The organism is Pseudomonas sp. NBRC 111130, assembly GCF_001320485.1.
In the GTDB taxonomy this organism is placed as follows: domain Bacteria; phylum Pseudomonadota; class Gammaproteobacteria; order Pseudomonadales; family Pseudomonadaceae; genus Aquipseudomonas; species Aquipseudomonas vlassakiae.
In genome coordinates this window covers 56,897-113,126 of the sequence record NZ_BCBG01000010.1, presented here as the reverse complement: position 1 = coordinate 113,126, position 56,230 = coordinate 56,897, and the positions used below count along the sequence as shown (strand labels likewise).

The following is a 56,230-nucleotide window of genomic DNA, read 5'->3' as shown; positions in this document are numbered from 1 at the left end:
GCGGGGCATACCTTCGCCTTGAGCAGCGTGGGCATCGTCTTCCTCAATATCGGCTGTGTGCTGGCCGGGCTGCTGGTCGACCGTCTGGGCGCCTGGCGCGCACTGATGATCTACAGCGTGTTGCTGCCGTTGGGTATCGGTGCGCTGTACGCCAGCCTGGTTGGGCAGTGGGGCGTGACCTGGCTGGCCTACGCGCTGGCTGGGCTGGCCTGCGGTGTGGTGGGCGTGGTGCCGTCGGTGATGGTCGGGCTGTTCCCGGCCGAAATCCGCGTTTCAGGGATTTCCTTCACGTACAACGTGGCTTATGCCCTGTGGGCCAGCACCACGCCGCTGGCGTTGATTGCACTGATGCCGTGGAGCCCGTGGGTGTGTGTCGGTTTCTGTCTGATCATGGGCACGGTGGGGCTGTTGACTGCCTTGTATTTCGGGCGTCGTGAGCCATTGGCATTTGCTGCCGAGCCTATGCCGATCATGTGCGGTGACAAATGAGTCAGTAGGGGTGGCGGGGCGTTGAGGCAGACTTCCAGGCGGTGGTTATTGGAATAACCTATTAGCCAAATTTAACCTGGAAGGTTAATTTCTCATGGAAAAGAGAACGCCTCATTGCCCGCTGGAGCACGTACAGGCGCTTTTGAGCGCGGGCAAGGTACGTACTACTCGCGCTGCCACTCGCGGGGCGCAGGCGCTAGGGGTAGGCCCCTATGAAATGCTAAGCATCGTACGAAAGCTTTTGCCCAGTGATTTTTACAAGAGCATGACGACTTACACCGATCACCGTGTTTGGCAGGACGTCTACCGTGCTCAAACAACGGTTGGCAGGGTCTACCTCAAGTTGATGGTGGTTGACGATCTGCTCATCGTGTCTTTCAAGGAGCTGTGATATGAAATGTCCTCTGTGCGGAGGAGCGGAGCTGGTTGCTCAGTCCCAAGGCATGCCCTATCGCTACAAAGGCGAATCGACCGTCATCCCCGATGTTTTTGGTGATTACTGTCCGGCCTGTGGTGAGGCCGTCTTGAGCATGGAAGAAGCGCAGCGGATCAGCGACTTGATGTCGGCCTTCGAGCGAAGAGTCAATGCAGCCGTTGTCGATCCCTCGTTCATCGCATCCATGCGTAGAAAGTTCGACCTCGACCAGCGTGAGGCGGGTGAAATCTTCGGTGGCGGGGTCAATGCCTTCTCTCGTTATGAAAACGGCAAGACCACACCACCTGTGGCGCTGGTGAAACTGCTCAAGCTGCTGGATCGCCACCCAGAGCTGTTTGAGGAAGTGCGCACTGCCTGATGGTGCCAGGCAACAAAAAGCCCCCGGCTCCTGAAAGCCGGGGGCTTTTTTTGTTGCTGCAAGCAGCGGCCTTACATGTTCGGGTAGTTCGGCCCACCAGCGCCTTCAGGGGTGACCCAAGTGATGTTCTGGGCCGGGTCCTTGATGTCGCAGGTCTTGCAGTGTACGCAGTTCTGCGCGTTGATCTGGAAGCGCTTGCTGCCGTCTTCCTGGCTGACCACTTCGTACACGCCTGCCGGGCAGTAACGCTGGGCGGGTTCGTCGTACAGCGGCAGGTTGCTGGCGATCGGTACGTTCGGGTCGGTCAGCTTCAGGTGGCAGGGTTGCTCCTCTTCGTGGTTGGTGCTGGAGAGGAATACCGAGCTGAGCTTGTCGAAGCTGAGCTTGCCGTCCGGTTTCGGGTAGTCGATCTTCTTCGACTCGGCGGCGAGCTTGAGGCAGGCGTAGTCTGGCTTGGTGTCGTGAAGGGTGAACGGCAGCTTGCCGTTGAACCAGTTCTGGTCGACATAGTTGAAGGCGCCACCGAGCAGCGGGCCGAACTTGTGCAGTGCCGGGCCGAAGTTGCGGCTGGCGAACAGTTCTTCGTACAGCCAGCTGGCCTTGAACGCGCTCACATAGCCATCGAGCAGGTCGCCACCTTCGCGGCCGGCAGCCAGTGCGTCAGCCACTGCCTCGGCGGCGAGCATGCCGGACTTCATCGCGGTATGGCTGCCCTTGATCTTGGAGAAGTTCAGGGTGCCGAGGTCGCAACCGATCAGCGCGCCGCCGTTGAAGACCATTTTCGGCAACGAGTTCAGGCCGCCCTTGCAGATGGCGCGGGCGCCATAGCTGATGCGCTTGCCGCCTTCGAGGTACTGGCTCATCACCGGGTGGTGCTTGAGGCGCTGGAATTCATCGAATGGCGACAGGTACGGGTTGGCGTAGGAGAGGTCGACGATGAGGCCGACCACCACCTGGTTGTTTTCCAGGTGATAGAGGAACGAACCGCCGGTGTTGTCCTTGCTGGTCACGTCCAGCGGCCAGCCAGCAGTGTGCACCACCAGGCCTTGCTCGTGCTTGGCCGGGTCGATTTCCCAGATTTCCTTCAGGCCGATGCCGTAGTGCTGGACGTCGGCTTCGCTGTCGAGGTTGAAGCGCTTGATCAGCTGCTTGCCGATATGGCCGCGGCAGCCTTCGGCGAACAGGGTGTACTTGGCACGCAGTTCCATGCCCGGGGTGTACAGGCCGTCCTTGGGATTGCCTTCGCGGTCGACACCCAGGTCGCCGGTGATGATGCCGCGAACCACGCCGTTTTCGTCGAACAGCGCTTCCTGGGCGGCGAAGCCCGGGTAGATTTCCACGCCCAGGTTTTCGGCCTGCTGGGCCAGCCAGCGGCACAGGTTGCCCAGGGAAATGATGTAGTTGCCGTGGTTGTGCATGGTCTTGGGCACGAACAGGTCGGGGACCTTGGTCGAGCTGTCGGCACTTTTCAGCACATAGATATCGTCGCGCTTCACTTCGGTGTTGAGCGGCGCGCCAAGTTCCTTCCAGTCGGGGAACAGCTCGTTCAGGGCGCGGGGTTCGAACACCGCGCCTGAGAGAATATGAGCACCTATTTCGGAGCCTTTTTCCACCACGCAGACGCTGATCTCGCTACCGGCTTCGGCGGCCTTCTGCTTCAGGCGGCAGGCGGCGGACAAGCCCGCAGGGCCTGCGCCGACGATGACCACGTCGAATTCCATGTATTCGCGTTCCACAGGTTCTCTCCTACTCATCAAGGCTCGTGCTGTTGCTTTGTCTTATGGGTGCTTGCGTGCAGCGGCGCTTCACTGGCGCGAAACTGTAGCTACGCAAAGGGCGGACTACACCGTTTTGTCTTGGCGCGCATTATATCTACACCACTTGGCGGGTCCAATACAAACGTTTGTTTGAATTTGCCGGAGCCCAGTAAAATCACTGGAACGCGGCTGGAAGGTGACCGATTTGCCGTATTGACCGGATTGGGTGTTGCGGTCAAGATACGAGCGGTTTTACGTTCGCCGTAGGCTTGCAGCCGGGCGCAGGTACACCTCTAAAGACCAGGTGTGGAGCAGGGTTTTGCGGCCTTTGGCCGGTTTGTAGTGGAGTTTACACGCCACCACAGAAAATGACCCGTGGGTATTTGCCGCAACAGTCGCGACAAGACTGTTCGGTCAGCATGAAGTTTGCCCCTCCCGGTACGTTTTCAGAGGTGCCCTTGTACCCACGCGCATCGCCGGGCTCTGCCCCAGGCGACTATCTATTCACCGGAGAGTAACGAGGAATCCATGAAGGTTCTTGTAGCTGTCAAACGAGTGGTCGACTACAACGTCAAGGTTCGCGTCAAGGCGGACAACTCCGGCGTCGACCTTGCTAACGTCAAGATGTCCATGAACCCCTTCTGCGAAATCGCCGTCGAAGAAGCCGTCCGCCTGAAGGAAAAGGGCGTGGCGACCGAGATCGTCGTGGTTTCCGTTGGCCCGACCACCGCCCAGGAGCAACTGCGTACCGCCCTGGCCCTGGGTGCCGATCGCGCCATCCTGGTCGAAGCCGCTGACGAGCTGAATTCCCTGGCCGTGGCCAAGGCGCTGAAAGCCGTTGTCGACAAGGAGCAGCCTCAGCTGGTCATCCTCGGCAAGCAAGCCATCGACAGTGACAACAACCAGACCGGCCAGATGCTGGCCGCGCTGACCGGCTTCGCCCAGGGCACCTTCGCCTCCAAGGTCGAAGTCGCTGGCGACAAGCTGAACGTCACTCGCGAAATCGACGGCGGCCTGCAGACCGTTTCGCTGAACCTGCCGGCCATCGTCACCACCGACCTGCGCCTGAACGAGCCACGCTACGCGTCGCTGCCGAACATCATGAAGGCCAAGAAGAAACCGCTGGAAACCCTCACTCCAGACGCGCTGGGCGTTTCCCTCGCCTCCACCAACAAGACCCTGAAAGTCGAAGCGCCGGCTGCACGCAGCGCTGGCATCAAGGTCAAATCGGTGGCCGAACTGGTCGAGAAGCTGAAGAACGAAGCGAAGGTAATCTAAATGACTATCCTGGTTGTCGCTGAATACGAGAACGGTGCCGTAGCCCCGGCCACCCTGAACACCGTCGCCGCTGCCGCCAAGATCGGTGGTGATATCCATGTACTGGTCGCGGGCGCAAATGTCGGTGGCGTCGCCGAAGCCGCCGCCAAGATCGCTGGCGTTGCCAAGGTGCTGGTTGCCGATAACGCCGCCTACGCCCATGTGCTGCCGGAAAACGTCGCGCCGCTGATCGTCGAGCTGGCCAAGGGTTACAGCCACGTACTGGCTCCGGCCACCACCAATGGCAAGAACATCCTGCCACGCGTCGCTGCGCTGCTGGACGTGGACCAGATCTCCGAGATCATCTCGGTCGAGTCCGCCGATACCTTCAAGCGCCCGATCTACGCCGGTAACGCCATTGCCACCGTGCAATCGAGCGCCGCCATCAAGGTCATCACTGTGCGTACCACTGGTTTCGACGCCGTGGCCGCCGAAGGTGGTTCGGCTGCCGTGGAGGCTGTCAGCGCTGCGCACAACGCGGGTATCTCGGCCTTCGTTGGCGAAGAGCTGGCCAAGTCCGACCGCCCAGAGCTGACCGCTGCCAAGATCGTCGTGTCCGGCGGCCGTGGCATGGGCAACGGTGACAACTTCAAGCACCTGTACAGCCTGGCCGACAAGCTCGGCGCTGCTGTCGGTGCCTCGCGCGCCGCGGTCGACGCAGGCTTCGTGCCGAACGACATGCAGGTCGGCCAGACCGGCAAGATCGTCGCACCTCAGCTGTACATCGCCGTTGGTATTTCCGGCGCGATCCAGCACCTGGCGGGCATGAAGGACTCCAAGGTGATCGTCGCGATCAACAAGGATGAAGAAGCACCGATCTTCCAGGTGGCCGATTACGGCCTGGTTGCCGACCTCTTCGAGGCCGTTCCAGAGCTGGAAAAGCTGGTCTGATCCGCCTGCTTCACTTATAAAGAAGCCCGGCCCTCGCACTGAGGGCCGGGCTTTTTTGTTGCAGGGCAAGGAGTGAAGGATGGTATTGCGCGAAGCGGGCAGGGTGCTGGCATGCATGGTGGCGCTGCTGTCGCCGACGGTGATGGCGGCAGGCAAATGCGAGCGCCTGGTGGCCACTGGCAGCCCGGACGCACCACCCTATTCCTGGCAGGACCCGCTCGACCCGAAACACCTGGTTGGCGCCAATGTCGACCTGTTGCGCCAGGTCCTCGGCGAATTGGGCGTGAAAGTCGAGGTGCTCAGTGCCGGTCGGCGCGATCAGGCGCTGGAGGAGGTGCGCAGCGGGCGCATGGATTTGCTGCTCGACACCCCCATGCAAGTGGAGCAGTTGACTGCGCTGGACTACATCCATCCGCCGTTGCAGCTCAATGAATACCTGGTTTGGACCCGCCACGATGCCACGCTGGAGTTCGACGGCCCGGCAGACCTGGCCAGGTATCAGGGCAGCCTCTCCGAACGCGCGCGCCTGACGCCGGCATTCACCGCTTTCGCCAAGGCCCAGTTGAAGCTGGATCCGGCGCAGAACCTCACCCAGGCCTTCCAGAAACTGGTGCTGGGCCAGGTCGATTATGTGCTGGCCGGGCGCTACTCGGGCATGGCAATGACCCAGAGCCTGGGCATGAGCAATAACCTCATCGCCCGCGGCTTGCCGGTCGACCGCCCAGGCCTGTACCTGGCCGTGTCGCATAATTCGGCTTGCAATGATGCGTGGCTGCGTGGGCAATTGGCGAAAAAACTGACAGAATTGCCGGTCTCCGGTGCGTCCGAAGCCGTGCTGCAGCGTAATGTCGAGCGCTGGAAAGCGCAGATGCAAGTGCAGGCGGACGCCCCAAAACATTAGGAAGAGTGTGTGAGAACCCAATCCCTTATCCTGGCCGTGGCCATGCTCGGCCTGGCAGGCTGCGCCAACGACCCGGCGCCCAATGAGCAGATGCGCATTACCGAGCAGGCGCTGGAGCAGGCCAAGGCAGTTGGTGCCAGCGACCAGGTCGAGGCGCTCAAGCTGGCCGAAGACAAGTTCGCCCGGGCCAAGACCAACATGCTGACCGAAGACTACCGTGACGCACGCATGCGTGCCGAGCAGGCCGAACTGGACGCCCGCCTGGCCGAGGCTCAGGTGCTGAACCAGAAGAGCGAGGAGCAGCTTCAGTTGCTGCAGTCGCGGGTCAAGCGCTTGCGCAAGCAGTTGGAGGTGCAGCCATGATCAACCTCAATGCGAAAGCCGTACTGGCACTGCTGGTGCTGTCGGCTGGCTTGCAGGGCTGTGCCAGCCAGCGCAGTGGGGCGGCGCTGGATGATGCGACGGTGGCCTTCCAGAAGGTCAAGGACGATGCCGACGTACTGCGCAGCGCCCCGCGTGACGTGCTTCGTGCCGGTGAATCGCTGTCCCGCGCCGAGCGCCTCTCCGGCTACATTGGTACGGGCAGCGACGTGCGCCACTATGCCTACCTGAGCCAGCGCTACAGTGAGATCGCCAGCGAGCATGCCAAGCTGGCGCTGAGCGAGGAGCGTCGGGCCAAGCTCGACCTTGAGCGCCAGCGTCTCCAGCTTGCCTTGCGAGAAGCCAAATTGGCCAGTGTGCAGCAGCAGGGCAAGTGGGTGGAGAACCAGATTGCCGCATTGGCCTCGGAGCAGGCCGACCGAGGTCTGGTGATGACCCTGAGCGATGTGCTGTTCGATACCGGCAGTGCCGACCTGAAGAACTCGGCCAGCCGCACCGTGCTCAAGCTGGTGCAGTTCCTCCAGCTCAATCCGCGCCGCGTGGTGCGGATCGAAGGCTATACCGACAGCACTGGCGCGCCTGAGGACAACCTCAAGCTGTCGCGCGATCGTGCCCAGTCGGTGGCTGACATGCTGGTCGACCTGGGGATCGATGAGAAGCGCATGCAGGTCGAAGGTTATGGCGACCAATACCCGATCGAGGCCAATGCGTCGGAGCGGGGCAGGGCGCAGAACCGCCGGGTGGAAATCGTCTTCTCTGACGATAAGGGCAGGCTTGCGCCAGCACGCTGACTTCGAAACACCAAGGGCCGCTTAGCGGCCCTTTTCGCGAGTGCGGGTCGGTCCTGAGGTTAATCATTTAGATGGTGGTCACACACTGTATTGTTGACTTACTTGCCATCTGTCCCAGTACACTTTGCAACTGTTACGGTATGCTCTACCGTCAGTAAGTCGTACAAGAACAACAGGCCGCCTGCGCATCGAGATACCGCCATGACCAACCTGCTGCTGTACCAGCGCATCGCCCAGCAACTGGCCGATGACATCCGTCGCGGTGTCTATCAGCCAGGTGAGCGCGTACCGTCCGTGCGCAAGATGAGTGCCCAGCTCAACGTCAGCCATGCCACGGTGTTGCAGGCCTACGCCAATCTCGAGGATCAGGGTTTGATCCGGGCCCGGCCGCAGTCGGGCTACTATGTGCACCAGACCCCCGCCCTGACTGCGCAGACCCCGGATATCGCTCGCGTCGAACGCCCTGGGCTGGTTACCCGGGCCAGCATCATTCAGCAGGTGCTGACCGAGGCGCGTCGCGATGGTGTGTTCCCGTTCGGTGCCGCCGTGCCGCACGTCGACTACCTGCCGGTGCGTGCGCTGCATCAGCAGATCGCCAAGGTCACCCGCTTTCACAGCCCTCGTGCCTTCAGCTATATGTTCAGCCCTGGCTTCGAGCCACTGCGCAGGCAGATCGCAATCCGCATGCGCGATGCCGGTGTGCTGGTCGACCCGCGTGAGGTGATCGTCACACATGGTTGTGTCGATGCCTTGCAGATGTCGCTGCGGGTACTGACCCGCCCGGGGGACCTGATCGCAGCCGAGTCGCCTACCTATTACGGGCTGTTGCAGTTGGCGGACCTGCTGGGGCTGAAGGTCATCGAAATCCCCAGTGACCCGTCCACTGGCATCAGCCTTGAAGCATTGCAGTTGGCCGCCAACCAGTGGTCGATCAAGGCCTTGGTGCTCACCACGCGCCTGAGCAATCCGCTGGGTGGTACGGTGCCTGAGGAGCGACAGAAACAGTTGCTGCGCCTGGCGTCGGACTTCGATATCCAGATCGTCGAAGACGACATCTATGGCGAGTTGATGTTCGAGCAGGGCAAGACCAAGGCGCTCAAGGCCTTCGACCGGCTGGACCGGGTCATCTATTGCTCGAGCTTTTCCAAGACCCTTTCGCCCGGGGTGCGGGTTGGCTGGATGGTGGCAGGGCGTTACCAGGATGAAATCCAGCGCCTGCAGACCTTCACCACTCATTCTGCGTGCAGCGTGACGCAGATGGGCGTGGCGGCGTACCTGGAGAACGGTGGCTACGACCGGCACCTGCGCTATATCCGCCAGGAGTACCGCAAGAACCTCAGCGCCTACCAGCTGGCGGTGCAGCAGCACTTCCCGGAGGGCACCCAGATGACCCGGCCAACCGGCGGTTTCATCCTCTGGGTCAGCCTGCCGGGGCGGGTCAATACCCAAGAGTTGCATGTGCGTGCGCTGGAGCAGGGCATCAGTATCGCGCCCGGGTTGATCTTCAGTAACACCGAACAGTTCAACCATTGCATCCGGCTCAACTGTGGCATTCCATGGAACAAGGAGGCCGAGCGAGCGGTTATCACGCTTGGCCTGTTGGCCCAGCAATTATGCAGAGAATCGCAGTCCTCACTTTTGTAGGCTTGCCAGCGGCGGGCGGAACGGGGAGCATACGCACTTTTCCAGCCCCGTCTGCCTGTCGATCTCCATGAACCTGTTGCGTAGCGCTGCCCTGCTTATCTGTATTGCCCCGTTCTACCTGCCTTGTGGTGTGGTTCAGGCTGCCCAGCCTGCTGGCCAGGTGCAGGCGGGGCAGGGCAAGGCAGCAGGCAAGGTGCCAGCGAAGCCGGCAGCAAAGGCCAAGCCGGCCGCCAGCAAGGCCAAAGCCAAAGTCAAAGCCAAGCCGGTCAGCAAGGCGGTCACGCAGCCGTTGCCCAAGGCCAGGCTGGACTTGAGCCTGCCGACCGACATGGTCAACAATCTCGAGCCTGAAGTCGGCGATCCAACGACTCGTCGCAAGCCGTTGCTACCCGCCATGTTCGCGGAAAAACCGGAATCCAGCGACAGTCCGTTCCAGCTCAATGGCCGTTTGATCAGCAACGAGATGCAGCTGCAGCTGCGCAACGATAGTCGCCACGATGTGGAAGGTGCGGCAATCGATTTCCAGTTCCGCAATTGATCAGGCGCAACTGACTGCTGGGTCACGGCAGATTTCATCGGGCCAGCAATTTCAAACGTATGTTTGAGCGGTTACTATCCAGGGACGTTCGTCCCGTTTTGTTCCAGGGAGTCCTGATTCAGCCATGAAGTGTCGTGAGGGTTGTGGTGCCTGCTGCATCGCCCCATCCATCAGCTCGGCGATGCCGCGCATGCCTCAGGGCAAGCCGGCGGGCGAGCGCTGCCTGCACCTGACGCCTGAAAACCTTTGTGACCTGTTCGGCAAGCCCGAGCGGCCGGCGGTGTGCGGTGGGTTCAAGGCCGATATCGAGGTGTGCGGCAGTAACCGCGACGAGGCAATCAGGATTCTGGGCTGGTGGGAGCAGATAACGGCGGCGTGAGAGGCTGGATCTTCGACAACAAGGATAAACATGATGAGATCGTTCAAGCGTATTGCACTGCTGTGTGGCATGGGTGTCCTGATGGCGCCGGCTGCCTGGGCCGAGAACTGGCAGGTGGCCAAGGACGAGGAGGGTATCAAGGTCTCGCTCAGTGAGGTGCCGGGCTCCAAGTACAAGGCCTACCAGGGCGTGACCGTCATCAAGGCGCCATTGGCCAAGGTGCAGGCGCTGCAGGAGGATGCGGCAGGGGCTTGCTCGTGGATTCACGAATGCAAGTCACAAAAGCTGCTCAAGCACGAAGGCGACCAGAGCTGGACCTATACCCAGTTCAATACGCCGTGGCCGGTGACGCCCCGGGACTCGGTGTTGCACGTGACCACGGTCAAGGGGGCGGATGGCAGCTTGACGCGAAACCTCAAAGAAGAGCCAACGTATATCCCGGAAGAAAAGGGCTTTGTGCGGGTGGCGAAGGTGGAAGGTTTCTGGAAGCTGGTGCCCAAGGGTGACAGTACCGAAGTGACTTACCAGGTGCACACCGAGCCGGGCGGCAGCGTGCCGTCGATGATCGCCAACAAGTTCGTGGTCGATTCGCCGTTCAATACCCTCAAGGCGCTGCGCGAGCGGGCCGAGAAGAACTGAAGCCTGGCGCGGTTCATGTGGGAGCGGGCGTGCCCGCGAAACAGGCGATGCAGTGCATCGCACCGGCTTTGCCGGTGTTCGCGGGCTCGCCCGCTCCCACAGAGTCTGCGAAAGCGTTCAGATTTTGAACAATAAAAAAGGCTGCCCGAGGGCAGCCTTTTGCGTTCGGCTGGTAAGGCTTACTTGCGGTCCTTCAGTTCGACGATGTCGCGCTGCAGTTCGCCGGTGTAGAGCTGGCGAGGGCGGCCGATCTTATACGGGCTGGAGAGCATTTCTTTCCAGTGCGAGATCCAGCCCACGGTGCGTGCCAGGGCGAAGATCACGGTGAACATGCTGGTCGGAATGCCGATCGCCTTCAGGATGATGCCCGAGTAGAAGTCGACGTTCGGGTACAACGAGCGCTCGATGAAGTACGGATCGGTCAGGGCGATCTCTTCCAGGCGCATGGCCAGTTCCAGCTGCGGATCGTTCTTGATGCCCAGCTCGCCCAGGACTTCGTCACAGGTCTTCTTCATCACGGTGGCGCGCGGGTCACGGTTCTTGTAAACGCGGTGACCGAAGCCCATCAGCTTGAACGGGTCGTTCTTGTCCTTGGCCTTGGCGATGTACTTGTCGATGTTCGAGACATCGCCAATTTCATCGAGCATGGTCAGCACCGCTTCGTTCGCGCCGCCGTGGGCCGGGCCCCACAGTGCGGCGATGCCGGCAGCGATACAGGCGAACGGGTTGGCACCCGAGGAGCCTGCCAGGCGCACGGTCGAGGTGGAGGCGTTCTGCTCGTGGTCGGCGTGGAGGATGAAGATCCGGTCCATTGCCTTGGCCAGTACCGGGCTGATCGGTTTGATCTCGCACGGAGTGTTGAACATCATGTGCAGGAAGTTTTCCGCGTACGACAAGTCGTTGCGCGGGTACATCATCGGCTGGCCCATGGAGTACTTGTAAACCATTGCGGCCAGGGTCGGCATCTTGGCGACCAGGCGCACCGCGGAGATTTCGCGGTGTTGCGGGTTATTGATGTCCAGGGAGTCGTGGTAGAACGCCGAGAGGGCGCCGACCACGCCGCACATCACCGCCATCGGGTGTGCGTCACGGCGGAAACCGTTGAAGAAGGACTTCAGCTGTTCGTGAACCATGGTGTGGTTCTTGACGGTGCTGACGAACTGGGCCTTCTGCTCGGCATTCGGCAATTCGCCGTTGAGCAGCAGGTAGCAGGTTTCCAGGTAATCCGATTGCTCGGCGAGCTGTTCGATCGGGTAGCCGCGGTGCAGCAGCACGCCCTTGTCGCCGTCGATATAGGTGATCTTCGACTCGCACGAGGCAGTCGCCATGAAACCAGGATCGAAGGTGAAGTGACCAGTGGCCCCCAACCCGCGGACGTCGATTACATCAGGACCAACGGTGCCGGTTAAAATGGGCAGCTCGACGGGGGCAGCGCCCTCGATGACCAACTGCGCTTTTTTGTCAGCCATGTGGCCTCCTATTAATGCTTGAAATCATCAGACAGCCCCCCACGCAGGGCCCGCACCACTATAGAGAAGTAAATTCGAATGTCAATTTGCCTAAAGGCTGGTTGAAACGGCCTTCGAGGCCTGATTTTTCACGAAATTCTCGCCCATTTACGCCTTTTGTTCGCTAAAGGCAATCCGCTATTTGGGCTACCCCGTCACGTTGTCATAAGCAGCCTAACTGTCTATACTCGGCACCCGACTCCCATGGGCTTGCAAGCCCGAACTGCTGGGGTCGCCGTTCCCTGGGTGGTGGGTACCTGACCAGTACACTTACCAACAACTTTGCCCTGATTCGCTAGGGGCTCTTCAGTGTGAAAAAAGCCGTGAAAAGCCAACGACCTGTAAACCTAGACCTAAGGACCATCAAGCTTCCTGTCACTGCGTACACGTCCATTCTGCACCGTATCTCCGGCGTCATCCTATTCCTCGGCCTTGCCATCATGCTTTATGCACTGGGCAAGTCGCTGGGTTCCGAGGAAGGCTTCGGTGAGGTCAAGGCGTGTCTGACCAGCCCGCTGGCCAAGTTCGTGACCTGGGGCCTGCTGTCCGCCCTGCTTTATCACCTCGTGGCAGGTGTACGCCACCTGATCATGGACATGGGCATCGGTGAGACGCTGGAAGGCGGCAAGCTGGGCTCGAAAATCGTGATCGTCATCTCCGTGGTGCTGATCGTTCTGGTGGGAGTTTGGGTATGGTAACCAATGTCACGAACCTGTCGCGTTCGGGCCTCTATGACTGGATGGCGCAGCGCGTATCGGCGGTCGTTCTCGCGGCTTACTTCATTTTCCTGATCGGCTACGTGGTCTGCCACCCAGGCATCGACTACACCCAGTGGCATGGTCTGTTCTCCAATAACGCGATGCGGATCTTCAGTCTGCTGGCCCTGGTTGCCCTTGGCGCTCACGCCTGGGTCGGCATGTGGACCATCGCCACCGACTACCTGACGCCGATGTCGTTCGGCAAGTCGGCGACTGCGATTCGTTTCCTGTTCCAGGCGGTATGCGGCGTTGCGATGTTCGCTTACTTCGTCTGGGGTGTGCAGATTCTCTGGGGTATCTGATCCATGGCTAGCATTCCAACCATTTCCTTCGACGCCATCATCATCGGTGGCGGCGGTGCCGGCATGCGCGCAGCGCTGCAGCTGGCCCAGGGCGGTCACAAGACTGCCGTAGTCACCAAGGTCTTCCCGACCCGTTCGCACACTGTATCCGCCCAGGGCGGCATCACCTGCGCCATCGCTTCGGCCGACCCGAACGACGACTGGCGCTGGCACATGTACGATACCGTCAAGGGTTCCGACTACATCGGTGACCAGGACGCTATCGAATACATGTGTCAGGAAGGCCCGGCTGCGGTCTTCGAGCTGGACCACATGGGCCTGCCGTTCTCCCGTACCGAAACCGGCCGCATCTACCAGCGCCCGTTCGGTGGCCAGTCCAAGGACTTCGGTAAAGGTGGCCAGGCCGCCCGTACCTGTGCTGCATCCGACCGTACCGGTCACGCGCTGCTGCACACCCTGTACCAGGGCAACCTCAAGGCCGGCACCACCTTCCTCAACGAGTACTACGCCGTTGACCTGGTGAAGAACCAGGACGGCGCATTCGTGGGTGTGATCGCGATCTGCATCGAAACCGGCGAAACCCTGTACATCAAGTCCAAGGCCACCGTACTGGCCACTGGCGGTGCCGGCCGTATCTACGCCTCCACCACCAACGCCCTGATCAACACCGGTGACGGTATCGGCATGGCCCTGCGTGCAGGCGTACCGGTACAGGACATCGAAATGTGGCAGTTCCACCCGACCGGCATCGCCGGCGCCGGTGTACTGGTCACCGAAGGTTGCCGCGGTGAAGGTGGCTACCTGATCAACGCCCACGGCGAGCGCTTCATGGAGCGTTACGCGCCGAACGCGAAGGACCTGGCCGGCCGCGACGTGGTCGCCCGTTCCATGGTCAAGGAAATCATCGCCGGCAACGGTGTGGGCCCGAACAAGGACCACGTACTGCTGAAGCTGGACCACCTGGGCGAGGAAGTGCTGCACAGCCGCCTGCCAGGCATCTGCGAACTGTCCAAGACCTTCGCCCACGTCGACCCGGTCGTCGCGCCGGTCCCGGTCGTTCCGACCTGCCACTACATGATGGGCGGCGTTGCCACCAACATTCATGGCCAGGCCATCACCATGGACGCCGAAGGCAAGGACCAGATCATTCCAGGCCTGTTCGCCGTAGGTGAAGTGGCGTGCGTATCGGTACACGGTGCCAACCGCCTGGGCGGCAACTCGCTGCTCGACCTGGTGGTGTTCGGCCGTGCCGCCGGCCTGCACCTGGAGAAGTCGCTGAGCGAAGGCGTGGAATACCGCGACGCCAGCGATACCGATATCGATGTGGCCCTGAACCGCCTGAACAAGCTCAACGAGCGTACTTTCGGTGAAGACGTTGCCAGCCTGAAGCGTGAGCTGCAGAGCTGCATGCAGAACTACTTCGGTGTATTCCGTACTGGCGAATACATGCAGAAGGGTATCGAGCAGCTGGCTGGCCTGCGTGAGCGCATCGCCAACGTCAAGATCAACGACAAGTCCCAGGCCTTCAACACCGCGCGTATCGAAGCGCTGGAGCTGCAGAACCTGCTGGAAGTCGCCGAAGCTACCGCCATTGCGGCCGAAGCCCGTAAAGAGTCCCGCGGCGCTCACGCCCGTGAAGACTTCGAAGACCGTGACGACGAAAACTGGCTGTGCCACACCCTGTACTACCCGGGTGAGAAGCGCGTCGCCAAGCGTGGTGTCAACTTTGCGCCGAAGACTGTTCCAGCCTTCGAACCAAAAGTCCGGACTTACTAAGGGTGGCTGCTATGTTGAAAGTCGAAGTTTATCGTTACAACCCGGACACCGACTCGGCGCCCAAGATGGAGTCGTTCGACGTCGATACCGGTGGCAAGGACCTGATGGTGCTGGACGTGCTGGCGCTGATCAAGGAAAAGGACGAGGGCTTCTCGTACCGTCGCTCCTGCCGCGAAGGCGTTTGCGGTTCCGATGGCATGAACATGAACGGCAAGAACGGCCTGGCCTGCATCACCCCGCTGTCGGGCGTGGTCAAGGGCAACAAGCTGGTTCTGCGTCCACTGCCAGGCCTGCCGGTCATTCGTGACCTGGTGGTCGACATGAGCATCTTCTACAAGCAATACGAGAAGGTGAAGCCGTTCCTGCAGAACGATACGCCGGCTCCGGCCATCGAGCGTCTGCAGTCGCCGGAAGACCGTGACAAGCTGGACGGTCTGTACGAGTGCATCCTGTGCGCCTGCTGCTCGACCTCCTGCCCGTCGTTCTGGTGGAACCCGGACAAGTTCCTGGGCCCGGCCGCTCTGCTGCAGGCCTACCGTTTCCTGGCCGACAGCCGTGACACCAAGACCCAGGAGCGCCTGGCGTCCCTGGATGACCCGTTCAGCGTATTCCGCTGCCGCGGGATCATGAACTGCGTCAACGTTTGCCCGAAGGGTCTGAACCCGACCAAGGCAATCGGTCACGTACGTAACATGCTGCTGCAAAGCGGCACCTGATACAAAGCGTTGTAACTGCAGTAAGCCGAGGTGCGGGCGCTGAGCCCGCACTGAGGTAAAACCTGAGCAAGGACCCAAAAAGCCCGCGCTCGATACCTATGAAGATATGAGACCAGCAGGGGCTTTCCGGGCTGGTACCCGGAAAATCAGCAGGATCCAAGTGGCGTGGTTCAGTCGCTTTATTTGGACTTTTCCAGGTTTGCTGTGGCTCTCGCCGATCAGTCCCCTAACCGAGGGTGACCAAGCATGCAAGAAAGCGTGATGCAGCGCATGTGGGATAGCGCCCACCTTTCAGGTGGTAACGCTGCATATGTGGAAGAGCTCTACGAGCTCTACCTGCACGACCCTAACGCTGTGCCAGAAGAGTGGCGCACTTACTTCCAGAAGTTGCCAGCCGACGGCAGCACCGCTACCGATGTATCGCACTCGACGATCCGCGACCATTTCGTACTGCTGGCAAAGAACCAGCGCCGCGCACAACCGGTTTCCGCCGGGAGCGTGAGCACAGAACACGAGAAGAAGCAGGTTGAAGTTCTGCGACTGATCCAGGCCTATCGTATGCGCGGCCATCAGGCTGCCAAGCTCGACCCGTTGGGGTTGTGGCAGCGACCTGCGCCTGTAGACCTGTCGATCAATCACTACGGCTTGACCAATGCCGATCTTGATACGACCTTCCGTGCCGGCGACCTGTTCATCGGCAAAGAGGAGGCGAGCCTACGCGAGATCTTCGAGGCGCTCCAGAAGACATATTGTCGCACCATTGGCGCCGAGTTCACCCACATCGTCGATTCCGAGCAGCGCAGCTGGTTCCAGCAGCGTCTGGAAAGCGTGCGCGGCCGTCCGGAGTTCTCGGTCGACGTGCAGACGCACCTGCTCGAGCGCGTGACCGCCGGTGAAGGTCTCGAGAAGTACCTGGGCACCAAGTATCCGGGCACCAAGCGTTTCGGCCTCGAGGGCGGCGAAAGCCTGATCCCGATGCTGGACGAGATGATCCAGCGCTCCGGCTCCTACGGCACCAAGGAAGTCGTGATCGGCATGGCCCACCGCGGCCGTCTGAACGTTTTGGTCAACACCTTCGGCAAGAACCCGCGCGAGCTGTTCGACGAGTTCGAAGGCAAGAAGATGAACGAGCTGGGCTCCGGTGACGTGAAGTATCACCAGGGCTTCTCCTCCAACGTGATGACCCCAGGTGGCGAAGTGCACCTGGCCATGGCGTTCAACCCGTCCCACCTGGAAATCGTCTCGCCAGTGGTGGAGGGTTCGGTGCGCGCCCGTCAGGACCGTCGCAACGACACCGTGGGTGACAAGGTTCTGCCGATCTCGATCCACGGCGACGCTGCGTTCGCTGGCCAGGGCGTGGTCATGGAAACCTTCCAGATGTCGCAGACCCGCGGTTTCAAGACCGGCGGTACCGTGCACATCGTGATCAACAACCAGGTCGGTTTCACCATCAGCAACCCGCTGGACGCACGTTCCACCGAGTATGCAACCGATGTCGCCAAGATGATTCAGGCGCCGATCCTGCACGTTAACGGTGACGATCCGGAAGCCGTGCTGTTCGTGACCCAGCTGGCTATCGATTACCGCATGCAGTTCAAGCGTGACGTGGTCATCGACCTGGTCTGCTACCGTCGTCGCGGCCACAACGAGGCCGACGAGCCGAACGGCACCCAGCCGCTGATGTACCAGCAGATCTCCAAGCAGCGCACCACCCGTGAGCTGTATGCCGATTCGCTGATCCAGGCCGGTCGCATCGACGCTGAGCGCGCTCAGGCCAAGATCGACGAGTACCGCAACGCCCTGGACAACGGCCTGCACGTGGTGAAGAGCCTGGTCAAGGAGCCGAACCGCGAGCTGTTCGTCGACTGGCGTCCATACCTGGGCCATGCCTGGACTGCACGTCACGATACCCGCTTCGATCTCAAGACCCTGCAGGACCTGTCGGCCAAGCTGCTGGAACTGCCGGAAGGCTTCGTCGTCCAGCGTCAGGTCGCGAAGATCTACGAAGATCGCCAGAAGATGCAGGCCGGCGGCTTGCCGATCAACTGGGGTTATGCAGAGACCATGGCCTACGCCACTCTGCAGTTCGAAGGTCACCCGATCCGCATGACCGGCCAGGACATCGGTCGTGGCACCTTCTCGCACCGTCATGCGGTGCTGCACAACCAGAAGGACGCGAGCACCTACGTACCGCTGAAGAACCTGTTCCCGGGCCAGCCGCGTTTCGAACTGTACGACTCCTTCCTGTCGGAAGAGGCGGTATTGGCGTTCGAATACGGCTACTCGACCACCACGCCGAACGCGCTGGTGATCTGGGAAGCTCAGTTCGGCGACTTCGCCAACGGTGCCCAGGTGGTGATCGACCAGTTCATCACCAGCGGCGAGCACAAGTGGGGCCGCCTGTGCGGTCTGACCATGCTGCTGCCACACGGTTATGAAGGGCAGGGGCCGGAGCACTCCTCCGCGCGTCTGGAGCGTTACCTGCAGCTGTGCGCCGAGCACAACATCCAGGTCTGCGTACCGACCACTCCGGCACAGATCTACCACCTGCTGCGTCGTCAGGTCATCCGTCCGCTGCGCAAGCCGCTGATCGTGCTGACGCCGAAGTCGCTGCTGCGCCACAAGCTGGCCGTCTCGACCCTGGAAGACCTGGCCGAAGGCTCGTTCCAGACCGTGATCCCGGAGATCGACAGCCTCGATCCGGCCAAGGTCGAACGTCTGATCCTGTGCGGCGGCAAGGTGTACTACGACCTGCTGGAAAAACGCCGTGCCGAAGGCCGCGAAGACATCGCGATCCTGCGTCTGGAGCAGCTGTATCCGTTCCCTGAGGACGACCTGGTCGAAATCCTGGCGCAATACACCAACCTCAAGCATGCGGTCTGGTGCCAGGAAGAACCGATGAACCAGGGCGCCTGGTACAGCAGTCAGCACCACATGCGCCGTATCCTGGGCCGCCATAACAAGGCACTGGTCCTGGAATACGCCGGCCGCGACGCTTCCGCCGCGCCAGCCTGTGGTTACGCATCGAAGCACGCCGAGCAGCAAGAAAAACTGCTGCAAGACGCCTTCACTGTTTAATGCCTTCGCGCACCTGAAACCGAATTTAAGGAAACACAGATAATGGCTATCGAGATCAAAGCCCCAACCTTCCCGGAATCGGTTGCCGATGGCACCGTTGCCACCTGGCACAAGCAGCCGGGCGATGCCGTCAAGCGTGACGAGCTGATCGTCGACATCGAGACCGACAAGGTCGTCCTGGAAGTGCTGGCCACCGCCGATGGCGTGCTGGGCGCCATCGTCAAGGGCGAGGGCGACACCGTCCTGTCCGACGAAGTGCTGGGTTCGATCGTTGAAGGTGGTGCTGCTGCCGCTGCCCCAGCAGCTGCTCCGGCCGCCGCTGCCCCGGCTGCCGCTGCTACTGCCGATGCTGGCGAAGATGACCCGATCGCTGCACCTGCCGCACGCAAGCTGGCCGAAGAAAACGCTATCGACCTGGCTACCGTTGCCGGCACCGGCAAAGGCGGGCGCATCACCAAGGAAGACGTTGTCGCCGCCGTCGCCAACAAGAAGTCGGCCCCGGCCCCGGCGGCCAAGCCGGCTGCTGCCGCCGCTGCTGCCCCGGTTGTCGTTGCCGCTGGCGACCGCACCGAGAAGCGTGTGCCGATGACCCGTCTGCGCGCCAAGATCGCCGAGCGTCTGGTCGAAGCCCAGTCGAACATGGCCATGCTGACCACCTTCAACGAAGTCGACATGACCGAAGTCATGGCCCTGCGTTCGAAGTACAAGGACCTGTTCGAGAAGACCCATAACGGCGTACGCCTGGGCTTCATGTCGTTCTTCGTCAAGGCCGCCACCGAAGCCCTGAAGCGCTTCCCGGCGGTCAACGCCTCGATCGACGGCAACGACATCGTCTACCACGGCTTCGCCGACGTCGGCGTTGCCGTGTCGAGCGACCGTGGCCTGGTGGTTCCGGTTCTGCGTAACGCCGAGTCGATGAGCCTGGCTGAAATCGAAAACGGCATCGCCACCTTCGGCAAGAAGGCCCGTGACGGCAAGCTGTCGATCGAAGAGATGACCGGTGGTACCTTCACCATCACCAACGGCGGTACCTTCGGCTCGATGATGTCGACCCCGATCGTCAACCCGCCGCAGGCTGCCATCCTGGGCATGCACAACATCATCCAGCGCCCGATGGCCATCAACGGCCAAGTGGTCATCCGCCCGATGATGTACCTGGCACTGTCCTACGATCACCGCCTGATCGATGGCAAGGAAGCGGTAACCTTCCTGGTCACCATCAAGAACCTGCTGGAAGATCCGTCTCGCCTGCTGCTGGACATCTAACCCTCTGGCTGCGTACCGTGCCGGCCCTGGCTTCGCAAGAAGCCGCGCCGCGCGGTCCGCGGCCTGTAGCTTGTAGCTGATAAGGAATCTTTTATGACCCAGAAATTCGACGTAGTGGTAATCGGTGCAGGTCCTGGCGGCTATGTTGCTGCCATCAAGGCTGCACAACTTGGTCTGAAGACTGCCTGTATCGAGAAGTACACCGACGCCGAGGGCAAGCTGGCCCTGGGCGGCACCTGCCTGAACGTAGGCTGCATTCCGTCCAAGGCGCTGCTGGACAGCTCCTGGAAGTACAAGGAAGCCAAAGAGAGCTTCAACGTCCACGGTATCTCCACTGGTGAAGTGAAGATGGACGTCGCCGCGATGGTGGGTCGCAAGGCCGGCATCGTGAAAAACCTGACCGGTGGCGTCGCCACCCTGTTCAAGGCCAATGGCGTGACCTCGATCCAGGGCCACGGCAAGCTGCTGGCTGGCAAAAAGGTCGAAGTCACCAAAGCTGACGGCACCACTGAAGTCATCGAAGCCGAGAACGTGATTCTGGCTTCCGGCTCGCGTCCGATCGACATTCCGCCGGCTCCGGTCGACCAGAACGTCATCGTCGACTCCACCGGCGCCCTGGAATTCCAGGCCGTACCGAAGCGCCTGGGCGTGATCGGTGCTGGTGTGATCGGCCTGGAGCTGGGCTCGGTATGGGCTCGCCTGGGTGCTGAAGTCACCGTCCTGGAAGCCCTGGACACCTTCCTGATGGCTGCCGACACCGCGGTGTCGAAAGAAGCCCAGAAGACCCTGACCAAGCAAGGCCTGGACATCAAGCTGGGCGCTCGCGTCACCGGCTCGAAAGTCAACGGCAACGAAGTCGAGGTGACCTACACCAACGCTGAAGGCGAGCAGAAGATCACCTTCGACAAGCTGATCGTCGCGGTCGGCCGTCGCCCGGTGACCACCGATCTGCTGGCTGCAGACAGCGGCGTGACCATCGATGAGCGTGGCTACATCTATGTCGATGACTACTGCGCTACCAGCGTACCGGGCGTCTACGCCATTGGTGACGTGGTGCGTGGCCTGATGCTGGCCCACAAGGCTTCGGAAGAGGGCATCATGGTCGTCGAGCGCATCAAGGGCCACAAGGCTCAGATGAACTACGACCTGATCCCTTCGGTCATCTACACCCACCCGGAAATCGCCTGGGTCGGCAAGACCGAACAAGCCTTGAAGGCCGAGGGTGTTGAGGTTAACGTAGGCACCTTCCCGTTCGCGGCCAGCGGCCGTGCAATGGCAGCCAACGATACCGGTGGTTTCGTCAAGGTCATCGCTGACGCCAAGACCGACCGCGTTCTGGGTGTTCATGTGATTGGCCCATCGGCTGCCGAACTGGTACAGCAGGGCGCGATCGCAATGGAATTCGGCACCAGTGCCGAGGATCTGGGCATGATGGTCTTCAGCCATCCAACCCTGTCCGAAGCGCTGCATGAAGCAGCGCTGGCAGTGAATGGCGGCGCCATTCACGTGGCCAACCGTAAGAAGCGTTAATTATAAGAAACCACGGCGGGCTGCCCGTCGTGAGTCTTGCGTGCATGACTCACCGCGGAACGTCCGCCGGACCGGACAACACGGGAAAACCCGGGGTCAATGGTCACAGGTGGTGCGGCGCCAGCAATGGCGCAGCGCCGAAGCGCAGTACCTAACGAAGACGGTAAAAAGCATGAATCTTCACGAGTATCAGGGTAAGCAGCTGTTCGCTGAGTACGGCCTGCCAGTTTCCAAGGGTTTCGCAGTCGACACCCCTGAAGCTGCAGCAGAAGCCTGCGACAAGATCGGCGGGAACGAGTGGGTAGTCAAAGCCCAGGTTCACGCAGGTGGTCGCGGCAAGGCGGGCGGCGTCAAGCTGGTTCGCAGCAAGGAAGACGCCAAGGCGTTCGCTGCACAGTGGTTGGGCAAGAATCTGGTTACCTACCAGACTGATGCCAACGGTCAACCCGTCTCCAAGATTCTGGTCGAATCCTGCACTGACATCGCCAAAGAGCTGTACCTGGGCGCTGTAGTGGATCGTTCGAGCCGCCGTATCGTGTTCATGGCTTCCACCGAGGGTGGCGTGGACATCGAGAAAGTGGCGCACGACACGCCTGAGAAGATCCTCAAGGCTACCATCGACCCACTGGTTGGCGCTCAGCCGTTCCAGGGTCGTGAGCTGGCGTTCCAGCTGGGCCTGGAAGGCAAGCAAGTTCAACAGTTCGCCAAGATCTTCGTGGGTCTGGCCAAGCTGTTCAAGGATCACGATCTGGCCCTGCTGGAAGTGAACCCGCTGGTGATCAAGGCCGATGGCGACCTGCACTGCCTCGATGCCAAGATCAACATCGACGCCAACGCCATGTACCGTCAGCCTAAGCTGAAGACTTTCCACGACCCGTCGCAGGACGATGCCCGTGAAGCCCACGCTGCCAAGTTCGAACTGAACTACGTTGCCCTCGAAGGCAACATCGGCTGCATGGTCAACGGTGCCGGCCTGGCCATGGGTACCATGGACATCGTCAACCTGCACGGCGGCAAGCCAGCCAACTTCCTCGACGTGGGCGGCGGCGCTACCAAAGAACGCGTTACCGAAGCGTTCAAGATCATTCTGTCCGACACCAACGTCGCGGCCGTTCTGGTCAACATCTTCGGCGGCATCGTTCGCTGCGACATGATTGCCGAAGGCATCATCGGTGCAGTGAAAGAAGTTGGCGTTAAAGTTCCGGTTGTCGTTCGCCTTGAAGGCAACAACGCCGAACTGGGCGCTAAAGTACTGGCAGAAAGCGGTTTGAACATCATTGCGGCCACCAGCCTGACCGACGCTGCTCAACAAGTTGTCAAAGCTGCGGAGGGCAAGTAATGAGCGTCCTGATCAATAAAGATACCAAAGTCATCTGCCAGGGCTTCACCGGCTCGCAGGGTACTTTCCACTCCGAACAGGCCATCGCCTATGGCACCAAGATGGTCGGCGGCGTTACGCCAGGCAAGGGTGGCACCACCCACCTGGGCCTGCCGGTGTTCAACACCGTCAAGGAAGCCGTGGAAGCTACCGGCGCTGACGCTTCGGTCATCTACGTTCCGGCTCCTTTCTGCAAGGACTCGATCCTGGAAGCAGCCTTCGGCGGCATCAAGCTGATCGTCTGCATCACCGAAGGCATTCCTACCCTGGACATGCTGGATGCCAAGGTCAAGTGCGACGAGCTGGGCGTGACCCTGATCGGCCCTAACTGCCCAGGCGTGATCACTCCGGGCGAGTGCAAGATCGGCATCATGCCAGGCCACATCCACCTGCCAGGCAAGGTCGGTATCGTTTCGCGTTCCGGCACCCTGACCTACGAAGCGGTCAAGCAGACCACCGACGCCGGCTTTGGCCAGTCGACCTGCGTGGGTATCGGTGGCGACCCGATCCCGGGCTCCAACTTCATCGACATCCTGAAGCTGTTCCAGGAAGACCCGAAGACCGAAGCGATCGTCATGATCGGTGAAATCGGCGGTTCGGCTGAAGAAGAAGCGGCAGCCTACATCAAGGCCAACGTCACCAAGCCAGTCGTTTCCTACATCGCCGGTGTTACTGCCCCGGCGGGCAAGCGCATGGGCCACGCTGGCGCCATCATTTCCGGCGGCAAAGGCACTGCGGACGAGAAGTTCGCCGCGCTGCAGGACGCTGGTGTGAAGACCGTGCGTTCCCTGGCTGACATCGGTAAGGCCCTGGCCGAGCTGACCGGCTGGGAAGTCAAGAAGTAATACCTGCTACACCCCCCACGCGCACAGAGGCCACCTTCGGGTGGCCTTTGTCGTTTTTGGGTTTGGATTTTTCCTGTGCCGCCTTCGCGGGTTTACCCGCGAAGAGGCCGGAACAGGCAATAAAGAATTTTCGATGGGTTTGATAGGGATTTTCGTGCGGACGAAAGTTTCAATATGGTGATAATTCCTACTGTCTCCGGTCACACAGACGACAAACATGTACGCACATCGGACAAGCAGCACTGTATCAGTGCGTTTACCGGGTAAAACGGTTAATCTACGCGTTCACTCTGTGCCCGTACCCCACAAGGGAACGACACGCTAAACGGGTCTGGCCTACCAAGCCGGGCAGCATTTCCCCTCATCCAAAGGGAAATCCCCTCTCGAATCCCGATTTCAGCAGTGTGGTACTACCTTAAATGAAAGTTCTCAAAGGCCAGGATATCCTGGCGCTTGGCTTTATGACGTTTGCGCTTTTCGTAGGCGCTGGCAACATCATCTTCCCGCCTATCGTTGGTCTGCAGTCTGGCCCGCACGTTTGGATGGCGGCCCTGGGCTTCCTGGTCACCGCCGTGGGCCTGCCGGTCATCACCGTGGTCGCCCTGGCCAAGGTCGGCGGCGGCATGGATGCCCTGAGCAGCCCGATCGGCAAGTTCTTCGGTGGCCTGCTGGCGGCCGTGTGCTACCTGTCGGTCGGCCCGCTGTTCGCGACGCCGCGAACCGCGACCGTGTCGTTCGAAGTGGGTGTGGCGCCGCTGACCGGTGAAAGCCCGACCGCGCTGTTCATCTATAGCCTGGTGTACTTCGCCGTGGTACTGGCTGTGTCCATGTATCCGGGCAAACTGCTCGACACCGTCGGTCGCTTCCTCGCGCCACTGAAGATCATTGCCCTGGCGGTGCTGGGCATCGCTGCCTTCGCGCTGCCGGCCGGAACCATCGGTGAAGCTCAGCCGGCCTATGCCGCCGCTGCGTTCTCCAAAGGCTTCTCCGATGGCTACCTGACCATGGACACCCTCGGCGCCCTGGTATTCGGTATCGTCATCGTCAATGCCATCCGCTCGCGCGGTGTCGAGTCGCCGAAGTTGATCACCCGGTATGCCATCATCGCCGGCCTGATCGCTGGTGTTGGCCTGGCGCTGGTGTACATCAGCCTGTTCCGCCTGGGGGCCGGCAGCCACGAGATTGCCGCCGGTGCCACCAACGGTGCCGCTGTCCTGCATGCCTATGTGCAGCACACCTTCGGCTCGCTGGGCAGTGGTTTCCTCGCCGTGCTGATCGCGTTGGCATGCCTGGTGACTGCGGTCGGCCTGACCTGTGCCTGTGCCGAGTACTTCAGCCAGGTCCTGCCGCTGTCGTACCGTGCTCTGGTGGTGATCCTGGCAGGCTTCTCGTTGCTGATCTCCAACCTGGGCCTGACCAAGTTGATCATGTTCTCGATCCCGGTCCTGACCGCCATCTATCCGCCCTGCATCGTGGTGGTGGGGCTGAGCTTCGTGAAGGAGCTGTGGCATTCGCCGACCCGCATCCTGGCCCCGGTGATGCTGGTATCGCTGGTGTTCGGTATCGTCGACGCGATCAAGGGCAGCGAGATTGCCCATGTGCTGCCAGACGTTCTGGCGCATTTGCCGCTGAGCGATCAAGGCCTGGCCTGGCTGGTGCCTTCGGTGGTAACCCTGGTTGGCGCAGTGGCCTGCGACCGCCTGCTCGGCAAGCCGCGCGAAGCCTTGGCCTGATGGCATAGGTTGAAGCCTGAGGGCAGCACCGGTCACGAGCCGCAGGGTGCTGGCCATGGGTCGAAACCCGCAAGCCCCGTATCCGTATGGATGCGGGGCTTTTTCGTTTCAGGTTGTGCCTTTTGCCGCTCGTGGGCGTCGAAACCCGGTCACTATCCTTTGTGCACCTGGCCCTCGGGAATCCTGCATGAACTTCATCCAAAGCAATCTACACAACCTCCTGGCCGTCTGCTGGTTCGCCCTCTGCTGGGGCGGCTACACCCGCTATGCCATCTGGAAAGGCCGAGACACTGCCTGCCTGGCCAGCGTGCTGCATCTATACCGGGAAGACTGGATGCGCCGCATGCTGCTGCGCGACAACCGCATCGCCGATGCCAGCGTGATTGGTAACCTGGAGCGCAACGCCTCCTTTTTCGCCTCCAGCACCCTGATCATCCTTGCCGGTATTCTCACCGTGCTAGGTGCTTCGGATCGCGCCCTGTCGCTGCTTGCAGACCTGCCGCTGGTGCAGCAGGCGTCCCAGGGTATGTCGGAAATCAAGCTGCTGTGCCTGGCAATGGTCTTCGTCTACGCCTTCTTTACCTTCAGCTGGTGCATGCGCCAGTACAACTTTGCCGCGGTATTGGTGGGGTCCGCACCAATGATTGGTGAACGCCAGGTCAACGAACTGGAACGCAAGGCGTTTGCCTCGCGTGCGGCGCGGGTGCTTTCGCTGGCGGCCAACCAGTTCAACTTTGGCCTGCGCTCTTATTACTTCGGCATGGCCATGCTCACGTGGTTTATCAGCCCGTGGCTGTTCATGATCGTGAGTGTCGGTGTAGTGCTGATTCTGTATCGCCGAGAATTCCATTCCGACGTATTGGACGTCATGGTGTTCACCCCCACCGAAAGTGTTCAGACAGAGGTGCTCAGTACCAGGACTGAAACGATTAACTCGTAAGTTGCAGGTACAAAAAAACCCGACAATGTCGGGTTTTTTTGTACCTGTCGTTTACTGCTTGGCAGGTTCGGCAGGCGCGGTGGCCGGTGCCGGAGTAGTCGGGGCAGCCTCTTCGGCGGCCTTCTGCTCGGCTTCGGCCTGATCTTTGGCGGCTTCGGCGTTTTCCTTGGCAGCGTCGTTCATCTTATCCTGAGCATCACCCATCTTTTCCTGGGCTTGTTCACGGTGTTCTTGTGCGTCCTGGGCTTTGTCTTCGCTCGCTTTATCGCAAGCAGCCAGGCCCATGGCAGCAGCCAGCATCAGAGCAAAAGCAAAAGGTTTACGCATGGGGGTGTTTCCTCTTGGTGAATAACTGAGTTGTTCCTTCGAGTTCGGCGGTGTGGAATAAGTTCCACGTTTTTTACAGATATATAACGCCGTGTTCTATATGGACTTTTTACTGTTTTTGTGCCCTAACGGCAGCGATCCTGGGAGCTGCATATGAACGAATCAAGCTTGCAGGCCATGGCTGAACGCTTTCTTTCAGCATTGAAGCATTGCCAGTTGTTACAGATGAGTGTGGCCCATGCCGACCGCGACGGCATGACCCTGATGCTGCCTTGGTCAGCGTCGATTGTCGGCAACCCGCAGACCGGCGCGGTGCATGGCGGCGCCCTGACCACGCTGATGGACACCACCTGCGGCATGGCCACGCTGTGCGTGCTACCGCGCTTCGAGGTGTGCCCGACCCTCGACCTGCGCATCGACTACATGCACCCGGCCGAAGCGGGTAAGCCCATTTATGGACATGCACAATGCTACCGGGTCACCCGCGATGTGATCTTCACCCGCGGTAGCGCCTACCAGGACGACCCGGATCAGCCGATCTGCCAAGTGGTCGGCACCTTCATGCGCCTGGGCCAGCAGATCAGAGGCGGCATCGGTTTCGGCAACAACCTGAAGGAGGGCGGGGCATGATTCCTGAGAGCATTCGTCAGCAGTTGAATGCGGCCCACGCTGTCGGTGATTACCGCCCGTTACTGGCCTTGATCCCTTATGCAGGCCTGATTGGCATCGAGTGCGAGCGCGAAGGCGATGACCTGCTGTTTCGCCTGCCGGCCAACCAGGACAACATCGGCAACCCCTTGCTGCCGGCCATCCATGGCGGCGTGATCGCCGGGTTCATGGAATTGTCCGCAGCGCTCTACCTACTGATCTACAGCGAAAGCGCGAGCATTCCGAAGATCATCGATTTTTCCATCGACTACCTGCGCGCCGGTCACTTGCGCGACACCTACGCCCAGTGCCAGCTCTGGCGTCAGGGGCGGCGGGTCACCAACGTCGCCATCACTGCCTGGCAGGCTGACCGCCAGTCACCGATCGCCACCGCCCGCGCGCACTTCAAGATCGAACCGGAAAAGCCCTTGAAATCGCCTGGGCAGCCCCCATCTGCATGACATCCGCCGTAAACGTTGGCCATATCGGCCGCGGGGCGCCACTGCCATCAGATCGGAGTTTTGAAGACCATGAGTGTGGAGACTCAAAAAGAAACGCTGGGCTTCCAGACCGAGGTAAAGCAGCTGCTGCACCTCATGATCCATTCGCTGTACTCGAACAAGGAGATCTTCCTGCGTGAGCTGATCTCCAACGCCTCCGACGCCGCCGACAAGCTGCGCTTCGAGGCCCTGGCCAAGCCAGAGCTGCTCGAGAACGATGCCGACCTGAAGATCCGCCTGAGCTTCGACAAGGACGCCGGTACCGTGACCCTCGAGGACAACGGCATCGGTATGAGCCGCGAGGATGTCATCGCCCACCTGGGCACCATTGCCAAGTCCGGCACCGCCGACTTCATGAAGAACCTCACCGGGGACCAGAAGAAGGACTCGCACCTGATCGGTCAGTTCGGTGTCGGCTTCTACTCGGCCTTCATCGTTGCCGACAAGGTCGATGTATATAGCCGCCGCGCTGGCCTGCCAGCCGCTGAAGGCGTGCACTGGTCGTCGAAGGGCGAGGGTGAATTCGAAGTTGCCACCATCGACAAGCCGCAGCGCGGCACGCGTATCGTCCTGCACCTGAAGAAGGGCGAGCTGGAGTTCGCCGATGGCTGGCGCCTGCGCAATGTGGTCAAGAAGTACTCCGACCATATTGCCCTGCCGATCGAACTGCCCAAGGAGCAGGCTCAAGCCGCTGAAGGCGAAGAAAAGCCAGCGCAGGAATGGGAAACCGTCAACCGCGCCAGCGCCCTGTGGACCCGTTCGCGCTCCGAGGTGAAGGACGAGGAATACCAGGAGTTCTACAAGCACATCGGCCATGACTTCGAGAACCCGCTGGCCTGGAGCCACAACAAGGTCGAAGGCAAGCTTGAGTACAACTCGCTGCTGTACGTGCCGGCCCGTGCGCCGTTCGACCTGTACCAGCGCGAAGCGCCACGTGGCCTGAAGCTGTACGTCCAGCGCGTGTTCATCATGGACCAGGCCGAGTCGTTCCTGCCGCTGTACCTGCGCTTCATCAAGGGTGTGGTGGATTCCAACGACCTGTCGCTGAACGTGTCCCGCGAGATCTTGCAGAAAGACCCGATCATCGACTCGATGAAAACCGCGCTGACCAAGCGCGTGCTTGACATGCTGGAGAAGTTGGCCAAGAACGAGCCTGAGCAGTACAAGAGCTTCTGGAAGAACTTCGGCCAGGTGCTGAAGGAAGGCCCGGCTGAAGACTTCGCCAACAAGGAAAAGATCGCCGGCCTGCTGCGTTTTGCCTCCACCCAGGACGACAGCGGCGAGCAGAGCGTTGCCCTGGCCGATTATCTGGCACGCGCCAAGGAAGGTCAGGACAAGATCTACTATCTCACCGGCGAATCCTACGCTCAGGTCAAGAACAGCCCTCACCTGGAAGTCTTCCGCAAGAAAGGCATCGAGGTCCTGCTGCTGACCGACCGTATCGACGAGTGGCTGATGAGCTACCTCAACGAGTTCGACGGCAAAGCATTCGTCGACGTCGCCCGTGGCGATCTCGACCTGGGCAAGCTGGACTCGGAAGAGGACAAGAAGGCCCAGGAAGAAGTGGCCAAGGACAAGGAGGGCCTGGTCGAGCGTCTGAAAGGTGCCTTGGGTGACAGCGTCGCCGAAGTGCGCGTCTCGCACCGCCTGACTGACTCGCCGGCGATCCTTGCCATTGGCGAACAGGACCTGGGCCTGCAAATGCGCCAGATTCTCGAAGCCAGCGGCCAGAAGGTGCCGGAATCGAAGCCGATCTTCGAATTCAACCCGACTCATCCGCTGATCGAGAAGCTGGACAACGAGCAGAGCGAAGACCGCTTTGCCGAACTGTCGCACATCCTCTTCGATCAGGCCGCGCTGGCGGCCGGTGACAGCCTGAAGGATCCGGCAGCTTACGTTCGTCGCCTGAACAAGCTACTGGTCGAGCTGTCTGCTTGAGTTGATGCACAGGAAAGCCCGCTTCGGCGGGCTTTTTTATAGTCAGTGCCTAAGGAGTGCTTGATGAGCAAGGTAATCGTCGAATCGCTGGTCTATCACCTGTCCGGCAAGACCTATGAAAGCCGCCTGGTCTACGAGCCAGGTGCACGGGGTCGCCCGGGCCTGGTGATGGCGCCGAACTGGATGGGCATCGGCGAAGGCGCGGAACGTATCGCCAAGGAAGTGGCCGAGAAGGGTTATGTGGTGCTGATTGCCGACCTGTATGGGCAGTCGGTCCGGCCGTCCAATGCCGATGAGGCAGGGGCGGCGATGATGCCGCTGAAGAATGACCGTGGCGAGCTGCGCAAGCGCATGCAGGAAGCCCTGGCGCAACTGCTGGGCCAATCCAAGGCCCTGCTGGAGCCGGGCAAGGTGGCCACCTTCGGCTTCTGCTTCGGTGGCTGCTGTGCCCTGGAGCTGGCCCGTACCGGGGCCGACCTGAAAGCGGCGGTGTCGTTCCATGGCACACTGGACACCCCGAACCCGGAAGATGCCAAGCGTATCAAGGGTTCGGTGCTGGTACTGCACGGTGCTTCCGACCCGCTGGTGCCGAAGGAGCAACTGCCGGCGTTCGAAGACGAAATGAACGCCGCGAAGGTGGACTGGCAGCTGCTGAGCTACGGCGGCGCGGTGCATTCGTTCACCGATCCGAACGCCAATGTCCCGGGCAAGATGCAGTACGACCGTCGCACTTCGGAGCGGGCGTTCCGCTCGATGCACAACCTGCTCAGCGAAGTGTTCCAGCGCTGATACTGCAGGGGGCCGCTATGCGGCCCTTTCGCGACACAAGGCCGCTCCTACAGAATTGCGCAGTCCCCCTGTAGGAGCGGCCTTGTGTCGCGAAAGGGCTGCAAAGCAGCCCCAGATTATCGCGGCAACTCGATTCTTGAAGTTTCCCCAGGCACCGTCGGCCAATCCCCGACAGCCCATTTGGCCCTGGCCCGCTCGATCAGCTCCCCATCACTGGCCACAAAATTCCAGTTCATCCGCCGTGGCCCATCCAACCGCTCCCCGCCAATCAGCACCAGCTGGCATTCCTCCTCGGCATACAACGTCACCTCTTCGCCCTCCGGCAGCACGACCAGGCTACAGGCCTCGACCTGTTCACCGTCCATGAACAGCTCGCCGTCGAGCAGATACAGCGCACGTTGTGCATGTTCGTCAGGCACCACCAGCGTGGTAGCCGGCTGCATCTGCACATGCGCATAAAGGGTAGGGGAGAGCACCGGCACTGGTGATTTCAGGCAGAACCCGCTGCCGGCAATCATGCAGATGCGCACGCCCAGGTTGTCGCTGACCGGCAGGCTCGCCGCCGGATGGTGGCTGTAGCTCGGCTCGCCCTGTTCCAGCGCCTTTGGCGCGGCCAGCCACACCTGCAGCCCGTGCAAGCGTGAGCCATGGGCCAGGGCGTCCGCAGGCGTGCGCTCGACATGCGCCACCCCTTTGCCGGCGGTCATCCAGCTTACGTCTCCAGGCAGCACGCGCTGCTCCGAGCCCAGGCTGTCCTTGTGCAGGATCGCGCCTTCGAACAGGTAGGTGAGGGTAGAAAGGCCAATATGCGGGTGCTGGCGGATATCCATGCCATGGCCCGGCGCATAGTCGGTTTCGAGCATATGGTCGAAGAACACGAAGGGGCCGACGCTGCGGCATTGGGCCGAGGGCAGCGGGCGCAGGATCGGCTGGCCCTCGACCGATTCGGTGCGTGGGCGGATGATCAGGGGGCTGCTCATGGCGGGCTCCGGGCGAGGTGGAATTGCCCCAAGCATAGCGGTTTGCCGAGCAATGCTGAACCGTTGCGCTGGCTATCCGGTCTACCCTGCTGATGCCCGGATAAGGAGGTTGCCCATGATTGCCAGAGCGCTGGCCTGCATGCTGTTGTCAGGCTGGCTGTGCCAGGCGGCCCAGGCCCGTGAATATCGCTACAGCGATGCCCATCTGCACTATGTGGACTTCTTCCAGGAGACCGAGGGCATGTCGGCGCTGATCAAGGCCATGGATGATGCCGGTGTCGAGCATTCGATGATATCCGGCATTCCGGTGGCCAAGAAATGGCACGAAGATGAGCCAAAGCGACCACGCTATTACGCGGGCGACGACGCCGATGCTTATTGGTACAGCGCGACCGATACCTATGTGGCTGCGGCGCTGGAAAAACTACCGGTCGAACAGCGAAAGCGTTTCCATCCGTTTCTGACCGGTTTCAACCCGGTGGACAAGAATGCCGTCAGCCATATCGAGCGCATGCTCGAACTGAACCCGGGGTTGTGGCAGGGGATCGGTGAGGTGTTCACCCGGCATGACGACCTGACCGCGCTGACCAGTGGCGATACACCGCGCGCCAACAATGAAGCGATGACCCGTATCTATCACCTGGCGGCCGAACGCGATATGCCGGTGTTGCTGCATTCGAACATCACCTCCAAGCGCGAGCGCAATCCGCTGTACCTGGCCGAACTCGAAGAGCCCTTGCGTAATCATCCGCATACCCGCTTCATCTGGGCGCATGCGGGTAGCAGTGCGGAGATCCATCGGCATCAGACCCGGATGGACTTTCTCTTGCCTGTGTTGACGCGATTGCTGGCGGACTATGCGAATTTGTATGTGGACTTGTCGTGGAGTGTGCTGGAACCCTATCTGCTGGACGAGCAGGGCGTACCGCGCCAGGAGTGGGTGGCGCTGGTCGAGCGCTATCCGGACCGGTTCATGCTGGGGTCGGATGTGGTGGGGCGGTTTGGCAGCCTTGGCGAGCAGATGCATGGCTTCAGGCCGTTCCTGGATGCGTTGCCTGAAGACGTGGCCAGCAAGGTGGCTCGGGATAACTTCCTGGCGGTATTGCCCAAGGGGAAGCAGTAGTTGCCTGTACGGCCCTCATCGCGGGTGAACCCGCTCCCACAGGGGGCGCGCAAGCCTTGGCAGCTGCGAAATTGCTGCCCGCGTAGACTACTCAAATGAAAACGCCCCGAACCAGTCGGGGCGTTTAACGTGTTGCAGCAGCGTCTTACTTGCCTTCCCAGCGCTTGAGCACCAGGGTGGCGTTGGTGCCACCGAAGCCGAAGCTGTTGCTCATCACGGTGGTGAGCTTGGCGTCTTCGGTCTTGCGCACGATCGGCAGGTCCGCGACTTCAGGGTCCAGCTCGTCGATGTTGGCGGAGCCGGCGATGAAGTTGTTTTCCATCATCAGCAGGCAGTAGATCGCCTCGTGTACACCTGCGGCACCCAGCGAGTGGCCCGACAGGCTCTTGGTCGAGCTGATCTTCGGCGCCTTGTCGCCGAACACTTCACGAACACCCTTCATTTCTGCCACGTCACCGACCGGGGTCGAGGTGCCGTGGGTGTTCAGGTAGTCGATCGGGGTGTCGACGGTGGACAGCGCCTGCTGCATGCAGCGGATGGCGCCTTCGCCGCTTGGTGCAACCATGTCGTAGCCGTCGGAAGTGGCGCCATAGCCGACGATTTCCGCGTAGATCTTGGCGCCACGGGCCAGGGCGTGCTCCAGTTCCTCGACCACTACCATGCCGCCGCCGCCAGCGATGACGAAGCCGTCACGGTCGGCGTCGTAGGCGCGCGATGCCAGTTCCGGGGTTTCGTTGCGCTTGGTCGACAGGGCGCCCATGGCATCGAACAGGAACGACTGGCTCCAGTGCTCTTCTTCACCGCCGCCGGCGAAGACGATGTCCTGCTTGCCCCACTGGATCTGCTCCAGGGCGGTGCCGATGCAGTGTGCGGAAGTGGCACAGGCCGACGAGATCGAGTAGTTGATACCCTTGATCTTGAACGGGGTCGCCAGGCACGCCGAAACGGTGCTGCCCATGGTCCGGGTGACGCGATACGGACCGACACGCTTGACGCCTTTTTCGCGCAGGGTATCCAGCGCTTCCATCTGGTTCAGGGTCGAGGCGCCGCCCGAGCCGGCTACCAGGCCGGTACGCGGGTTGGAAATCTGCTCTTCGGTCAGGCCGGCGTCCTTGATCGCGTCCTGCATCGCCAGGTAGGCGTAGGCAGCGGCGTGGCCGACGAAGCGGTAGACCTTGCGGTCGATCAGTTCTTCGAGGTTGAGGTCGATGGAACCGGAAACCTGGCTACGCAGCCCCATTTCCTTGTATTCCGGGTTGTAACGGATACCCGGACGGCTGTTGCGCAGGTTTTCGGTGACGGTAGCTTTGTCATTGCCCAGGCACGATACGATGCCCAGACCAGTGATAACGACGCGGCGCATGCGAATAACCCTTAGAAATTGTCAGTGGAGGTGAACACGCCGACCCGCAGGGCCTCGGCGGTGTAGATCTCGCGGCCATCGACGCTGACCGAACCATCGGCGATGGCCATGTTCAGCTTGCCCTTCAGGACGCGCTTGATGTGGATGTTGTAGGTGACTTTCTTGGCGGCAGGCAGCACCTGGCCGAAGAACTTCACTTCGCCCGAACCCAGCGCACGGCCACGGCCCGGCAGGCCCTGCCAGCCGAGGAAGAAACCGACCAGCTGCCACATGGCGTCAAGGCCCAGGCAGCCCGGCATCACCGGGTCGCCTTCGAAGTGGCAGGCGAAGAACCACAGGTCCGGGTTGATATCCAGCTCGGCGACCAATTCACCTTTGCCGTACTTGCCGCCTTCTTCGCTGATGTGGGTGATGCGATCGACCATCAGCATGTTCGGCGCGGGCAGTTGCGCATTACCTGGGCCGAACAGCTCACCGCGACTGCAGCGCAGCAGGTCTTCCCGAGTAAAGGCGTGTTGTTTGGTCATGCGAGCTCCTCAATAACCCCCTGTGGCAGGGGATGAATCTTCCCGGCCGACCCTTCTGCTTCTGGGACGGCAGCCTACAGGTAGACTATTGCGTTGTGGTGAAAGTCACAGCGCACCTGGTGAAAGAAGTACAGGTGTGCACTGAAACGCTATTTTCAGGTCCGAACAAGGTCCTGTCCAGTACTTAAGACTGCCGCAATTTAGCATTTATCGCCAGTCGCATCGCCAGTTGCAGCTGTCCGTCCAGGCAGCCAGCGCTGCAATACCCGCTGCAACTCGGTGCGGCGGAACGGTTTGCTCAGGTAATCATTCATGCCGGCGGCCATGCAGCGCTCGCGGTCACCCTGCAGGGCATTGGCGGTCAAGGCGATGATCGGTAACTGCGCGCAAGCAGGCAACAGGCGGATACGCCGCGTCGCTTCGTAGCCATCCAGCTGCGGCAGGCGGCAATCCATCAGCACGGCGGCGAACGGCTGCTGGTTGACCAGCTCCACCGCTTGAAGCCCGTCGTGGGCCACGCTGACCTCCATCCCCAGGCTGCGCAACATGGCTTCGATGACGCTCTGATTGACCGGATTGTCCTCCACCAACAGGATGCGCTTGCCGACCTGAAGTGGCGCGCTGGCCGCCGAGTTGCCGGGCAGCGTTTCCGGCACGCTGCTGGCCAGCGGCAGCGGCATTTCCAGGGTAAAGGTCGAACCCAACCCCTCGCGGCTTTCACCGCGCAGCTTGCCGCCCATGCGTTCGGCCAGGGTGCGGGCGATCGACAGGCCCAGGCCGGTGCCGCCATAGCGCCGAGAAATCGAACTGTCGGCCTGCTGGAAGGCAACGAACATCATTTCCAGGCGTTCGCTGTCGATGCCGATGCCGGTGTCACGCACGCTGCAGGTGAACCACAGTGATTGCCGATCCAGCAACTGCCAGCGCGCTTCGACCTGGACCTGGCCGCGCTCGGTGAACTTCAAGGCGTTGCCGATCAGGTTGAGGAGGATCTGGCGGATGCGCGTAGGGTCGCCGATCACGTGTGGCTGTGCGCCGTCGGCCGGCAGTTGCAGGCGCAGTTCCAGGCCGCGCTGCTGTGCGCTGTGCTGGAACGACTGCACGCTGCTGGTGATCAGCTCACCCAGGTTGAACGCGATGTGTTCCAGTTCCAGCGCAGTGCGTTCGATCCGCGAGAAATCGAGGATGTCATTGATGACCTTCAGCAGGTGCCCGGTGGACTCGCTGGCCACGGCGGTGTAGTCGGCCTGCTCGCTGGTCAGCTGGGTGGTCTCCAGCAGTTGCAGCATTCCCAGCACGCCGTTCATGGGGGTGCGCAGTTCATGGCTCATCATTGCCAGGAACTCCGACTTGGCGCCGTTGGCCTGCTCGGCTTCCTCGCGCGCCTGGATCAGCTGGGCGATGGCCCGTTTCTGCTCGGCGCTGGCCTGCTCCAGGGCGTTGGCGAGGTTGTTGATATGGCGCGCCAGGTGGCCGAGTTCGCTGTCATCGACGACCGGCAGCGGAGCGTTGTATTCGCCCTGCTGGATGGCCTTGACCGCATGGCCCATGTCACTGATCGGCTTGGCCAGGCTCATGGCCAGGCGGCGAGCGAGGAGAAAGGTGAACAGCAGGGCGAACAGCGCGAGAATGCCGGCCTTGATCACGATTTCCTGTTGGCGCTGGCTGAAGGCATCGTCCGACATGCCGACGATCACCCGCCCCAGGTAGTCGTCACCGATGGCCGGTGTCGGCGCCTTGCCCTGTTGCAGGAAGTCGCTGTCCAGGCGGATTTGCTGGAGGCGGATCGGTGCCTGGAACACTTCCACCTGCTGCGCCCGGTTGTTGCTCTCGTCCTGCTGCTCGACGTACACCAGGATGTGGTTACGGCTGTCCTGCACCTCGAGGAAGCGCACGTGCGGGATGCTCAGGGTGGCGCGCATCAGGCCTTCGAGGACTTCATTGTTACCGGAGATGACGCCGTATTCGGATGCCGGGGCCAGTTGGTTGGCAATCAGCTGCCCGGTGTGGTTCAGCTCCTGGCGCAGATCCTGGATCCTCACGAAGGTGAAAAAACTGATCAACAGCAGGGTCAGCAGCAGTGCCGGGCCTAGGCTGATGATCTGGGTGCGGGTGTGGATATCCCAGCTGAGGCGTTTGCTCATGGGGTGGGTTCTCCTTCGGCCAGGGCCTTGGCAGTGGCGTTCGGATCGATCGGTTCAAGGCCCAGGGCACGCGCTACCTGCTGGTTGCCGCTGACCCCATAGCGTGCCGGATACAGGCTGCGTGGCCAACGTGCTGGCGGCTGGTCGAGCAACTGGTCGAGCACGGCCAGCCAGTCGTCCTGGTCGCTGTAGGTACTGGCCAGGGCGCCGGCGCGAACGAAGCCGGCGTTCGGGCCGATCAGTGCCATCTGCCGGCCGTAGCTGCTGAGCAACAGGTTCTTCGCGGTCTTGGAGTTGTACAGGTCGGGGTCATCGAGGCCTAACAGTACGTCGCTGTTGGCCAGCAGATGTTGCAAGGGCCGGCTGTCGCGCTGGTCTGGCCAGTCCTGGGCGACGATCTCAAGGCCCAGTGGGCGCGCCGCCTGGCGTAGCTCGTCAAGCAGGAAGTGGCTGTGCTCACCGTACAGTACGCCGATGCGCTGGGCCTGTGGCAACAGGTAGCGGGCCAGGCGCAGTTGCCGCGCCAGCGGCGGGTCGCTCCACAGCAGGGTCAGGTAAGCAGGGCGCGACTTTCCCAGGCGTTGTTCAGCCTGTACCCGGCTGATACGCATGGCCAGCGCAGGCGGCCCGCTGCTTTCGCTCAGGCGCCAGTCCAGCGCGCTGGCGTCGAGCAGCACCAGGCGCACGTCAGCCTTGAGCTGAGCGGGGCGGGGCAACGCGGCGGTGCTCTGGAAACGCACCTGGTCGTGGCCGCGGCGGCCTTGCAAGGCTTCGACGAAGCTGCGCACGCCGGGCTGCTCTTCGCTGCCGACCAGCAGGATTTCGCTGGCGGACAGCGTACCCAGTGGCCACAGGCAGAACAGCAGCAGGCGCAGCAGCCGGGCCATCAGAACTCCAGCTCCGCGCTGACGCTCAGGCGGTGGCGGCTGTCATAACGGTTCTGTTCCACCGTGGTGGGCTGGTCGTCAAGGCGTTGCTGCCACAGTGCGGCCAGCTCCAGGGTGCTGCCCTGGATGCGGAAGCGCTTGGCCACGCGCAGGTCGATGCGTTCATAGCGATACTGGTTGAGGGCGTCGTCGCCGTAATAGAACAGTGCGCTTGACCAACCCTCGCCCCATTCGCGCATCCACCCGGCCGAGCCACTGTTGCGTGCGCTGAGGCGACGGTCGGCAGGGTTGCTGGCCCAGGCATCGACATAGGCATAGGTCAGGCGCAGGCGGTCACGCGGAGCCAGGCGCCAGTCAAGTTGCGCCTCGCTACCGCTGAAGCGGGCCTTGTTGGCATTGCTGGCGATGTACTGGTTGTTCTTCAGGGGTTCGCTGATCATTCCGGTGATCTCGTCGTAGAACAGCTTCACATCCATGTTCAGGTCGAAGTCGCTGAAGTAGCCGTTATAGCCCAGCTCGCGCGAGCGCATGCGTTCCTGTTCGAGGTCTCCCGGGCCGCGGGTCTTGACGAAGTATTCGGCGTTGCGCTGGCCGAAAGCGGCCGGGCTGAGGTTCTTGACCGTGTAGCTCCAGTTGACGTTGTTCTCGAACATGTCTGGCGAACGCACGGCTTCGGAGTACACCGCACGCAGGCCGTGGCGCGGGGTGATCAGGTAGTTGACCGCCATGCGCGGAGTCAGCGAGCTGCCGGACAGTTGCGAGTTCTCGAACATCGCGCCGCCCTGAACAATCCAGTGCTCGTCGGCGCGCCATTCCAACTGGCCGAACAGGCGCCAGGTCTGGTCGTCGATACTGCCGTTGAAGTAGGTCTGCGAATCGGCGCGATCATAGCGGTAGTTCATGCCGCTCAGCAGGCGCAGGCTGTCGGTCAGGCTGAGCGTGTCCTGGACTTCCAGGTCGTACCGGGTCTCACGGGTGCTCTGGTCGACATCGCCGCAGACCACATTCTTGCCGCCCTGGTTGTTCCACTGGTCCTTGATCGCATCGACCAGCGCCTGTTCTTCGGGGTTGCTGCTGCTTGGTGGGTTGTTCGCCCCGCGGGCGACCTTTTCGGCGAAGTCGGGGTTCATCTGCCACAAGCGGGTCAGCTCGGGGCTGAACGACAGCGCCGCGTCGCAGGCGCGCCAGACCTGCTGGCGGTCGAATTGTTGGGCAGAGCCCTGCACATACAGGCTGTGCTCGGGGTTGAAGTCGATGTTCCAGCGTACCGAGCCGGCATAGTCCTTGGCGTTGACGTCGGCGTTGTTGCCGGTCTGGGTGACGTAGGGAAAGACTGGCTGATAGGTGTACGGCCGCTGGTTGCTGCCTTCCTTGGCTGCCAGTTGCCACTCCAGGGTCTGGTCTGGCGCAAGAACGTGGCTGACACTGAGGTTGAAGCGGTTCAGGCGGCGGCTGTCGCGGTAATCCTGGCCGAACTGGTTCTCGTCGAAGCCATCGTCCTGCTGGCCGGACACGGACAGGCGCAGGTCGCCGCCGTCCCAGCCGAAACCATGGCTGAGGTAATAGTCGTTGATGCCATCCTGGCCGCGGGTCAGTTTCATCCGCGTGCCGTGGCTGTCGGCCGGGTTGCGGGTAAGGATGTTCACCACCGCCATCAATGCGTTGGCGCCGTAGCTGACGGTGTTGGGGCCGCGGAACACCTCGATGCGCTCGATGTCCTCGATGGCGACCGGGATGTCGCTCCAGTCCACCGTGGCCAGGCCGGCCCGGTACACCGAGCGGCCGTCGATCAGTACCTGCATGCGTCGCGCATCGTTGACGTTGCTGCCGTGGTAATTGACGGTCGGCTGGTTGCCGGCGCCATAGCCGACCATCATGCCCGGCACCAGGCGCAGCAGTTCGGGAATATCGCGGGCGCCGCTGGCGCGGATCAGCTCGTTGTCGAGCACGGTCATGCTGCCCGGTACCGCAGCAGGGGATTGTTTCAGCCGCGTGGCGGTCAGAACCTGCGGCAGGTCGGTGTTGTCGATGAACAAGTCATCGGCCATGGCCGAGCCGCCGAGCAAGGCAGTCAGCAACAGCAGGCGAGGGTAAGGGGGCGGGCCGGGGAACACAGGACTGCCTTGTCTCAGGATTGAAACAGGCATGGTAACTGACCGGGAGGGTTTTGCCAGTGGGCTGCGAGGATATACCGGCTTGGGATGGTGTTTGCGGTGGGGGGGCATGACTTGAGGGTTTTAGCGCTTGTAGGAGTGCATGCCTTGAGGGTTCCTGCGCCTGTGAGATCGAGCGCCGCCCGCGCGGCGCATCGCGGGCAAGCCCGCTCCCACATCTGTTTCGGGCCAATCTCTCCTGTGAGGCCAACAGGGACCGCCCTGTTCGTTCCTCTCGATATGGTGGGGGGCACTACTGCTTTTCATTGATCTATTGTCATGCACCAAGGCGGATCCTGTTGGCGGGACAGGAGTAACTGGCCCGAAACAGATGTGGGAGCGGGCTTGCCCGCGATGCGCCGCGCGGGCGGCGCTCGATCTCACAGGCGCTGAAAGACTCAAGGCAGGCACCTCTCGACCCACCACTGGTTCTGTAGCAGGCGACCCGTATAATGTTCAGGTCGCCACTAACTTAATGGCTTTAACGGATTGATTATGACTGAACAGCAACCTGTTGCAGTTCTGGGAGGCGGCAGCTTCGGCACCGCCGTGGCGAACCTGTTGGCCGAAAATGGCGTGCCGGTGCGCCAATGGATGCGCGACCCCGAGCAGGCCGAGGCGATGCGGGTCAACCGCGAGAACCCGCGCTACCTCAAGGGTATCCGCCTGCAGGACGGTGTCGAACCGGTCAACGACCTGCTGGCCACCTTGCAAACCAGCGACCTGATCTTCGTCGCGCTGCCGTCGAGTGCCCTGCGCAGTGTGCTGGCGCCCCATGCCGAGCTGCTGCGCGGCAAATACCTGGTCAGCCTGACCAAAGGCATCGAGGCGCAGAGCTTCAAGCTGATGAGCCAGATCCTCGAGGAAATCGCCCCCGAGGCCCGCATCGGCGTGCTTTCCGGCCCCAACCTGGCCCGCGAGATCGCCGAACACGCCCTGACCGCAACCGTGGTCGCCAGTGAAGACGAGCAGTTGTGCCAGCAGGTGCAGGCCGTGTTGCATGGGCGCACCTTCAGGGTCTACGCCAGCAGTGATCGCTTCGGTGTCGAGCTGGGTGGTGCGCTGAAGAACGTCTACGCGATCATCGCTGGCATGGCCGTGGCCTTGGGGATGGGTGAAAACACCAAGAGCATGCTCATCACCCGCGCCCTGGCCGAGATGACCCGCTTCGCCGTGAGCCAGGGCGCCAACCCCATGACTTTCCTTGGCCTGGCCGGTGTCGGTGACCTGATCGTCACCTGCTCCTCGCCCAAGAGCCGCAACTACCAGGTCGGTCACGCCCTGGGCCAGGGCCTTAGCCTGGAGCAGGCCGTCAGCCGCCTGGGCGAGGTGGCCGAAGGGGTCAATACGCTCAAGGTGCTCAAGGCCAAGGCCCAGGAGGTGCAGGTCTACATGCCGCTGGTGGCCGGCCTGCACGCCATCCTCTTCGAGGGGCGCACGCTGAACCAGGTGATCGAGCACCTGATGCGCGCCGAACCAAAGACCGACGTCGATTTCATTTCCATCAGTGGTTTCAATTAAGCCAAGGAGCAGCACATGAACGATACCCCCGAACGCGCCCAGCGCGAGTCGATCATCCTGCGGGTGCTGTGGATGCTGGTGTTCCTGGTGGTTTGGCAACTGGCCGAGCTGCTGCTCGGCGGCCTGGTACTGGTGCAGCTGATCTACCGCCTGGTCTATGGCGCACCGAGCGCCAGCCTGATGAACTTCGGTGACAGCCTTAGCCAGTACCTGGCGCAGATCGGCCGCTTCGGGACCTTCCACACTGACCAGAAGCCTTGGCCGTTCGCCGATTGGCCGACTGCACGTGCCCCGGAAGGCGAGGCGCCCCACGTCGTGGCCCCGGCGCCGCACCCGGTGCGTGACGAGGAGCCCAAGCTGTGAAGCTGTGGGTGCTGCGCCACGGTGAGGCCGAGCCACGCGCCAATACCGATGCCGAGCGGCGCCTGACCGGCCATGGCCGCGAGCAGGTACTGCACAGTGCAGCCCGGCTGCTTGGCCAACCGTTGCAGGCGATCATTGCCAGCCCATATGTCAGGGCACAACAGACAGCGGCCTTGGTGCATGACACCCTGGGCTTCGCTGAAGCCGTGCGCACCGTGCCGTGGCTGACACCTGACAGCGAGGTGCGGCTGGTGATCGGCGAGATCGAGCGCCTGGGCCTGGAGCATGTGTTGCTGGTCAGCCACCAGCCATTGGTAGGTTCGCTGGTGGGCATGCTCGAGCATGGCCACCTGCAGCAGCCGGCGCCCATGAGCACTGCCAGCCTGGCGGAACTGGAAGGCGACTGGCCGCTGGCAGGGCTGATGACATTGCTCGCCCTCAATTGCCCTGAGTGAGCGAAAGCAACTGGCATTTTTGCCAGTTGCCAGCCATGTGCCGCCGGCGGATGCTTGGCACCAGATTGTTGAACAGGTGACAGGGCAGGGAGCGCGTTGGATGAGTGGTTTGATGCACGAGCTTCTGCGCTCTCTGGATCTGCAACCCACGATTGAAGCCGTACAGCGTGGCAAACCACTCGATTTCGCCCGGCACGCCGTGTTGCGCGAGGCCGCCGACGCCAAGCTCCGGAACCTGCGGGGCAAAATCCGTAGCCAGACAGTGCCCCCTGCTCAAGACAACCTGGTACTCGAACAGGATCTGCTTGAACTGCAACAGTCGTGCATGCGCATGTCCCAGTTGCTGCAAACCAGCTGCCTGGCCTTGCGCCGGCTGCAACTGGATGTCCATGACCAACGCCTGGCCCGTGAGGCGTTGGAAAGCCAGATCGCCTACATGCAAGCCTGTCTGCGCCGCTCGCTGGCGAGTTTCGACGAGTCGGCATGACCTGATTGCCCTTGGCGATGACATATACAGACGTTGCCGAGAACCGGTGCGATGCCGACAATGGGCCATCATCCCGTCCGGACCAGGCGCCATGTCGCAGCAGATCTTCTTCGCCCATGCCAACGGTTTTCCCTCGGCCACCTACGGCAAGCTGTTCGCCGCCCTGGCGCCGGATTATCAGGTCAGTCACCTGGCCCAACATGCCCATGACCCGCGATTTCCGGTCAACGACAACTGGCAGAACCTGGTTGACGAACTGCTGCACCACCTGGCGCAGCAGGCGGCGCCGGTGTGGGGTGTCGGCCATTCGCTGGGCGGCGTGCTGCACCTGCACGCCGCCTTGCGCCGGCCTGAACTGTACCGCGGCGTGGTGATGCTCGACTCGCCGGTATTGACCCGAGCTGACCAGTGGCTGCTGCGTACCGCCAAGCGCTTTGGCTTCATCGACCGCATCACCCCCGCTGGCCGGACCCTCGGGCGGCGTGAAGCCTTCACCGACCGTGACAGTGCACGTGACTACTTCGCCAGCAAATCGCTGTTCCGTCACTTCGACCCCGATTGCCTGGAGGCCTACCTCGAGCATGGCCTGCAGCCGGCCGAGCAGGGCTTGCGCCTGCGCTTCGACCCGGCCACCGAGATCAGCATCTACCGCAGCATCCCGCACGCCAGCCCGGCGCCTGCGCGCCAGTTGCAGGTACCCTTGGCGATGGTGCGCGGCGAACGCAGCAATGTCATCCGCCGGCACCATGCACTGGCGGTGCGCGGCATGGCTCGGGGCGAATACCACAGTGTGCCGGGCGGGCATATGTTCCCGCTGGAACGGCCGACCGACACGGCCAGCCTGATCAAGGGCCTGTTCGACCGCTGGAGCCAGGCATGAGCGCGCAGGTCGAGGAAATCCGCCTGAGCCTGGGCCATATCGAGCTGGCTGCGCACCTGTTTGGCCCGGCCGATGGGCTGCCGGTGATCGCTCTGCACGGCTGGCTGGACAACGCCAACAGCTTCTCCCGCCTGGCCCCGCAGTTGAAGGGGCTGCGCATCGTTGCCCTCGACCTGGCCGGGCACGGCTATTCCGAGCACCGCCCGTTGGGCGCGGGTTACGCCTTGGCCGATTACGCGCACGATGTGTTGCGGGTGGCCGAACAGCTGGGCTGGCAACGGTTTGCCCTGCTCGGGCATTCGTTGGGCGCGATCATCTCGGTGCAGCTGGCCGGTGCCTTGCCCGATCGGGTCAGCCACCTGGCATTGATCGACGGTGTCATTCCCCCGACCGGCGCCGAGCAGGATGCCGCCGAGCGCCTGGGCATGGCCCTGCAGGCCCAGCTGCGCCTCGATGGCAAGCGCAAGTCGGTTTACCCGACCCTGGAGGAGGGCGTGCAGGCGCGTATGAAAGGCATGGTTGCGGTCAGCCGCGATGCTGCCGAGCGGCTGGCCCAGCGCGGCCTGATGCCAGTGCCCGGTGGTTACAGCTGGCGCAGCGACAGTCGCCTGACCTTGCCATCGCCCGTGCGCCTGAGCCAGGCCCAGGCCATGGCCTACGTGCGACGGGTGAGCTGCCCGGCGAGCCTGGTGGTGGCGGCCGACGGCATGCTGGTGCGCCACACCGAACTGCTGGAGCAGCTACCCTTTGAGCAGACTGTGTTGCCCGGTGGGCATCACCTGCACCTGAACGACGAACAGGGCGCGGCCCTTGTCGCAGACTGTTTCAATCGCTTCTTTGGCTTTACTTGACTTGCACCGGACAAGTGTCGAGGCTTGGCGGGTTGAACAGGGAGACAACCATGCAACTGCCAGACATCCTGGAGCTTCAACCCGGCGCGCTGCGCCCTCTGGTTCGCCGATGAGCGCGCCCGTTTCCATCCGTGCCGCCGTTGCCGCCTGCCTTGCACTGGCCAGCCCCTTGCTGTGGGCCGGCAGCCTGCCTGTACCCGTGGACGCCAAGGTGGTCGACCAGCGCCCGGCCGTGGAGCAGGAGCGCGTCTACCCCATGGGCCCGCTGCGCAAGATCAGTGGCCGCCTGCGCGTCGAAGACAAGATCGAAAGCCGTGGCCAGGTCAGCTCGGTCACCTATGAACTGCCGGTCGAGCGTAGCGCCCGCGAAGCCTTCACCAGCGCCCGTGAAGCGCTGCAGCACGATGGCGGTTATCCGTTGTTCTGGTGCCAGGGCCGCGATTGCGGCGAAGGCAGCCTGTGGGCCAACGACGTGTTCGCCAATGCGCGGCTGAACGGCGGCGACGAACAGCAGGCGTTCATCCTGCTGCGTCGCTCTGCCGAAGAGGCCGACACCCTGGTGGCGCTGTACAGCGTCACCCGTGGCAACCGCCGTGCCTACCTGCATGTGGAAGAATTCGTCGCCAGCAGCCCGCTGGGCGAGATACTGCCCACGGCCGCCACGGTGCTGCGTGAAATGCGCGACACCGGCAAGCTTGACTACCCAGACCTGGCCGCGCCACAGGCAGGCTGGGTGACCTTGCTGGCGCGCAGCCTGAACCTCGACAGCACCTTGCGGGCAAGCCTGAGTGGCGCCCAGGCCGAGGCGTGGCGCGAGCAACTGGTCAAGGCTGGCGTGCGAGATGGCCGGCTCGAACTCGGCAACGCAGCCACCGACGGCCTGCACCTGGAACTGATCCGTTGAGTGAGCGCCGCCATGGCCAACAATGACCGCCTGCTGATCCAGATTTTGCTGCTGACCCTGCTGGGCGCTGCCCTGTGGGTCATGGCGCCGTTCATATCCGCGTTGCTGTGGGGCGCCATCCTGGCCTTCGCCAGCTGGCCCCTGATGCGCTTGTTGACGCGTGTGCTGGGCGGGCGTGAAACCCTGGCCGCCAGCCTGTTGACCACGGCCTGGATCCTGATCGTGGCCTTGCCGCTGGTGTGGCTGGGCTTCAACCTGGCCGACCACATCCGCGACGCCACCGCTTTTGTGCGTGACGTGCAGGTCGATGGCCTGCCCGATGCACCTGACTGGCTCGGAGGTATTCCCTTGGTCGGCGAACGCCTGGCCAATTGGTGGCAATCCCTCGATCAACAGGGCGCGGCCTTGCTGGCGTCAGTCAAGCCGTATCTGGGGCAGGTCGGCAACTGGTTGCTGGCTCGCAGTGCGCAGATCGGCAGCGGTGTGCTGGAGCTGACCCTGAGCCTGGTATTCGTGTTCTTCTTCTACCGCGACGGGCCACGCCTGTCGGCCTTCGTGCTGCGGCTGCTGAACCGGCTGGTGGGCGAGCGGGCCGATTACTACCTGGAACTGGTGGCAGGTACTGTGCAACGGGTGGTCAACGGCGTGATCGGCACGGCGGCGGCCCAAGCCCTGCTGGCACTGATCGGCTTCCTGATCGCCGGGGTACCCGGGGCGATCGTGCTGGGGCTGGTAACCTTCATGCTCAGCCTGATCCCGATGGGGCCACCGCTGGCCTGGATCCCGGCGACCGGCTGGCTGGTGTGGAAGGGCGAGTACGGCATGGCCGTGTTCCTGGGGATCTGGGGCACCTTTGTCATCAGCGGCGTGGACAACGTGCTCAAACCGTACCTCATCAGCCGCGGCGGCAACTTGCCGCTGGTGATCGTGTTGCTCGGCGTATTCGGCGGGTTGATCGCCTTTGGCTTCATCGGCCTGTTCATCGGGCCGACCCTGCTGGCGGTCGGCTACAGCCTGCTGCTGGACTGGAGCCGTAACTCGGCGCAAGCCCCGCAATAACCTGTACGGGCCTCTTCGCAGGCATGCCCCCACCAGGGTTACGCGAACCCTGTGGGAGCGGGCTAGCCCGCGAAGAGGCCGGCACAGAAAACCCTGTACTTTGATTTTTACGCATTCTTTATTGCCATCCCCACCCCCCGATCTCGCCCCTTTACACCCCTCCCTCGGACAATTCCCTCAAAGCGGCCCAGGCCGCACCACGGGGGAGTCTCACTCATGTACATGCTCGACGGGTTGTCACTGCTGCTGGCAGTGGCCTTGGCGGTTTACCTGCTGGTAGCGCTGCTGCGCGCCGATCGCAGCTAGGGAGTGGCCATGCACAGTTACGATTACCTTTTGCTGTTGGCCTTCTTCGCCATCGTGCTGTTGCCGGCACCCTGGCTCGGGCGCTTTTATTACAAGGTCATGGAAGGGCAGCGCACCTGGCTGACCCCCGTGCTTGGGCCTGTGGAGCGTGGCTGTTACCGCCTGGCCGGCGTGCGCGCCGATCAAGAGCAGAACTGGAAGCAGTACACCCTGGCCCTGCTGGCCTTCAACCTGGCAGGTTTCCTGCTGCTTTTCAGCGTGCTCCTGCTGCAGGGCTACCTGCCACTCAACCCGCAGCACCTGCCCGGCCAGGAATGGTCGCTGGCATTCAACACGGCGGCGAGCTTCGTCACCAACACCAACTGGCAGGCCTACAGCGGTGAGGCTTCGGTCAGCTACCTGAGCCAGATGCTCGGCCTGACCGTGCAGAACTTCGTCAGTGCCGCCACTGGCCTGGCCGTGCTGGTTGCGCTGTGCCGGGGCATCGCCCGGCGCTCCGCCACCCACCTGGGCAACTTCTGGGTCGACATGACCCGCGCCACTCTCTACGGCCTGCTGCCGCTGTGCCTGCTGCTGGCGCTGCTGTTGGTGTGGCAGGGCGTGCCGCAGACCTTCGCCGACTATGCCCACGCCGTGACCCTGCAAGGCGCTGACCAGACCATCCCATTGGGCCCGGCCGCCAGCCAGATCGCCATCAAGCAGCTGGGCACCAATGGCGGTGGCTTCTTCGGCGTCAACTCGGCACACCCATTCGAAAACCCTACGGCCTGGAGCAACCTGTTCGAGGTAGCCTCGATCATCCTGATCCCGGTGGCGCTGGTGTTCACCTTCGGCCACTACGTCAAGGACCTGCGCCAGAGCCGCGCCATCATCGCCTGCATGCTTGGCCTGTTCCTGCTTGGCGGCGCCACGGCGCTGTGGTCGGAATACCAGCCGAACCCGGCGCTGGAGAGCGCCCAGGTGCAGCAGAGCGCGCCCATGGAGGGCAAGGAAAGCCGTTTCGGCACCACCGGCTCGGTGTTGTGGACGGTGACCACCACGGCGGCCTCCAATGGCTCGGTCAACGCCATGCACGACAGCCTCAACCCGCTGACCGGCATGGTCGCGATGGTCAACATGATGGTCGGTGAAGTGATCTTCGGCGGTGTCGGTGCCGGGCTCTACGGCATGCTGCTGTTCGTGCTGATCGCTGTGTTCCTGGCCGGGTTGATGATCGGCCGGACGCCAGAATACCTGGGCAAGAAACTGCAGGCGCGGGAAGTGCAACTGCTGGTGGCTACCTTGCTGGTGATGCCGGTCGGCGTGCTGGTGCTCGCCGCCATCGCCGCCAGCCTGCCAGGGCCTGCCAGCGCGGTCAGCAACCCAGGCGCCCATGGCTTCAGCCAGCTGCTTTACGCCTATACCTCGGCCACTGCCAACAACGGCTCGGCGTTCGCCGGGTTTGGTGCCAACACGGTGTTCCACAACGTGATGATCGGCCTGGCCATGCTGATCGGCCGCTTCGGCTACATCCTGCCGATCCTGGCCCTGGCCGGCAGCCTGGCGGCGAAGAAGAGCGCGCCGCAGAGCAGCAACAGTTTCCCCACCCACGGCCCGCTGTTCGCCTGCCTGTTGCTGGTGACCATCCTGCTGGTCGGTGGCCTGACCTTCCTGCCGACCCTGGCCCTCGGGCCGATCGCCGAACAACTGAGCCTGGGTTTCTGAGGAATCATCCATGAACATGCCCATTCCTGAAGTGAAAGCCTCACACAGCGCCAAGGATCAGACCCGTTTCGCGGCCCTGTGGCGCCCGGCGCTGGTGCAGGCCTTCGTCAAACTCGACCCGCGCCAGCTGAAGCGGGCACCGGTGATGTTGGTGGTCGCCCTGACCGCCATCCTCACCACCGCATTGTGTTTCGCGCCTGACAATGGTGTCAGCAGCGGCGTCGCCGCGCAGATTGCCCTGTGGCTGTGGTTCACCGTGCTGTTCGCCAACTTCGCCGAAGCCCTTGCCGAAGGCCGTGGCAAAGCCCGCGCCGACAGCCTCAAGGCGGGTAGCCAGGGGCTGACGGCACAGCGCCGCAAGCGCGATGGCAGTTTCGAAAGCGTCGCCGCCACGGCGCTGCGCAAGGACGATGTGGTGCGGGTGGTGGCTGGCGAGATGATCCCTGGCGACGGCGAGGTACTCGAAGGCATCGCGGCGGTCAACGAAGCGGCCATCACCGGCGAATCCGCACCGGTCATCCGCGAATCCGGCGGCGACCGCTCGGCCGTGACCGGCAACACCCGGCTGGTCTCGGACTGGCTGCTGATCCGCATCACCAGCAACCCTGGCGAGTCGACCCTGGACCGCATGATTGCCCTGGTCGAAGGCGCCAAACGGCAGAAGACCCCCAACGAAATCGCCCTCGACATCCTGCTGATCGGCCTGACCCTGATCTTCCTGATCGTGGTGGTGACCCTGCAGCCGTTCGCCCACTTTGCTGGAGGCAGCCTGCCGCTGATCTTCCTCGCTGCGCTGCTGGTGACGCTGATCCCCACCACCATCGGCGGCCTGCTCTCGGCCATCGGCATCGCCGGCATGGACCGCCTGGTGCGCCTGAATGTGATCGCCCGCTCCGGCCGCGCGGTCGAGGCGGCCGGCGACGTGCACACGTTGATGCTCGACAAGACCGGCACCATTACCTTCGGCAACCGCCGCTGCAGCGCCCTGCATGCGGCCCCGGGCGTGACCGCCAAGGAACTGGGGGAGGGGGCCTTGCTTGCTTCACTGGCCGACGACACGGCCGAAGGCAAGTCGATCGTCGAGTACCTGCGCCAGTTGCACGACTTCGTCGAACCGTCAGCCGGGCAGTACCAGGCCATCGCCTTCAGTGCCGAAACCCGCCTGTCGGGCATCGACTTCCAGCAGCGCCGCTACCGCAAGGGTGCCGTCGATGCCGTGTTGGCCTTCGTCGGCATGCAGCGCCTGGACTTGCCTGCCGCCCTGGCCCGTGAAGTGGAGCGCATCGCCCAGAGCGGTGGCACCCCGCTGCTGGTGTGCCTGGACAAACGCCTGCTCGGCGTGATCCACCTCAAGGACGTGGTCAAGCCGGGCATCCGCGAACGTTTCGCCGAACTGCGCAAGCTGGGCATCCGCACCGTGATGGTGACCGGTGACAACCCGCTGACCGCCGCCGCCATCGCGGCCGAGGCCGGGGTGGACGACGTGCTCGCCGAAGCCACGCCGGAGAAGAAGCTGGCACGTATCCGCCAGGAGCAGAACGATGGCCGCCTGGTGGCGATGTGCGGCGACGGCGCCAACGACGCCCCGGCGCTGGCCCAGGCCGACGTCGGCATGGCCATGAACGATGGCACCCAGGCCGCGCGCGAGGCGGCCAACATGGTCGACCTAGACAGCGACCCGACCAAGCTGCTGGACGTGGTACAGGTGGGCAAGGAACTGCTGGTGACCCGCGGTGCGCTGACCACCTTCTCCATCGCCAACGACGTAGCCAAGTACTTCGCCATCCTGCCGGCGCTGTTCGCCGCCATCTACCCGCAGCTTGGCGTGCTCAACCTGATGCACCTGGCCAGCCCGCAGAGTGCGATCCTCTCGGCGATCGTGTTCAACGCGCTGATCATCATCGCGCTCATCCCGCTGGCCCTGCGCGGCGTGCGCGTGCAGGCGGCGAGCGCGGCGCACCTGCTGCGGCGCAACCTGCTGATCTATGGGCTGGGCGGCATCCTGGTGCCGTTTGCCGGGATCAAGCTGATCGACCTGCTGCTCACCGCCCTGCACCTGGTCTGAGGAGGCCATCATGAATCGTTACGTACGCCCGGCGCTGAGCCTGATCCTGCTGATGACCGTGGTCACCGGCGCCCTTTACCCGCTGGCGGTGACCGGGGTTGCGCAACTGGCGTTCCCCGAGCAGGCCAATGGCAGCCTGGTGCGCGATGAGCACGGGCAGGTGCGGGGTTCGGCTTTGATCGCCCAGGATTTCCAGGGTGATGGCTGGTTCCATTCAAGGCCTTCGGCCGGTGCCTTTGCCACCGTCGCCAGTGGCGCGAGCAACCTGGCACCGAGCAACCCGGCGCTGGCCGAACGGGTCAAGGGCGATGCGGCGGTGCTGTACCAGGCGCAGCTGGGGCCGGTGCCGCAGGCGTTGCTGACCACCTCGGGCAGCGGTCTGGACCCGCACTTGCCACCGCAAGCCGTGGCCTACCAGATTCCTCGGGTAGCGGCAGCGCGGCAGGTGCCGGTAGAGCGCTTGCAAGCCTTGCTGGAAGAGGCCACCCTCCACCCATTGATCGGGCCACCGGTGGTCAATGTGCTGGCCCTGAACCAGGCACTGGAACATCTTTGACCGGGCCGCGCTGCGGCCCTTCGCGGGCAAGCCCGCGAAGGCCTGCAGAGCAGGCCCAGGTAATACGCAATAGCGCAGATTCTGAAGGATGAAACATGAGTGACTCCACCCGCGCAGACGCGCTGTTGGCCACCCTCCCACACAGCGGTCGCGGCCGGCTCAAGGTCTTCCTCGGCGCCGCCCCCGGCGTGGGCAAGACCTTCGCCATGCTCCAGGCCGCCCACGCCCAGCAACGCCAGGGCGTGCAAGTGTTGGCCGGGGTAGTCGAAACCCACGGCCGCAGCGAAACCGAAGCGCTGCTCGGCGGCCTGCTCCAGCAACCCCTGCTGCGCAGCGAATACCGTGGCGTCACCCTCGAGGAAATGGACCTGGACGGCCTGCTCAAGGCTGCCCCGACCTTGGCCCTGGTCGACGAACTGGCCCACACCAACGCCCCCGGCAGCCGCCACGCCAAGCGCTGGCAGGACGTGCAGGAACTGCTCGCCGCCGGTATCGACGTGTACACCACGGTCAATGTCCAGCACCTGGAAAGCCTCAATGACAAAGTCCGCGGCATTACCGGCGTACAGGTGCGTGAAACCCTGCCTGACTGGGTGCTGCAGGAAGCCTTCGAACTGGTGCTGATCGACCTGCCGCCACGCGAACTGCTCGAACGCCTGCGCGAGGGCAAGGTGTACGTGCCGGAGCAGGCACGCGCCGCCATCGACGCCTATTTCTCGCAAACCAACCTCACCGCCCTGCGCGAGCTGGCCATGCAGACCGCCGCCGCCCAGGTCGACGCCGACCTTGCCCATGGTTATCGCCTGCGCGGCGAAGCGGCGCCGGCCTTGCGTGGGCGCCTGCTGGTGGGCGTCGATGGCGATGAGCAGGCCGAGCGCCTGGTGCGCCACGCCAGCCGTGTTGCCCAGCGCCGCCACCTGCCGTGGAGCCTAGTGCACGTCGACAACGGCAGGCTGCGCGACGAAGCCGCCCGCCAGCGCCTGCAGGCGGCCCAGCAACTGGCCGAGCGCCTGGGCGGCGAGGTGGTGTTGCTGCGTGCCGGCGAAGTGGCGCGGACCTTGATTCAGCACGCCGCCGAGCGTCGCGCCAGCCTGGTGCTGGTCGGGCAATCCCGTGACCGCCTGCGCAGGCGCCTGTTCGGCGCCGGCGTCGCCACCCGACTGCTGCGGGAAAGCCACGGCCTGGAGATCAACGTGCTTGACCGCGACAGCCAGGCACGGCCGGCGCGCGCGGCGGTCAGCCGGGTTTGGGTCTGGCGCCACTACCTGCTGGCGCTGGTGGCCACGGCGCTGGCAGCCGGCCTGGCCTGGGGCGTGTCGAGCGTATTGGCGTTGCCCAACATCTCGCTGGTGTTCCTCGCCGCCGTGCTGCTGGTGGCCGTGCGCAGCAGCCTGGGGCCGGCGCTGGCCTGCGCGGCGCTGTCATTCCTGACCTATGACTTCCTGTTCATTCCGCCGAACTTCTCGTTCAGCATCCAGCGCGAGGAAGACGTGCTGACGCTAGTGTTCTTCCTGCTCATGGCAGCCCTCACCGGCAACCTCGCGGCCCGCCAGCGCAGCCAGTTGCAGGCCCTGCGCGAAACCCAGGCGCAGACCAACCAGCTGCTCGACCTGTCGCGTCGACTGACCGTGGCCACCGACCGCCAGGCGGTGTTCAACGCTGCCGGTCGCCACCTCAATGGCTGGAAGGATGTGCAGGTGTGCCTGCTGGAGCGCAACAGCGAAGGGCTGCTGCACCTGGCGAGCGGCGAAGCCCAGGCCTTGAGCGACACCGAGCGTGCCGCCGCCGAGTGGGCCTGGCAGCATGGCCAGGCCGCTGGCCACGGCAGTGATACCTTGCCCAACGGGCGCTGGTGGTGGTGGCCGCTGGCGGTTGACGATCAGCCCCTGGCGCTGCTCGGTGTGCGGCCGCGTTCCGGCGAGCCGTTGAGTGCCCAGCGTCGGCGCCTGCTGATGGCCCTCGGCCAACCCCTGGCCCAGGCCCTGGCCCGTGCCAGGCTGGCCGAACAGCTTGAAGCCGCCCGCCTGCACGGCGAAACCGAACAGCTGCGCAGTGCCTTGCTCGCCTCGGTGTCCCACGACCTGCGCACCCCGCTGACGGCCATGCGCGGCAGTATCGACAGCCTGCTGGCGCTGGGTGAGGCGATCCCCGTCGAAGATCGCCGCGAGCTGCTCGAAGGCACGCGCAACGAGGCCGAACGCCTGGACCGTTACATCCAGAACCTGCTCGACATGACCCGCCTCGGCCACGGCGGTCTCAAGCTTGCCCGCGACTGGGTGGCGCCGGCCGACATTGTCGGCAGTGCCCTCAACCGGCTGCGCGCAGTGCTGGCACCGTTGCACGTGCACACCGAGGTGCCCGGCGAGCTGCCGTTGCTGTTCGTGCACGCCGCGTTGATCGAGCAGGCGCTGATCAATGTGCTGGAAAACGCCGCACGCTTCTCGCCTGCGCAAGGCCGCCTGGAGCTGCAGGTTTCGGTGCACGACGAGCAGCTGCACTTTGCCGTCAGCGACCAAGGCCCCGGCATCCCGCTGGCCGAACGCGAAAAGATCTTCGATATGTTCTACACCGCTGCCCGCGGCGATCGCGGCGGGCAGGGCACCGGCCTGGGGCTGGCGATCTGCCAGGGCATGATCGGTGCTCACGGCGGGCAGATCCTGGTCGGTGAAGGCATCGATGGCCACGGCACCTGCATCACTCTATGCTTGCCGCTGCCCCAGCAACCAGAAGCCGAAAGCGAAACCCCATGAGCCAGTCCGCCACCCTGTTGGTCATCGACGATGAACCACAGATCCGCAAGTTCCTGCGCATCAGCCTCAGTTCCCAAGGCTACAAGGTGATCGAAGCCGCCACCGGCAGCGAAGGCCTGGCCCAGGCCGCGCTGGCCAAGCCCGACCTGGTGGTGCTCGACCTGGGCCTGCCCGACATGGACGGCCAGCAGGTGCTGCGCGAGTTGCGCGAGTGGAGCGCGGTGCCGGTGCTGGTGCTGTCGGTGCGGGCCAGTGAGGTGCAGAAGGTCGACGCGCTGGATGGCGGCGCCAATGACTACGTGACCAAGCCTTTCGGCATTCAGGAATTCCTGGCCCGGGTGCGCGCGTTGTTGCGTCAGGTGCCGCAGTCCGGTGGTAGCGAAGTGATGGCAATCTTCGGGCCGCTGGTGGTGGATTTCGCCTTTCGCAAAGTGACCCTGGAGGGAGTGGAGATCGCGCTGACGCGCAAGGAGTATGCCCTGCTGGCGCAACTGGCCGGGCATCCGGGCCGGGTGATTACCCAGCAGCAATTGCTCAAGGACATCTGGGGGCCGACCCATGTCGACGACACCCATTACCTGCGGATCGTGGTGGGGCATTTGCGGCAGAAGCTCGGCGATGACCCGACGGCGCCACGCTTTATCATTACCGAAGCGGGGGTGGGGTATCGGCTGGTGGCACCTCAGACCTGATGTGAACCCTGTGGGAGCGGGCATGCCCGCGAACACCGGCAAAGCCGGTGCCATACTCCGCGGTGCTTGCTTCGCGGGCACGCCCGTTCCCACAAGGATCGTGTGTTTCAGGCCCTGGGGGGTTCCTTTTCGAACAGCTGGCGCATGACTTCCAGATAGCGCCTTGCACCCAGGCCCAACGGCCGCGGCTTCAGCCAGATGATGTCCACCCACAGCCGCAAGCGGCTGGCCATGTTGTCAAACCGCACCTCGGCGAGTGCCCCCGAAGCAATCAACGGTTCCACCAGCGGCTGCGGCAAATACGCCCAACCCAGGCCGGACTGCACCAGATCGAGCGTTGCCAGGTAGCTGTCGGTCAACCATATCCGCCGCGACAGCACCATGCGCGGGTCCGAGCCGGTGGCCTTGCCCGAAGCCACGATGATCTGCCGCTGTTCGGCAAACGCTTCTTCAGGCAGCGGCGTGCCACTGTTGCTGCCAGCCGGATGACGCGGTGAAGCGACAGCCACCAGCAACTGGCTGCCCGCTTCGAGAAAGGACTCGCGCTCATCGATCCCCGGGCGTTCGAACACCAGCGCCAGTTGCACGCTGCCTTCATGCAGCAAGCGCACCGCTTCGGTCTGGGTCGCCGAGCGTACTTCGATCTCCAGGCTGGGAAATTCCTTCGCCAGGGTTTCCAGCGGCTGGCTCCAGCGGCCGGTCTGCAGCTCCGGGGCCATGGCGATGCTCAGGCGCTTTTCCAGCCCTTGGTGCAACTGCAGGGCCTGGGCGTCGAGCAGGTTGAGCTGGCAGATGACCTGCCTGGCTTGCGGCTCCAGCGCCAAGGCAGCACTGGTAGGCAGGGCTTTACGTGTAGCGCGGTCGAACAGGGCCAAGTCCAGCTCTGCCTCCAGTTGCGCGATGGCCATGCTCACGGCCGACGGCACCCGCCCCAGTTTGCGCGCGGCGGCAGAGAACGAACCCGCTTCCAGCACTGCGAGGAAAATTGCCAGGGAGTCGCTGCTGAAGGCCATGTCCGCAAACCTGAGGAAGAGGCCGGAAAGTATGAACACTCGCCGGCCCGGTTGATAGCCCTTACAAGCCTTCGCCAAGCACCCGGTCAATGCTGTCGACGAAGTAGTCGACGCTGGCCCGGGTGGTGCACATCGGCGGCTTGATCTTGAGGATGTTCAGGTAGTCGCCAGTCGGCTGCATGAAGATCCCCAGCTCACGCAAGCGGTCGCACAGCAGCATGGTTTCCTCGGTGGCCGGCTCCAGGGTCGCGCGGTCGCGCACCAGCTCCAGCCCCAGGTAGAAGCCCGAGCCATGTGCCGCGCCAGCCAGCGGGTGTTTGTCGACCAGTGCCTGCAGGCGCGCCTTGAAATAGCGCCCGGTGTCGCGAGCGTTGTCCCACAGGCCTTCCTCCTGCATCACGTCCAGCACCGCCATGCCGATGCGGCAGCTGACCGGGCTGCCACCGGCCGAGGAGAAGAAGTAACCCTCGGCCTCCAGGGCCTCGGCGATCTCGCGGCGGGTGATCACTACCCCCAGCGGCTGGCCGTTGCCCATGCCCTTGGCCATGGTGATGATGTCAGGCACCACGCCCTGTTCCTCGAAGCCCCAGAAGTACTCGCCCAGGCGCCCGTAACCGACCTGCACCTCGTCGGCGATGCACACGCCGCCGCGGGCACGGACCTTGGCATACGCCTCGCGCAGGTAACCGGCCGGCAGCGAAATCCCCCCGGCGTTGCCGTACACCGGCTCGCAGATGATGCCGGCCAGCTGGCGCCCGCGGGCATCGAGGTCGGCCAGCTTGGTGTCGACGTCGCGCAGGTAATCGGCGGCCGTGTCGGCACCGCGGAAGCGGCCGCGGAAGGTGTTCGGTGCCTCCACCGGGTGCACCCAGTCCGGGCGGGTTTCCAGGGCCT

Annotated in this window: 53 protein-coding genes (2 of these 53 cut by a window edge); 42 read left to right on the top strand and 11 right to left on the bottom strand. The window is 62.8% G+C overall.

The annotated features are described in order from the left end of the window. The 3 genes from APH33_RS04905 to APH33_RS04895 form a co-directional block, all read left to right on the top strand. Window positions 1-489, top strand: the 3' end of a protein-coding gene (locus tag APH33_RS04905) for an MFS transporter (protein ID WP_054884072.1). 837 nt of this gene lie to the left of the window's left edge; 489 of the gene's 1,326 nt are visible here — the last part of the coding sequence; its start codon lies beyond the left edge, outside the window; the stop codon is at window positions 487-489. A 94-nt stretch (window positions 490-583) separates the two neighbouring features. Further along, window positions 584-880 (top strand): type II toxin-antitoxin system MqsR family toxin, encoded by a 297-nt coding sequence (locus tag APH33_RS04900; RefSeq protein WP_054884071.1) that lies wholly within the window; start codon window positions 584-586, stop codon window positions 878-880. A 1-nt stretch (window position 881) separates the two neighbouring features. Continuing rightward, window positions 882-1,283, top strand: coding sequence for a type II TA system antitoxin MqsA family protein (locus tag APH33_RS04895; RefSeq protein WP_054884070.1), 402 nt, complete (start codon window positions 882-884; stop codon window positions 1,281-1,283). Between the two features lie 71 nt (window positions 1,284-1,354). On the opposite strand, the gene APH33_RS04890 is transcribed toward APH33_RS04895, so the two are convergent. Then, window positions 1,355-3,037 (bottom strand): electron transfer flavoprotein-ubiquinone oxidoreductase, encoded by a 1,683-nt coding sequence (locus APH33_RS04890; protein ID WP_082433448.1) that lies wholly within the window; start codon window positions 3,035-3,037, stop codon window positions 1,355-1,357. A gap of 531 nt (window positions 3,038-3,568) precedes the next feature. Between APH33_RS04890 and APH33_RS04885 the strand changes: the two genes are divergently transcribed. The 9 genes from APH33_RS04885 (at window position 3,569) to APH33_RS04845 (ending at window position 10,521) form a co-directional block, all read left to right on the top strand. After that, on the top strand, window positions 3,569-4,318 hold the full coding sequence (locus APH33_RS04885) for an electron transfer flavoprotein subunit beta/FixA family protein (RefSeq protein ID WP_054884068.1): 750 nt from the start codon (window positions 3,569-3,571) through the stop codon (window positions 4,316-4,318). Then, window positions 4,319-5,248, top strand: a complete 930-nt coding sequence (locus tag APH33_RS04880) for an electron transfer flavoprotein subunit alpha/FixB family protein (RefSeq protein WP_054884067.1) — start codon at window positions 4,319-4,321, stop codon at window positions 5,246-5,248. It begins immediately after the preceding gene. Window positions 5,249-5,327: 79 nt separating this feature from the next. After that, complete coding sequence (locus tag APH33_RS04875) at window positions 5,328-6,149, top strand: ABC transporter substrate-binding protein (RefSeq protein ID WP_054884066.1); 822 nt, start codon at window positions 5,328-5,330, stop codon at window positions 6,147-6,149. Between the two features lie 9 nt (window positions 6,150-6,158). After that, window positions 6,159-6,512, top strand: coding sequence for a DUF4398 domain-containing protein (locus tag APH33_RS04870; RefSeq protein WP_054884065.1), 354 nt, complete (start codon window positions 6,159-6,161; stop codon window positions 6,510-6,512). Then, entirely contained in the window at window positions 6,509-7,321 is an 813-nt protein-coding gene (locus APH33_RS04865) for an OmpA family protein (RefSeq protein WP_054884064.1), read from the top strand. The genes APH33_RS04870 and APH33_RS04865 overlap by 4 nt, the downstream gene beginning before the upstream one ends. A gap of 201 nt (window positions 7,322-7,522) precedes the next feature. Further along, window positions 7,523-8,965 (top strand): PLP-dependent aminotransferase family protein, encoded by a 1,443-nt coding sequence (locus APH33_RS04860; protein WP_054884063.1) that lies wholly within the window; start codon window positions 7,523-7,525, stop codon window positions 8,963-8,965. Between the two features lie 67 nt (window positions 8,966-9,032). Then, complete coding sequence (locus tag APH33_RS04855; protein ID WP_054884062.1) at window positions 9,033-9,503, top strand: hypothetical protein; 471 nt, start codon at window positions 9,033-9,035, stop codon at window positions 9,501-9,503. Window positions 9,504-9,627: 124 nt separating this feature from the next. Next, window positions 9,628-9,882, top strand: a complete 255-nt coding sequence (locus APH33_RS04850) for a YkgJ family cysteine cluster protein (RefSeq protein WP_054884061.1) — start codon at window positions 9,628-9,630, stop codon at window positions 9,880-9,882. Between the two features lie 33 nt (window positions 9,883-9,915). Continuing rightward, the gene (locus tag APH33_RS04845; RefSeq protein ID WP_054884060.1) at window positions 9,916-10,521 is read left to right on the top strand and encodes an START domain-containing protein; all 606 of its coding nucleotides are present in this window, start codon (window positions 9,916-9,918) and stop codon (window positions 10,519-10,521) included. A 179-nt stretch (window positions 10,522-10,700) separates the two neighbouring features. Here the strand turns inward: APH33_RS04845 and gltA are convergent, their stop codons facing one another. Further along, window positions 10,701-11,990, bottom strand: coding sequence for a citrate synthase (gene gltA / locus APH33_RS04840; protein ID WP_054884059.1), 1,290 nt, complete (start codon window positions 11,988-11,990; stop codon window positions 10,701-10,703). Between the two features lie 350 nt (window positions 11,991-12,340). On the opposite strand from gltA, the gene sdhC reads away from it, so the two are divergent. From sdhC to APH33_RS04785, 11 genes are all read left to right on the top strand, one after another. Then, window positions 12,341-12,727 (top strand): succinate dehydrogenase, cytochrome b556 subunit, encoded by a 387-nt coding sequence (gene sdhC / locus APH33_RS04835; protein ID WP_012315350.1) that lies wholly within the window; start codon window positions 12,341-12,343, stop codon window positions 12,725-12,727. After that, window positions 12,721-13,089 (top strand): succinate dehydrogenase, hydrophobic membrane anchor protein, encoded by a 369-nt coding sequence (sdhD, locus tag APH33_RS04830; RefSeq protein ID WP_027921320.1) that lies wholly within the window; start codon window positions 12,721-12,723, stop codon window positions 13,087-13,089. The genes sdhC and sdhD overlap by 7 nt, the downstream gene beginning before the upstream one ends. 3 nt (window positions 13,090-13,092) lie before the next feature. Then, window positions 13,093-14,865 carry a succinate dehydrogenase flavoprotein subunit gene (sdhA, locus tag APH33_RS04825; RefSeq protein ID WP_054884058.1) on the top strand — a complete coding sequence of 591 codons (1,773 nt, stop codon included), beginning with the start codon at window positions 13,093-13,095 and terminating at the stop codon, window positions 14,863-14,865. An 11-nt stretch (window positions 14,866-14,876) separates the two neighbouring features. Continuing rightward, window positions 14,877-15,581, top strand: a complete 705-nt coding sequence (locus APH33_RS04820) for a succinate dehydrogenase iron-sulfur subunit (RefSeq protein WP_012315348.1) — start codon at window positions 14,877-14,879, stop codon at window positions 15,579-15,581. Window positions 15,582-15,827: 246 nt separating this feature from the next. Further along, complete coding sequence (locus APH33_RS04815; protein WP_054884057.1) at window positions 15,828-18,659, top strand: 2-oxoglutarate dehydrogenase E1 component; 2,832 nt, start codon at window positions 15,828-15,830, stop codon at window positions 18,657-18,659. 42 nt (window positions 18,660-18,701) lie between these two features. Then, on the top strand, window positions 18,702-19,925 hold the full coding sequence (gene odhB / locus APH33_RS04810; protein ID WP_054884056.1) for a 2-oxoglutarate dehydrogenase complex dihydrolipoyllysine-residue succinyltransferase: 1,224 nt from the start codon (window positions 18,702-18,704) through the stop codon (window positions 19,923-19,925). A gap of 93 nt (window positions 19,926-20,018) precedes the next feature. Continuing rightward, window positions 20,019-21,455: a dihydrolipoyl dehydrogenase gene (lpdA, locus tag APH33_RS04805; protein ID WP_054884055.1), complete on the top strand. Its 1,437-nt coding sequence runs from the start codon at window positions 20,019-20,021 to the stop codon at window positions 21,453-21,455. 172 nt (window positions 21,456-21,627) lie between these two features. Further along, complete coding sequence (sucC, locus tag APH33_RS04800; RefSeq protein ID WP_054884054.1) at window positions 21,628-22,794, top strand: ADP-forming succinate--CoA ligase subunit beta; 1,167 nt, start codon at window positions 21,628-21,630, stop codon at window positions 22,792-22,794. Then, entirely contained in the window at window positions 22,794-23,678 is an 885-nt protein-coding gene (sucD, locus tag APH33_RS04795) for a succinate--CoA ligase subunit alpha (protein WP_004376004.1), read from the top strand. Before sucC ends, sucD begins: the two co-directional genes overlap by 1 nt. A gap of 419 nt (window positions 23,679-24,097) precedes the next feature. After that, complete coding sequence (gene brnQ, locus APH33_RS04790; RefSeq protein ID WP_054884053.1) at window positions 24,098-25,411, top strand: branched-chain amino acid transport system II carrier protein; 1,314 nt, start codon at window positions 24,098-24,100, stop codon at window positions 25,409-25,411. Between the two features lie 187 nt (window positions 25,412-25,598). Beyond that, the gene (locus APH33_RS04785) at window positions 25,599-26,351 is read left to right on the top strand and encodes a DUF599 domain-containing protein (protein ID WP_054884052.1); all 753 of its coding nucleotides are present in this window, start codon (window positions 25,599-25,601) and stop codon (window positions 26,349-26,351) included. A 51-nt stretch (window positions 26,352-26,402) separates the two neighbouring features. Here APH33_RS04785 and APH33_RS04780 read toward each other — a convergent pair whose 3' ends face one another. Further along, window positions 26,403-26,678 (bottom strand): hypothetical protein, encoded by a 276-nt coding sequence (locus APH33_RS04780; protein ID WP_054884051.1) that lies wholly within the window; start codon window positions 26,676-26,678, stop codon window positions 26,403-26,405. Between the two features lie 153 nt (window positions 26,679-26,831). Here APH33_RS04780 and APH33_RS04775 point away from each other — a divergent pair, with 153 nt between their 5' ends. From APH33_RS04775 to APH33_RS04760, 4 genes are all read left to right on the top strand, one after another. Continuing rightward, window positions 26,832-27,308, top strand: coding sequence for a PaaI family thioesterase (locus tag APH33_RS04775; RefSeq protein WP_054884050.1), 477 nt, complete (start codon window positions 26,832-26,834; stop codon window positions 27,306-27,308). Beyond that, window positions 27,305-27,787: a PaaI family thioesterase gene (locus tag APH33_RS04770; RefSeq protein ID WP_054884049.1), complete on the top strand. Its 483-nt coding sequence runs from the start codon at window positions 27,305-27,307 to the stop codon at window positions 27,785-27,787. The genes APH33_RS04775 and APH33_RS04770 overlap by 4 nt, the downstream gene beginning before the upstream one ends. Before the next feature lie 69 nt (window positions 27,788-27,856). Next, complete coding sequence (gene htpG / locus APH33_RS04765; RefSeq protein ID WP_054884048.1) at window positions 27,857-29,764, top strand: molecular chaperone HtpG; 1,908 nt, start codon at window positions 27,857-27,859, stop codon at window positions 29,762-29,764. Between the two features lie 63 nt (window positions 29,765-29,827). Further along, window positions 29,828-30,553: a dienelactone hydrolase family protein gene (locus APH33_RS04760; protein ID WP_054884047.1), complete on the top strand. Its 726-nt coding sequence runs from the start codon at window positions 29,828-29,830 to the stop codon at window positions 30,551-30,553. Between the two features lie 116 nt (window positions 30,554-30,669). Here APH33_RS04760 and APH33_RS04755 read toward each other — a convergent pair whose 3' ends face one another. Next, window positions 30,670-31,533, bottom strand: a complete 864-nt coding sequence (locus tag APH33_RS04755; protein ID WP_054884046.1) for a pirin family protein — start codon at window positions 31,531-31,533, stop codon at window positions 30,670-30,672. A 115-nt stretch (window positions 31,534-31,648) separates the two neighbouring features. Here APH33_RS04755 and APH33_RS04750 point away from each other — a divergent pair, with 115 nt between their 5' ends. Then, entirely contained in the window at window positions 31,649-32,656 is a 1,008-nt protein-coding gene (locus APH33_RS04750; protein ID WP_054884045.1) for an amidohydrolase family protein, read from the top strand. A gap of 145 nt (window positions 32,657-32,801) precedes the next feature. Here APH33_RS04750 and fabB read toward each other — a convergent pair whose 3' ends face one another. The 5 genes from fabB to APH33_RS04725 all read right to left on the bottom strand — a co-directional run bounded on the left by fabB (window position 32,802) and on the right by APH33_RS04725 (window position 39,724). Next, window positions 32,802-34,019, bottom strand: coding sequence for a beta-ketoacyl-ACP synthase I (fabB, locus tag APH33_RS04745; RefSeq protein ID WP_054884044.1), 1,218 nt, complete (start codon window positions 34,017-34,019; stop codon window positions 32,802-32,804). Window positions 34,020-34,030: 11 nt separating this feature from the next. After that, window positions 34,031-34,546, bottom strand: a complete 516-nt coding sequence (fabA, locus tag APH33_RS04740; protein WP_054884043.1) for a 3-hydroxyacyl-[acyl-carrier-protein] dehydratase FabA — start codon at window positions 34,544-34,546, stop codon at window positions 34,031-34,033. Window positions 34,547-34,746: 200 nt separating this feature from the next. Then, complete coding sequence (locus APH33_RS04735; protein WP_054884042.1) at window positions 34,747-36,690, bottom strand: ATP-binding protein; 1,944 nt, start codon at window positions 36,688-36,690, stop codon at window positions 34,747-34,749. After that, the gene (locus tag APH33_RS04730; RefSeq protein ID WP_054884041.1) at window positions 36,687-37,577 is read right to left on the bottom strand and encodes a hypothetical protein; all 891 of its coding nucleotides are present in this window, start codon (window positions 37,575-37,577) and stop codon (window positions 36,687-36,689) included. The genes APH33_RS04735 and APH33_RS04730 overlap by 4 nt, the downstream gene beginning before the upstream one ends. Continuing rightward, window positions 37,577-39,724: a TonB-dependent siderophore receptor gene (locus tag APH33_RS04725; protein WP_177332351.1), complete on the bottom strand. Its 2,148-nt coding sequence runs from the start codon at window positions 39,722-39,724 to the stop codon at window positions 37,577-37,579. Before APH33_RS04725 ends, APH33_RS04730 begins: the two co-directional genes overlap by 1 nt. Before the next feature lie 501 nt (window positions 39,725-40,225). Here APH33_RS04725 and APH33_RS04720 point away from each other — a divergent pair. From APH33_RS04720 to APH33_RS04660, 14 genes are all read left to right on the top strand, one after another. Next, on the top strand, window positions 40,226-41,251 hold the full coding sequence (locus tag APH33_RS04720; RefSeq protein ID WP_054884039.1) for an NAD(P)H-dependent glycerol-3-phosphate dehydrogenase: 1,026 nt from the start codon (window positions 40,226-40,228) through the stop codon (window positions 41,249-41,251). Between the two features lie 15 nt (window positions 41,252-41,266). Next, window positions 41,267-41,614 (top strand): DUF4389 domain-containing protein, encoded by a 348-nt coding sequence (locus tag APH33_RS04715; protein WP_054884038.1) that lies wholly within the window; start codon window positions 41,267-41,269, stop codon window positions 41,612-41,614. Further along, window positions 41,611-42,069 carry a phosphohistidine phosphatase SixA gene (gene sixA / locus APH33_RS04710; protein WP_054884037.1) on the top strand — a complete coding sequence of 153 codons (459 nt, stop codon included), beginning with the start codon at window positions 41,611-41,613 and terminating at the stop codon, window positions 42,067-42,069. The genes APH33_RS04715 and sixA overlap by 4 nt, the downstream gene beginning before the upstream one ends. A 112-nt stretch (window positions 42,070-42,181) precedes the next feature. Continuing rightward, on the top strand, window positions 42,182-42,556 hold the full coding sequence (locus APH33_RS04705; protein WP_054884193.1) for a hypothetical protein: 375 nt from the start codon (window positions 42,182-42,184) through the stop codon (window positions 42,554-42,556). A 91-nt stretch (window positions 42,557-42,647) separates the two neighbouring features. Continuing rightward, window positions 42,648-43,436: an alpha/beta fold hydrolase gene (locus tag APH33_RS04700; protein WP_054884036.1), complete on the top strand. Its 789-nt coding sequence runs from the start codon at window positions 42,648-42,650 to the stop codon at window positions 43,434-43,436. Then, window positions 43,433-44,287 carry an alpha/beta hydrolase gene (locus APH33_RS04695; protein ID WP_054884035.1) on the top strand — a complete coding sequence of 285 codons (855 nt, stop codon included), beginning with the start codon at window positions 43,433-43,435 and terminating at the stop codon, window positions 44,285-44,287. The genes APH33_RS04700 and APH33_RS04695 overlap by 4 nt, the downstream gene beginning before the upstream one ends. Window positions 44,288-44,396: 109 nt before the next feature. Further along, a complete protein-coding gene (locus tag APH33_RS04690; protein WP_054884034.1) occupies window positions 44,397-45,191 on the top strand; it encodes a DUF4892 domain-containing protein in 795 nt (264 codons plus the stop codon). A gap of 12 nt (window positions 45,192-45,203) precedes the next feature. Next, window positions 45,204-46,250, top strand: coding sequence for an AI-2E family transporter (locus APH33_RS04685; protein WP_054884192.1), 1,047 nt, complete (start codon window positions 45,204-45,206; stop codon window positions 46,248-46,250). 216 nt (window positions 46,251-46,466) lie between these two features. Beyond that, window positions 46,467-46,556, top strand: a complete 90-nt coding sequence (gene kdpF / locus APH33_RS26330; protein ID WP_033696222.1) for a K(+)-transporting ATPase subunit F — start codon at window positions 46,467-46,469, stop codon at window positions 46,554-46,556. Window positions 46,557-46,565: 9 nt separating this feature from the next. After that, complete coding sequence (gene kdpA / locus APH33_RS04680) at window positions 46,566-48,260, top strand: potassium-transporting ATPase subunit KdpA (protein WP_054884033.1); 1,695 nt, start codon at window positions 46,566-46,568, stop codon at window positions 48,258-48,260. Window positions 48,261-48,270: 10 nt separating this feature from the next. Next, the gene (kdpB, locus tag APH33_RS04675) at window positions 48,271-50,325 is read left to right on the top strand and encodes a potassium-transporting ATPase subunit KdpB (RefSeq protein ID WP_054884032.1); all 2,055 of its coding nucleotides are present in this window, start codon (window positions 48,271-48,273) and stop codon (window positions 50,323-50,325) included. A 10-nt stretch (window positions 50,326-50,335) separates the two neighbouring features. Then, on the top strand, window positions 50,336-50,881 hold the full coding sequence (kdpC, locus tag APH33_RS04670; protein WP_054884031.1) for a potassium-transporting ATPase subunit KdpC: 546 nt from the start codon (window positions 50,336-50,338) through the stop codon (window positions 50,879-50,881). Between the two features lie 95 nt (window positions 50,882-50,976). Beyond that, window positions 50,977-53,631 carry a sensor histidine kinase KdpD gene (locus tag APH33_RS04665; protein ID WP_054884030.1) on the top strand — a complete coding sequence of 885 codons (2,655 nt, stop codon included), beginning with the start codon at window positions 50,977-50,979 and terminating at the stop codon, window positions 53,629-53,631. Further along, the gene (locus tag APH33_RS04660) at window positions 53,628-54,323 is read left to right on the top strand and encodes a response regulator (protein ID WP_054884029.1); all 696 of its coding nucleotides are present in this window, start codon (window positions 53,628-53,630) and stop codon (window positions 54,321-54,323) included. The genes APH33_RS04665 and APH33_RS04660 overlap by 4 nt, the downstream gene beginning before the upstream one ends. Window positions 54,324-54,430: 107 nt before the next feature. Here APH33_RS04660 and APH33_RS04655 read toward each other — a convergent pair whose 3' ends face one another. Together APH33_RS04655 and APH33_RS04650 are read right to left on the bottom strand one after the other, a co-directional pair. After that, entirely contained in the window at window positions 54,431-55,336 is a 906-nt protein-coding gene (locus APH33_RS04655) for a LysR family transcriptional regulator (protein WP_054884028.1), read from the bottom strand. Between the two features lie 61 nt (window positions 55,337-55,397). Then, window positions 55,398-56,230: the final stretch of an aminotransferase gene (locus tag APH33_RS04650; RefSeq protein WP_054884027.1), read on the bottom strand. Its footprint extends 2,098 nt past the window's final position; the window shows 833 of its 2,931 coding nt (coding positions 2,099-2,931); the start codon falls outside the window, past its right edge — the gene reads right to left on this strand; the stop codon is at window positions 55,398-55,400.

Excerpts from the sequence above, each read along its gene's own strand:
- APH33_RS04900 (WP_054884071.1), top strand. The coding sequence starts at position 584 with ATGGAAAAGAGAACGCCTCATTGCCCGCTGGAGCACGTACAGGCGCTT.
- APH33_RS04895 (WP_054884070.1), top strand. The coding sequence starts at position 882 with ATGAAATGTCCTCTGTGCGGAGGAGCGGAGCTGGTTGCTCAGTCCCAA.
- APH33_RS04890 (WP_082433448.1), bottom strand. The coding sequence starts at position 3,037 with ATGAGTAGGAGAGAACCTGTGGAACGCGAATACATGGAATTCGACGTG.
- APH33_RS04885 (WP_054884068.1), top strand. The coding sequence starts at position 3,569 with ATGAAGGTTCTTGTAGCTGTCAAACGAGTGGTCGACTACAACGTCAAG.
- APH33_RS04880 (WP_054884067.1), top strand. The coding sequence starts at position 4,319 with ATGACTATCCTGGTTGTCGCTGAATACGAGAACGGTGCCGTAGCCCCG.
- APH33_RS04875 (WP_054884066.1), top strand. The coding sequence starts at position 5,328 with ATGGTATTGCGCGAAGCGGGCAGGGTGCTGGCATGCATGGTGGCGCTG.
- APH33_RS04865 (WP_054884064.1), top strand. The coding sequence starts at position 6,509 with ATGATCAACCTCAATGCGAAAGCCGTACTGGCACTGCTGGTGCTGTCG.
- APH33_RS04860 (WP_054884063.1), top strand. The coding sequence starts at position 7,523 with ATGACCAACCTGCTGCTGTACCAGCGCATCGCCCAGCAACTGGCCGAT.
- APH33_RS04855 (WP_054884062.1), top strand. The coding sequence starts at position 9,033 with ATGAACCTGTTGCGTAGCGCTGCCCTGCTTATCTGTATTGCCCCGTTC.
- APH33_RS04850 (WP_054884061.1), top strand. The coding sequence starts at position 9,628 with ATGAAGTGTCGTGAGGGTTGTGGTGCCTGCTGCATCGCCCCATCCATC.
- APH33_RS04845 (WP_054884060.1), top strand. The coding sequence starts at position 9,916 with ATGAGATCGTTCAAGCGTATTGCACTGCTGTGTGGCATGGGTGTCCTG.
- gltA (WP_054884059.1), bottom strand. The coding sequence starts at position 11,990 with ATGGCTGACAAAAAAGCGCAGTTGGTCATCGAGGGCGCTGCCCCCGTC.
- sdhD (WP_027921320.1), top strand. The coding sequence starts at position 12,721 with ATGGTAACCAATGTCACGAACCTGTCGCGTTCGGGCCTCTATGACTGG.
- sdhA (WP_054884058.1), top strand. The coding sequence starts at position 13,093 with ATGGCTAGCATTCCAACCATTTCCTTCGACGCCATCATCATCGGTGGC.
- APH33_RS04820 (WP_012315348.1), top strand. The coding sequence starts at position 14,877 with ATGTTGAAAGTCGAAGTTTATCGTTACAACCCGGACACCGACTCGGCG.
- APH33_RS04815 (WP_054884057.1), top strand. The coding sequence starts at position 15,828 with ATGCAAGAAAGCGTGATGCAGCGCATGTGGGATAGCGCCCACCTTTCA.
- odhB (WP_054884056.1), top strand. The coding sequence starts at position 18,702 with ATGGCTATCGAGATCAAAGCCCCAACCTTCCCGGAATCGGTTGCCGAT.
- lpdA (WP_054884055.1), top strand. The coding sequence starts at position 20,019 with ATGACCCAGAAATTCGACGTAGTGGTAATCGGTGCAGGTCCTGGCGGC.
- sucC (WP_054884054.1), top strand. The coding sequence starts at position 21,628 with ATGAATCTTCACGAGTATCAGGGTAAGCAGCTGTTCGCTGAGTACGGC.
- sucD (WP_004376004.1), top strand. The coding sequence starts at position 22,794 with ATGAGCGTCCTGATCAATAAAGATACCAAAGTCATCTGCCAGGGCTTC.
- brnQ (WP_054884053.1), top strand. The coding sequence starts at position 24,098 with ATGAAAGTTCTCAAAGGCCAGGATATCCTGGCGCTTGGCTTTATGACG.
- APH33_RS04785 (WP_054884052.1), top strand. The coding sequence starts at position 25,599 with ATGAACTTCATCCAAAGCAATCTACACAACCTCCTGGCCGTCTGCTGG.
- APH33_RS04780 (WP_054884051.1), bottom strand. The coding sequence starts at position 26,678 with ATGCGTAAACCTTTTGCTTTTGCTCTGATGCTGGCTGCTGCCATGGGC.
- APH33_RS04775 (WP_054884050.1), top strand. The coding sequence starts at position 26,832 with ATGAACGAATCAAGCTTGCAGGCCATGGCTGAACGCTTTCTTTCAGCA.
- APH33_RS04770 (WP_054884049.1), top strand. The coding sequence starts at position 27,305 with ATGATTCCTGAGAGCATTCGTCAGCAGTTGAATGCGGCCCACGCTGTC.
- htpG (WP_054884048.1), top strand. The coding sequence starts at position 27,857 with ATGAGTGTGGAGACTCAAAAAGAAACGCTGGGCTTCCAGACCGAGGTA.
- APH33_RS04760 (WP_054884047.1), top strand. The coding sequence starts at position 29,828 with ATGAGCAAGGTAATCGTCGAATCGCTGGTCTATCACCTGTCCGGCAAG.
- APH33_RS04755 (WP_054884046.1), bottom strand. The coding sequence starts at position 31,533 with ATGAGCAGCCCCCTGATCATCCGCCCACGCACCGAATCGGTCGAGGGC.
- APH33_RS04750 (WP_054884045.1), top strand. The coding sequence starts at position 31,649 with ATGATTGCCAGAGCGCTGGCCTGCATGCTGTTGTCAGGCTGGCTGTGC.
- fabB (WP_054884044.1), bottom strand. The coding sequence starts at position 34,019 with ATGCGCCGCGTCGTTATCACTGGTCTGGGCATCGTATCGTGCCTGGGC.
- fabA (WP_054884043.1), bottom strand. The coding sequence starts at position 34,546 with ATGACCAAACAACACGCCTTTACTCGGGAAGACCTGCTGCGCTGCAGT.
- APH33_RS04735 (WP_054884042.1), bottom strand. The coding sequence starts at position 36,690 with ATGAGCAAACGCCTCAGCTGGGATATCCACACCCGCACCCAGATCATC.
- APH33_RS04730 (WP_054884041.1), bottom strand. The coding sequence starts at position 37,577 with ATGGCCCGGCTGCTGCGCCTGCTGCTGTTCTGCCTGTGGCCACTGGGT.
- APH33_RS04725 (WP_177332351.1), bottom strand. The coding sequence starts at position 39,724 with ATGCCTGTTTCAATCCTGAGACAAGGCAGTCCTGTGTTCCCCGGCCCG.
- APH33_RS04720 (WP_054884039.1), top strand. The coding sequence starts at position 40,226 with ATGACTGAACAGCAACCTGTTGCAGTTCTGGGAGGCGGCAGCTTCGGC.
- APH33_RS04715 (WP_054884038.1), top strand. The coding sequence starts at position 41,267 with ATGAACGATACCCCCGAACGCGCCCAGCGCGAGTCGATCATCCTGCGG.
- APH33_RS04705 (WP_054884193.1), top strand. The coding sequence starts at position 42,182 with ATGCACGAGCTTCTGCGCTCTCTGGATCTGCAACCCACGATTGAAGCC.
- APH33_RS04700 (WP_054884036.1), top strand. The coding sequence starts at position 42,648 with ATGTCGCAGCAGATCTTCTTCGCCCATGCCAACGGTTTTCCCTCGGCC.
- APH33_RS04695 (WP_054884035.1), top strand. The coding sequence starts at position 43,433 with ATGAGCGCGCAGGTCGAGGAAATCCGCCTGAGCCTGGGCCATATCGAG.
- APH33_RS04690 (WP_054884034.1), top strand. The coding sequence starts at position 44,397 with ATGAGCGCGCCCGTTTCCATCCGTGCCGCCGTTGCCGCCTGCCTTGCA.
- APH33_RS04685 (WP_054884192.1), top strand. The coding sequence starts at position 45,204 with ATGGCCAACAATGACCGCCTGCTGATCCAGATTTTGCTGCTGACCCTG.
- kdpF (WP_033696222.1), top strand. The coding sequence starts at position 46,467 with ATGTACATGCTCGACGGGTTGTCACTGCTGCTGGCAGTGGCCTTGGCG.
- kdpA (WP_054884033.1), top strand. The coding sequence starts at position 46,566 with ATGCACAGTTACGATTACCTTTTGCTGTTGGCCTTCTTCGCCATCGTG.
- kdpB (WP_054884032.1), top strand. The coding sequence starts at position 48,271 with ATGAACATGCCCATTCCTGAAGTGAAAGCCTCACACAGCGCCAAGGAT.
- kdpC (WP_054884031.1), top strand. The coding sequence starts at position 50,336 with ATGAATCGTTACGTACGCCCGGCGCTGAGCCTGATCCTGCTGATGACC.
- APH33_RS04665 (WP_054884030.1), top strand. The coding sequence starts at position 50,977 with ATGAGTGACTCCACCCGCGCAGACGCGCTGTTGGCCACCCTCCCACAC.
- APH33_RS04660 (WP_054884029.1), top strand. The coding sequence starts at position 53,628 with ATGAGCCAGTCCGCCACCCTGTTGGTCATCGACGATGAACCACAGATC.
- APH33_RS04655 (WP_054884028.1), bottom strand. The coding sequence starts at position 55,336 with ATGGCCTTCAGCAGCGACTCCCTGGCAATTTTCCTCGCAGTGCTGGAA.